The organism is Paenibacillus anaericanus (genome assembly GCF_003994475.1).
GTDB classification, from domain to species: domain Bacteria; phylum Bacillota; class Bacilli; order Paenibacillales; family Paenibacillaceae; genus Fontibacillus; species Fontibacillus anaericanus.
Genome location: NZ_RZNY01000005.1, coordinates 1 through 57,671, shown reverse-complemented (window position 1 = coordinate 57,671; position 57,671 = coordinate 1). Strand labels below are relative to the sequence as shown.

The window sequence follows — 57,671 nt, the reverse complement described above, 5'->3', positions numbered from 1 at the left end:
GTCCTGCACAGTAAGGTCAACTTTTGTTGCCTCATACACGACCCCGCCCTCATTGCTGAAGAAGAATACCCGCACTTGATCCTCATTCTCCGTGTTATAAATCAGGATCTTACTTATACTTTCCGCTTCAAACAAAGAATCTGGAGAGATTTGCATTACCTTCTGAAGTAGTGCTACAGGAACTCCACCATCAAACTGTAACTCAATCCCCTCATGGGAACTGCGAATATCAGCCCAATTAATATTTTCCAAAGCATAGCGTTGAAACCCGTCGAACTGACGTCCTTTTAGACGTGAATTGATTAAATTATAGAACGTAGATTCAGGGTAGAAAACACTATGACGATCATCTCCCATATGAATGACCATCTGCGCTGGAAAGATCATGCTTTCTACTTCCATTGGAATCCCCATGGTTTCGGCCTCAACATACTCACTCTCTGATTTAACGATAGGGTCGTTGCCTGGCAATCGATAGATCAGATAATAACTTTGCACCATACTGACCACTACTAATAGCGTGAGAAACAGCGATTTGATTGTCTCTTTCACAGTCCCTCGCCCCCTTGTTTCTGCTGCGGCAGCGTAAAGGTTACCTTCGTGCCTTTTCCATGATCTGATTGCAATGCGATCGTTCCGCCGTGGGCTTTTACAATTTCCCGGGCAATGGAAAGACCTAGGCCCGTCCCACCCATATCTCTAGATCGAGCCTTGTCCACTCGATAGAAACGTTCAAAAATACGATCTAAATCCCGCTTCGGAATTCCGATCCCATCATCCTGCACCGAGATAGCAATCCCACCATCATCCGCGGCCCGAGCTTCAATGGCGATATTACCGCCCTCAGATGTATATTTCATGGCATTAGAGATTAAATTATCTAGCACTTGATCGATTTGATCACGGTCGACCCATGCCGTCTCCACACGATTACCGATAAATATCGTAGGCTTAATTCCCCGCTCTTGCATTTGAAAAGAAAACCGATCCGCCACTTCCTCCAGCATCTCCATCACGCTAGTCGGCTGCTTACGTAGCAATGCCTCTTTGGAATCCAGTCTTGAAAGATGCAGCAAGTCCGTAACCAACCGAATCATCCGCTCCGTTTGGTTCTGAATAACCGATGCAAAGCGTGGGCCCAAATCGGGATCATTCATCGCACCATCTTCTAGCGCTTCCGTATAGCTCTTGATCGTCGTCAGCGGTGTCCGTAGTTCATGCGATACATTCGCCACGAACTCCCGCCGTGATGCTTCTAGCTTCTCTTGCTCCGTCACATCTTGCAAAACAGCAATCGTACCGATAATCCCGATCTGCCGCCTGTGGATCGGCGTGAACGTTACCCGAATCATAAACGTATCGCCATCCGGGGCTTCATTCTCCAGAATGGTGGAGTGCATGATTCCTTGCTTCAGCACCTCGCGCTCCTCTGAAGACAAGTTTAATAGCGTGATCATATCCGTATTGCCCGCTGACTCTTCCTCAACTTGCAACATCTCGCTCGCGCGACGATTCATCAGAATGATCCGCCCCGTCTCATCTGTCGCAATGACACCATCACTCATATTGGTCAGAATCGACGCCAGTTTCTCTTTCTCTTCCTCATTCTGCGCCAATGCATTACGTAGCCGACTTGTCATATAGTTAAAAGCTTTGCTGAGTTGTCCAATTTCGTCATTACCTAGCACTGGCATGGTCTGATGGAATTCCCCTTCTGCCACCGCAGTTGCCCGCTTGGTCAACTCCTTAATCGGTGAGGTAATCGTATGTGCCAGAATAACACCGAGCACAGCCGTCAGAGCCAGGGCCAGCAACATCCCCGATATAAAAATATTATTAATCCGCTGCATCGTGTCATATAGTTCATTCATCGAAGCGGCGATATAGATCGCACCAACGATTTTTCCGCCACTATATACGGGCTTGGCCAATACCTTCTTGCGAACATCGTCCACATCAATGATATATTCTTCATTATCGCGGTTGCCCTGCAAGGCACGACTAACCACGGTCTGTGTATTCTTGGTACCTACATAATCGGCATGTGACGGTTTCGAGGTCGTTAGAACCTTTCCACTTGCATCCAGTACCTGAATTTCCGCACCATTAATATTGAATAGATTGTTGACGAGCACTCGCAAGTTATCTAGCGATTCTTCTGCCCCTTCGCCCGTAATCCCCAGGTTTTGTGCTGCTAGTACAGAGAGCAACTCTGCGCGCTCCTGCAATTCCTTCGTGAAATTGCTAGTCAATGAAGTCTTCATTGCGCTCACGAAATAGACCCCGATCAATTGCATCGCGATCAGGATCAGCAGTACATAAATGATAATCAATTTGGCCTGGATCGTACGAAAAAAAGAAGACAGCTTCATTCTATAATACACCTGCCTTGGAGCTACGCATCATATACCCCAATCCTCGCCGTGTCAAAATATATTCTGGCTTGCCTGGGTCCTTCTCAATCTTCTCCCGTAAACGGCGAATTGTCACATCAACGGTACGCACATCCCCGAAGTATTCATAACCCCATACGGCTTGTAACAAGTGTTCTCTAGTCATTACTCTTCCCGAATTCTTAACCAGATAGTGAACAAGCTCATATTCCCGGTGTGTCAGATCGAGCGGCTCATTATTCTTATACACGGTATACATATCCGTATCGATGAACAGCTCAAACAAGCTAATTCCTTGCGCATTTTCGGTTCCCTCTTGAGCCACTGGCTTCTGCTGACGTCGCATCTGCGCCTTGACTCTAGCGAGCAACTCGCGCGTACTAAATGGCTTCGTGACATAGTCATCCGCACCAAATTCCAACCCTAGCACCTTATCGATTTCTCCGTCTTTAGCTGTCAGCATAATAATAGGGGTTTGCAGTCTTGCCCGAACTTCTCTGCATACGTCCATACCATCCTTGCCGGGCAACATTAAATCAAGCAGAATCAAATCTGGATGTTCTGAGAAGGCAAGCTCTACCGCTTCAATCCCGTCAAACGCCAGGATGACTTCGTATCCCTCTTTTTCCAAATTAAACTTTAAGATATCAGCAATTGGCCGTTCATCATCTACTACTAGAATTTTCCCTTGCACTCTTGACTTCACCCCATACCTTCAGGCCTTGGCCGTTCTTTTCCTATCTTACCATACCTAAGGCTACGCTTCCCACTCGTCCAAGAAAAAAGGCCAACCCATATCGGGCTGGCCTCTCACTGTTATCATTTTACAAATACTTCATTGGATTCTGTACGGTACCGTTCTTTATAATTTCAAAATGAAGATGAGTTCCTGTGGAGCGTCCGGTGTTGCCCATGATACCAATCACAGTTCCCTTTTCCACAACCTGACCCTTTTTCACATTAATTTTGCTCAGGTGACCATACAACGTTTCATACCCATTCTTATGATCAATAATGATGCAATTACCGTAACCGGATTTCGTACCGGCAAACGTTACAACCCCTTCATCCGAAGCAAGGATATTCCGTTTAGAGGAGACTAGATCTATACCTTCATGCATTCTGCCCCACCGTTTGCCATAACTACTACTCATTCTGGCATCCACTACCGGCCAAGCGAATTCACCGCTTCCTACACCCATAATCTTTGTCCCTTGAAGGACGATCTTAGGCTTGGACTGTGTTATAACCTCCTGGCCCAACCATTCCTCGGCAACAACTACACCATTCTCTTTGGTCAAACGATATTCCATCGTCTTTAGTCCGCTTGCGCCTTCAGAAATCACCTTCGATTTACCCGCCTGCATGTCACTACTCTTGCGAATAATCACCTGTGGTTCCGTAACAATCTCTTCAGAGACACGTTCGACCGTCTTCACTGTCAAAGCTGGTCTTACTGCCTTTACCTTCAGTTCCATACCAATTTGCAAACTTTTCTCCTTGGCACCCGGATTGTTACTGAATAACTCCTTCTGAGTTACACCAAAGCGCTGGGCGATGGAAGAGATCGTATCGCCTTCTTGCACCTCATAAGTAACAGCCTTCTCACTTCCTTGAAGAATAAGATCCAGCGCATCCTCTGTATCCATAACTTGGCTCGGATCCGTAGTCAGCGGGACTTGAGAGATTTCCTCGTTGAATTTAACCGACTCTAAGGTGACGCTTGGAGCATTGGCCTGGGTAGAGGTTGCCTTGACCCCGCCTGTCTTCTGCACCTTACTGGCTATTCTATTCTGAGGAGTCGATTCCGTATACTTCCCTTTCAACTCACTTAATACCGCGGCCACGGCGGACTCATCTTTGAGAACTCCAATTACCTTGTCATCGATCCGAAGCTCTACACCCTGGGCATGAACCTGTACGAGAGTGTCCAACTTCTGGAGGGTTTGATCCGACTGGACCTCTGCTTTATAAGCTTTTTCTGAGACCGTAGTAATTCCTTCGCGTTCCACCACAAGATCTACATCTGGATATTGCTCTTTATATTGTTGTTCTTTACTTTTGTAGAGAACTTCTAACTGCTTTTCATCATTTAGCGTTCCTATTTCCTGTCCATCGACGTACACTCTAACAAATGAGACGGTGTTCGCTAGAACATAATGTTGCCTAGTAAAGAATAGAGTCCCTGAGATCATGACAACGGCGATCGCACTAATAACAAACAATTGAGGCCTGGATCTACCGAGCCAGGAGAAATGAACTACACCTTTGGTGTCTTGCTCACTCTTCTCTAGTTTCTCTTCTTGATGACCATCTTTCTCTCTCGCCGAAGTAAACCATTTCCGCTGCAAGAGTCGTTCGCATTTTTCTCTGAAACCTTTCATAGAAATCTCCTTTACACATCTACTATATAGATTAAACTCTGAAATAGTGTCAAAATTTTAATCTTTAGTCACTATGATACTGTACCACAGGCAGGCAAGAGATTACAAGCTTAGGTAAAACAGCAATAAACCCGCTCTGGGAGCGGGTTTCAGCGTTTCTTGCAGGTTTTTGACGATTGGTATATTGTTTACATTTATGTGAATGTTACCGCTTTCTTGGTTATATCCTCTCAGCTCTTCCAATCATTTTTGGATGATCTTCATCATTTTAGCATACTCTTCTTTGTCCAAATATTTCGATAACACTTGCTCTATAGTAAATATTTCAGATTCAGTTAATCCGCCTTCCATCGCTTCTGTTAATTTACGCATTTCTTCCTCAGGGAGTTTGGACATTAGCATAGCAAATACTTCTTCCTTCTCCGTACTCGCAAGCTCATCTTTCTTCGCCACCAGGTCATCCGGTGAAACGATAACCTCTTGATCCTGCTGCGATTCCCCTGAGGAAATCCCCCCCATGACCGGGAGGGCATCCTCCGGAACATTCTGCTCTGGATCACTACCGGTAGGCTCACCATTATCATTCCCTAGATCCGAAGTTGAAGTTCCATTGCTCGGCTGATCGCCTGGAGTCGTATCCGTATCACTTGATGATTCCTTGGCTGTATCATCAGCTGTGCTACCCTCTGTCTTCCCGCCAAGATCTGCGACATTCGAATCATTCTGATCTTTGACTTTACTATTTCCGCCAAAGCCCAGCATTTCCTTCATAATTTGCCCAACACTAGGTACTGAGCTTGTCATTGAAATATTATAACTACTTAACAACGACCCGATATAGTGATTTACCACGTAGCCCGTTGTCAGGACCGTCAATAAACTGACCACAACTATCGTAATGGACAGCTTTAGTAGCCACCCGATATATTTCATTCTTCTTCCTCCTTGGCACTCACCTTATAGAACGGCACAGTGGTGTGTTGCACTCTCTATTGTTCCTAGTACCAGTATGGACGACGAGAGAAGGATTCAACCTAGTAGAGCTAAATTTAGAATGATAATCCACCGGAAAAATAAAAAAGCCATTCAGAACGTAACAGCTAACGTTACTCTGAATGGCTTAAGTTATTTTATTTAGAAATTCTACTCGTAGATAGGTAGTACTTGATTTGTTTGGCTGCGGTTACGACCCACTGAGAAAATGGCAATTGGAATTCCAGTTAACTCGGATACACGCTCTACGTATTTCCGTGTCGTTTCAGGCAATTCCTCCAGCGTCTTCACGCCTGTAATATCCTCAGACCAACCTGGCATTTCCTCATAGACAGCTTCGCATTCCGCAAGCATTTTAAGACTAGCTGGATAATGCGAAATGACTTCACCGCGATATTTATAGCCGGTACAAATTTTAACTGTCGCAAGACCTGTTAGCACGTCCAACGAGTTTAATGATAGACCCGTAAGACCACTTACCCGGCGAGCGTGACGAACAACTACAGTATCAAACCAGCCTACTCGGCGTGCACGGCCTGTTACTGTACCGTATTCATGCCCTGTTTCACGGATGTAATCACCGATTTCATCTTTCAATTCTGTTGGGAATGGGCCATCGCCTACGCGAGTCGTATACGATTTAGCTACCCCGATGACTTGATCAATCTTCGATGGGCCCACACCAGATCCAATACATACTCCACCAGCTGAAGGGTTGGAGGACGTTACGAAAGGATATGTCCCTTGATCGATATCAAGCATTACACCTTGTGCGCCTTCAAACAATACCTTTTTATCCGCATCAATTGCATCATTCAATACAACCGAAGTATCCGTTACATAAGGACGAATGAACTCTGCATATTCTAAGTATTGTGCCAGCGTTTCTTCAATTTCAAGCGGCTCTGAACCATATACCTGTTCGATAATGTGGTTCTTCTCCTTCATCAAATGACGCAGCTTCAATTCAAACTCTTCAGCATCAAGCAAATCGGCGATCCGAATGCCGTTACGAGCCGCCTTGTCCATATAAGCCGGGCCAATCCCTTTACGAGTTGTACCGATCTTATTCGGTCCCTTACGATCTTCCTCTAATGCATCAAGCACCATATGATATGGCATGATAACATGTGCACGGTCACTGATGACCAGGTTCTTCGTACTAAATCCATTGTCATGGATATAAGTGATCTCTTCAATAAGCGCTGCCGGATTGATAACCATACCATTACCGATTACGCATTTCTTATCATCATAAAAAACCCCTGATGGAATCAAGCTGAGTTTGTACTTCTTACCATCAATTAGTATCGTGTGACCGGCATTGTTACCGCCTTGATAACGGGCCACCACATCTGCGCTCTCTGCCAGAAAATCCGTGATTTTACCTTTACCTTCGTCTCCCCACTGTGTTCCCACAACGACTACTGTTGACATGTACATTCCCCCGTTGGTGCCTTTGCACCTATATTTGCAATTGCTATAGATCGGTCTGCCATCCTATTAAATATCAACATTGCATTTCATACAACACGTTATTTACATTTAATGTATTAACGCAGCAATATCAGTTTAACAGTCTCCATTTTCAAAGTCAAATTAAAAGACGAACAATCCAGACACTAATGACCGGATTGTTCGGGAAACAACGAGATTACTATATAGAGCAGGTCATATAGTATCTAAAGTGACAAGAGACATCCGAAATCAAGACTCCGTTTTTAAATTCATACGTCCTTTATCCATTTTCCGCGTGCGGCGGTGATCACTAAACAGTGCAAAAGGAATACCGAGCAACATCAGATAACTTGAGAACATAAAGGCACCATTAAAAGCTTGGTTACTCCCTCATTCATCAGCCCTATTTTGAGTTTCTCCTTAACCTCCACACTTAATACAGTATTAGTTTCAGATGTGGATGCTGCTTCCGTCGTTGTGTTTGAAGCGCTGAATCGACTCGTGGATATTATCGTCTTTAATGATATGGGTGTACCCGCTGACAGGCTAAAGTCTGAAACAGCCGATATGATCTGTGCTTATTTGTTCCATCAATGAGTGAGTCTATATCCTTAACAGGTTTTTTGGGCAAAAAAAATACGGCCTGACGGTATCCCGTCAGCCCGCAAATGAATCGGTATGCGCTCGTTCATAATTCGCGAATTTATTAAAATTCTTGAGGAAGACGAGCTCAACCGTACCCACCGGACCATTCCGCTGCTTAGCAATAATGATCTCGATAATGTTCTTCTTCTCTGTCTCCTGATTATAATAATCGTCCCGATATAGAAACGCTACGATATCGGCATCTTGCTCGATGGAACCTGACTCCCGAAGGTCAGACATCATCGGACGCTTGTCCTGCCGTTGCTCTACACCCCGGCTAAGCTGAGACAAAGCAATAACTGGAATTTCCAGTTCCCGCGCAATCTGCTTCAATGTCCGGGATATCTCGGATACTTCCTGCTGCCGATTCTCCCCCGCTTTTCCACGTCCATGAATCAATTGAAGGTAGTCGATGACGATCATCCCAAGTCCCTTCTCCTTCTTCAACCGACGACATTTAGCCCGAATATCGGCAACGGTAATCCCTGGTGTATCATCGATATAAATCTCAGCCTCTGATAAGGCAGCAATGCCCATCGTTAGCTTAGACCAATCTGCATCGTTCTTAAACTCCCCCGTACGCATGATACTCGCATCGAGATTAGCCTCGGCACAAATCATCCGTTGTACAAGCTGCGGAGCTGACATTTCTAGACTGAAGATCGCAACGGTCTCTTTAGCACGGACCGCCACGTTCTGGGCAATATTAAGGGCGAACGCCGTCTTCCCGACAGAAGGCCGTGCGGCAACGATGATAAGATCATTCCGCTGGAAACCAGCCGTCATCTTATCGAGGTCAACGAAGCCCGAAGGAATACCCGTTGTTGGTCCACTATTCATATGGAGATGCTCAATCTTCTCGAACACTTCCATCAACACATCACGAATAGCGATAAATCCACTTCCCGATCGGCGATTTGAAATCTCAAGGATCTGCCGCTCGGCGTCGCTTAGCAACCCCGAGACATCTTCGCCCCCGGTATACCCATCGCTAACAATCTGCGTAGCCGCCCTGATCAAACGACGAAGCATTGATTTCTCTTCAATGATCCGTGCATAATATTCAACATTAGCTGCCGTTGGTACAGCATGAGCCAGCTTGGACAAATAACTTACTCCGCCAATATCCTCCAGTTCGCCCCGATCTTGCAGCAATGAAGTAAGTGTCACCAGATCAATCGGATGACTATCCTCACCTAACTGCACCATAGCGTCATAGATTAATTGATGCGGCTTGTCATAGAAATCCTCTGTCCGCACCCTTTCCATCGCTGTAATCAAAGCTTCGGACTGGAGTAGAATCGCTCCTAGTACCGCCTGTTCCGCCTCTAAATTCTGCGGAGGGATTCGGTCGAAATAATTATCCGTAGCCATCTTATTCCTCCGTTACTTGAACCTTAATCGTTGCCTTCACTTCAGGATGAAGCTTAACAGGAATCTGAGTCACACCAAGTCCACGAATAGGTTCTGGCATTTCAATCTTACGTTTATCGATCTTGTAGCCCGCCTTTACTACGGCTTCTGCTACTTGCTTACTCGTAATTGCTCCGAAAAGACGTCCACCTGCACCGGCTTTAGCCTTCAAGACTATCGTCATCTCTTCCAATTTCTTGCCCAATTCAATCGCTTCTTGTTTCTCCTGTTCCTTGCGCTTCTGTTCTGCCGCTGTTTGATTCTCAAGCGTCTTCACATTACCACCTGTTGCTATAGAAACAAGTCCACGTGGAAGCAAAAAGTTCTGTGCGTACCCCTCAGAAACCTCCTTGACTTCCCCCTTTTTACCTTGACCCTTCACATCTTTCAAGAATATAACCTTCATTCGAATAACCCCTCTTCCTTGTCTATTTCATCCAGTACTTTCAGCAATCTCTTCTCTGCTTCTGCCTGGCTTCCTTCTAATTGTACTGCGGCATTTGTTAAATGTCCGCCACCACCTAGTCGCTCCATCACAACCTGCACATTCATGCTACCAAGTGAACGAGCACTGATACCAATGAGACCGTCAGGCCGTTCACTAATAACGAACGAAGCAAGCACATTCGTCATATTCAATAGTGTATCGGCCACTTGGGCGATCAACAACTGCGGAATAGGATGACCAGGCTCGGACACAGCGATCGCAATATTGCCATAAATTAATCTGGCATGCTTGATAATATCCGCCTTAGCCATGTATTCCTGTAGATCTTCCTTCAGCAGGCGCTGTACCATCATCGTATCTGCACCGACCCTTCGGAGGAAGGCCGCAGCCTCGAACGTTCGTGAGCCTGTATGCAGTGCGAATTGCTTCGTATCCACCGTGATACCCGCAAGTAAAGTTGTTGCTTCGAGAGGGCTGATTACAACCTTCTCATGAATATACTGCAACAGTTCTGTAACTAGCTCACAAGTAGAAGAGGCATACGGTTCAAGATATACGAGCATCGCGTCATTGATGAATTCTTCACCACGCCGATGATGATCCACCACTACAATCCGCGTGGCTTCAGCAACAAGCTTGGGCTCCATCGTCATCGACGGCTTATGCGTATCCACTAGCACAAGCAAGGTATGCTCCGTCATAATTGCCATCGCCTGTTCCGGGGTTATGAACCGCCGTGCCAACACCTCTTCCTTCTCGATTCGATCCATCAAGCGATCAATACTTGGATTCGAACCATCCAGAACAATATAAGATTCCACCTTATACATGTCAGCTGCCTTCAGCACCCCGATGGATGCGCCAATCGCATCCAGATCAGGCATGCGGTGACCCATAATAATCACACGGTCGCTTTCTTGCATCAAATCGCGTAGCGCATGCGCGATAACACGAGCACGGACACGTGTCCGCTTCTCTGTGGCGCCCGTCTTGCCGCCATAGAATGACAAGCGTTGACCGGCCTTCACAGCGGCCTGGTCCCCGCCCCGCCCGAGAGCCATATCCAAACTGGACTGCGCAAGCTCGCCCAGTTCACTGAAGCTCTCGGCTCCAAAAGCAAGGCCGATACTAAGCGTCATCGGCACCTTGAGGTCCGCTGTCATCTCGCGGACCTCATCCAGAATAACAAAGCGGCTCTGCTCTAGCTCACTGAGCGACTTTTGATTTAATATCATAAGCGTCCGCTCAGAAGACAGCCGCCGCAGATAAACTCTATACTGCTTGCCCCACTCTGTAATTGCGGTTGTTACCCGGGCGATTAACGCCGTACGTTGCTGGTCATCCATCCCTTGGGTTGCCTCATCCAAGTTATCCAGCATCACGATACCAAACGCAGCCTTCTCATCTTCATATCGTTCACGTAACACAGCGAGTTCAGTGATGTCATGCATATATATCAAACGTTCATCTGTATCAATGGTTAACTCATAATACCTGAGGTCCAACATAATCTCTACCGTAGACCTACCACTGTTGCTCTCTTTCTTATCCTTGATCAATTGCGGTAATGGAGGCAACAACTCGGACAACGGTTTCCTAACCACCGACTCCTGACCAAAAACCCCGCCAACATAACGATTATGCCACTCCACTGTCCGATCTTCATTGTAGAGCAGAATCCCAAACGGTAAACGTCCGACCGCTTCTCCCTCTACCCGCTTAATTCGATACGTCAAATCCGTGACATACATAACTAGTTCCTTGCGGAAGCGTCGTTCCGCCATGAGCATCATATACGTCAAACCAATAACTAGACACAGACCAATCAGACCCAGTATCCAATTATAAGAAGAGATGAGAATGACGAGCAAGAGTTGAAGCATGAACACCCACACGGTCTGATACCCGTGCCAACGTTTTTGTAATAAATTAGGCATGCCTTCTCACCCTATCGTCTTGATCTAGTAATCATCTCACGTAGCGGAAATGCAATATCCAATAGCCCGGCAATCCATAATCCCGGTACAAATGGCAGCGCCAATACGAGTAATACAGGAATCACAGGGTACCACTTCTTATGATAAGCCACGAAGAAGACAAAACTGGCCGTCTGAATAATGAAGAGAACCTGAAGCAATGGAATCAAGTTATCCAATATCATACCCAGAGACCCTTCACTCGCGGAAGGTCCAGCAAACATAATAAGTAAAGTGCTGATTAGATAATACCAGATTAGTGATCGTGGCAGCCTCCAATCACGTAGCGGAGGCATCTTAGATACAACGTGTCCCATGCTATTTAATGTTGGTCTAACAATTACATGTGTAATTGAGGAAATTAACAACGAACAAAGGATCAACGTAAACGGAATAAACCGCACTGCATACGTCGAAAATTTCTCTGTCATCTCTGGAGACCATACCATGCCCCCCGTCAGAGTCGTATCCGTTACATTTTGCAGCGGAGCCACTGCCGTACTCATGATATCCTCAATGGACGACGCCAAGTTGAAATCAAAGAATAACGAACCTACGCTTAGAAGCAATAGGAACTCGAGCAGTATAACTCCCATTCCCGTGATCACAATCTTGACAGCAGAAGCGTGCTTCTTGTATAAATGCCCCATCGCGATCGACGGTATCATGAAATAAATAGCTTGAAGCAATAATAACAATCCAAATATATAGTTCCCCATCAGCGTGCCAATGGCAACCAACGCAATCCAGACTCCCGCAATATGTACGAGAAACTTCTTGCGTGGCAGCATCGTATAGAGCAATGTGCCTGGAACTACGAGGAGAAAAGCCGTAATGACAGTAAGTGGAGTAACGAGTGATAATAGGAGCAACAAATAAGCGAAGCTCCAGGCGATTGATGTCCAGTGCGATTTCAAAATTGTTTCACCTCTTACGCAAATGATCTTCAAGTGTGGAGATATCCTGGTACCAATCTTCCAGTTGATGTCCTTCTTGTTTGTGTTTCTTCAATTTTTCCAGAATGGTATCGTCCAAATTACGATACGATACTCCAAGCCTGCGTCCCAGAATATAACTGCTGACGATCAGACTAGCGAGACTGTCACTTACCCGTGTCGTGCTGCCTTCCCACAATGCTTTGAATAAACGGGCTACGTGATCGACTACTTCCGTTTTGAGCCATTCAATCACTTTGGCGCGTTTGGCCACATCCATTTCTTTATGCATAGCGGACAGCTTCAAACCTCCCCAAAAATAGCTTTATTCTTCATTATAGCATAAAGCAATTCCTCCAAGAGATGCAAACCAAATCGATACTATAAAAACCCTTTATAGATAAAAATTTTTTATCTATTCTCATTATTCGCTTGGAGCTCTGGCGTAACCAGTTTCTCACAATATTCAATAATTTGGCTACGGCGTACAATTCCGATAAATCGCCCTATATCATCTACAACGGGAACGAAGTTTTGGACCTTAGCCAAACTAATTAAACCTTCCATATTCTCATCGATCAGTACCGGCTTGATGTCCATTTTCAGTGGAACATCCTTTAACAGAAACTTTGAAGCGGTCTCAAAAGTAACCTTTCCGCCTGAATTTTTCATATACCAGAGCAGATCACCTTCCGTCACCGTTCCTACATACACCCCATCCTTACCAATAATCGGAACGGCAGTGTACCGGTGGTACTCCATTCGCTCCAGCGTTTGCCGCAAAGTGTAATCCATTGTAACCGCGACGACATCATTCTTCGGCAATAAAAAGAACGCAATATTCATGAGAACAAAATCCTCCCTTACTCTTTTCAGAATCCCCTATTTGTAACGTTTCAAAACAACAATCGTTCCATCAATGGCGACAAATCGGCAGCCGGAAACCGGACTGCCGAAGGATAAGCCTGAGCCAAATGGCCCTTATAATTTAAAATATGATACCTTAGTGCCTCTCATTCTTACTCTTGCTCCCGTGATTCAGGTTTAATGAGTTCTTCTGTCTTCGTATCCGGATTGGACCAGTTTTCAATCATCTGCTTAGCAAATGCTAGGTCCTCTTCATTTGCAATATCGTAGTAAACACCATTCATGCGTTTGCCTTCACCAACAATCGTAAACCCGCTAATTTCAGGACGCCCACCAAGCAATATGGTCTTCGCTAGCTCGATAATTGAATTAGGTTGCATATCGGTCTTGAAATTATCTCCAAGCATATCAATCAAATCAGGTATCTTAGATACTTGATTCAATTTCAGCATCCGATCTACTAGTGCATTTAGAAACACCTGATGCCGCTTCGTCCGATTCACACCACTATCCTCACGGTAGCGGACATAGTTCAAAGCCTCTTGCCCATCATATAGTGGCTTTCCCGCTTTGATCGTAAACTTCTCATGATCTTTTTCTTTATTCACGATATCTTCGGTAATCGGAAGCTCAATACCGCCTAGTGCATCCACTACTTCACGAAGTCCCTCGAAATTAATTGCTGCATAATAATCCAGATCATACCCAATAAAGTTCTTCACTGTATCCTTAGCCATCTTCTCACCGCCATAAGCGTAGGCGTGATTGATCTTATCTTCCTTATCCTTGCCGACAATCTCGGTATAGGTGTCGCGCGGAATCGATATGAGCAATACCTTGGAATCCTGCGGACGTACAACCGAATAAATTAAGGTGTCAGAACGTGAAGGTTCATTCTCACGCTGATCAATACCTAGTAAAAGCATACTAAACGGATCGATCTCCTTTGCTACCACGACAGGCTTAGCAACCTCTCCCTCTATGGGAGCATAGGATTTCTCCAACTGTTTCTCCACTTGTCCAGAAAAGAACAAATCAAACGTCATGAGAGCTAACGGCTCCCGGAATATATAACCCCCTGTTCCCGCAATAATCAAGACCAATAGCGTGATCAGGGCAACTTTTCCTCTATTTTTACGCTTCTTATTTTTATTTTGTTTGTTACTTTGCTTGCTACGTACTCGTGTCGTTCTTTCCAATATCGTCTGCCTCCATTTGTGGTTTTAGAATAATAGAATAATAGAATATAGATTAATAGAATCAAGTCCGCATAGTAAGCTCTCTTCTATAATTGTAATATCAAGTTTTCAAATAGAAGCTACAAAATAGTAATATTAATTTAACAAAGCTTACCAGTCGGGAACAGTGACATTTATTGATGCTGCATCAAGATTACCAGTCCGGCGAAGAAACCAAATGAACCCTATCGGATACTTTCCGTACTATACCACAATAACACATGGAGGAATTTCGATACAAATAGTGCCCTATATACCACAAGAAATATCAAATAAAAGAAATGATTACCTCTTATAATTTTATTTAGGAGTGAGATAGATGAACGAACAGCTACAGCTTATGATTGATTGGATTGAAGACAATTTAAATAATCAATTTTCATTAAATGAACTATCTATTTATATGGGATATTCCCCTTATTATTGTTCGTTTAAATTTCACCAAGTAACAGGTATAAGTATTAGGCGCTATATTCTTTTTAGAAAATTGTATTTATCCACGAAAGATTTGGCAAATAACAGGAAGATAATTGACGTTGCCTTTGATTACGATTATTCTTCGCAAGAAGCATATAGCCGAGCCTTTAAAACTGTATTTGGTATCAGTCCTAGAGAATATCAACTTAACCAATTGCCTGTTCAGTCATTTGTTAAACTCACTCTGAATAAAGACGAGGAATGGTGTAAAATGGACGTTTCTAGAAAAATTGAGGTTGAACGGTTACAACATAAGCATAGCGAGTTGTTTGACAAAGACGTACTCAACATATTGAATGGGCAAATTATGTATGAGAATTTTAAAGATAACAGACTCATGGGAGATTCTGATTACGCTCCATTTAATGAAGCCATGTGTGTAAATGCGACCACAAAACAAGTTTTTGATAAAGAGTTTATATACACACGAGCTTTCGGACATCATGATTCAGTAGAGAATTATATCAATAAGGTCATTGATCCATTAGACAATCTTTTTAATAACGAATATAAATGTATCGTATTGTGGTTTGGTGAAGACATGTTTTGTCAAATGAACCTGCTTACCCTACTTTCCTATCTTGAACAGTCAGGTTATGAGGGGAAAGTATTCTTAAACAGTTTCAGAGAGGATGAATTTAAAGTTAATCAAACTGAACTTAAATTAGGCCATTATTATTCTGTATACAAAGAAGTATTGGTCCATCATACTAAACCATCAAATGAACTACTTCCCGTCATGTATCAGGCCATAGACATCTATTTAAATATGCTCAAAGAAGATAATGAAGTAGTAAAATATATTTCTAAAAATAAAGATTTAACGACATCAGAATTAATTAAGAGGTTATTTGCTCTGTTCCCAACAGTAGGCTATGGAGATTCACAATATATAGAGATTATTAATAAAATTAAATGAAAATCGGAAGTGGTCGTCGATCGAGGACCGCAATGCTGACGGATTCTCCTTACGATCGCTAGTTAGCTTTCCTAGAAAAGCTTTGAACCAGAATTAAAAACGTCAGGGAAAAATGCCCTGACGTTTCTGTAAAATCTTCTATATTAGTAATATTAAATAAAGATGATATGGCGGAGGGAGTGAAATGATTCTGAAGAAGCGGAGCGTTCGCCTTTGTCCCCGAATTTCAACCTATTAAACAAATTAATCAAGAAATTCGGGGACAACAGCGATCGTAAGAACATTTCACTTTCGCAGCTTGTAATCAAATTAGTAATTCTACTTATATAGTTACCCTTTTACACAAGGTGGCAAGCAACAAGATGATCGTTGCCCATATTGCGATATTCTGGTACCTGTTGCTTACAGAGATCTGTTGCTACAGGGCAACGCGTATGGAACTTACATCCAGATGGTGGATTTGCCGGACTCGGTATATCACCTTGTAGAACAATCCGGTCTCTCTTATACGTTGGATCGGGTACTGGAATAGCAGACATTAGCGCCTTCGTATATGGATGAAGTGGATTGCGGAACATTTCTTCCTTACTAGCCATCTCTACCATAGACCCAAGATACATAACACCTACGCGGTCACACAGATGTTCTACCACACTTAAATCATGCGAAATAAACAAATAAGTCAATTGTTTGTCGCGCTGCAAATCACTAAGCAAATTAATAATTTGCGCTTGGATCGATACGTCCAGAGCGGATACTGGCTCATCTGCTACAATAAATTCCGGGTTCATAATCAATGCACGGGCAATTCCGATACGTTGTCTTTGCCCACCAGAGAATTCATGTGGAAAGCGATCATATTGATATGGAGCAAGTCCGCAAATATTCATCGTTTCTAATACTCGCTCACGCACTACCTTCGGGTCGGTTACTCCATGATCAAACAACGCCTCACCAATCGCTCGCCCCACTTTAATCCGCGGATTCAGTGAACTAAACGGATCCTGGAACACGATTTGCATCTTCGGACGCATACGTCTTAATTCTTCTTTAGGCAGCTTATAAATGTCCTTGCCTTGGAACAGTACATTTCCAGACGTCTTTTCATGTAACCGTAGAATAGTCCGACCTATCGTACTCTTTCCACAGCCGGATTCGCCTACTAGACCAAAGGATTCCCCTCTATGTATACGAAAGGAAACATCATCAACTGCCTTAACATGTCCTACTGTACGTTGAAAAACCCCACCGCTTATGGGGAAGTATTTCTTTAAATTGTCTACTTGCATTAAGACTTCACTCAAAGTACTTCCCCCTCTTTCTCATATAACCAGCAAGCTGATTTATGGGTGTATTTCCCATGTGATCTAAACGGTGGTTGCTTCTCCTTACATATATCCATGCAGAATTCGCAACGCTCGTGGAAGTGACAGTTATTACCTAGATCAATTGGGTTAGGTACTTGGCCAGGAATCGAATATAACCGCTCTTGTTTTTGGTTGATAACCGGCTTAGCTTTCAACAACCCTTTGGTGTAAGGGTGCTGTGGATCTTGGAACAATTCCAAGACAGGAGCTTCTTCGATCACCTTACCTGCATACATAACAACCACATAGTCAGCCATTTCAGCAACTACACCCAAATCATGAGTAATTAACATAATAGACGTATTGAGCTTCTGCTTAATGTCACGCATCAAGTCTAGAATCTGTGCTTGAATCGTCACGTCGAGTGCGGTTGTTGGTTCATCAGCGATGAGCAACTTAGGATCGCAGCTTAGTGCAATGGCGATCATAATCCGCTGACGCATCCCCCCACTTAATTCATGCGGATAAGAATCAAAGATCTTCTCTGCACGTGGTATGCCGACGAGATTAATCAGCTCAATTGCCCGCTTCTTAGCTGCTTTACGATCTAACAGCATATGCAGAATCAAGGGCTCAGTAATTTGCTCTCCAATGGATAACACTGGATTAAGGGATGACATAGGTTCTTGGAAAATCATTGAAATCTGATTGCCGCGAATCCGTGACATTTCCCTTTTACTTAATTTGAGCAGATCTTTTCCTTCGAAAAAGATTTCTCCTCCGACAATTTGCCCTGGCGGTGTTTCTATCAATTGCATAAGCGACATTGCTGTCACACTCTTACCGCAACCCGACTCACCAACAACACATAACGTTTCACCCTCACGAATGGTAAAACTTACACTGTCCACAGCTTTTACTGTGCCTGCTGTTGTCTTAAAGTGTGTCTCCAAATTACGGAACTCTACTAAATCTTTTGCCATATTGCATCTCCCATCTTGAAGATATCGGCCTCACCCATGAGACCGACGTTGTTCAAGGCAGCAGCCCTCGCTGCTTGCATCAATCACTTGTACTTTTTATCAAATGAATGTTTATTTCTTAGTTTTAGGATCTAATGCGTCGCGAAGTCCATCACCAATCAGGTTAATCGCTACGGTTGTGATAAGAATACAAGTGCCTGGTGGAATCCATAACCAAGGTCTCTTGCGGAAATCAATCAAATTATTTGCTGCCGAAATCATGTTACCCCAAGATGGGGTTGGTGGTACGACACCAATACCTAGGAAACTCAGTGCTGATTCCGATAGAATTGCACCAGCTACACTAAGCGTTGCGGTAACGATAATAACAGGAACCGTGTTCGGCAATAAATGCTTAAATATTTTCCGAGTATCCTTAAGACCGAGTGCTTCAGTCGCTTGCATAAATTCTTGTTCACGAAGCGTAAGAATCTGTCCCCGTACAAGTCGTGCTAGAGTAGTCCAGTTTAGAATTCCAATAATCACCATTAGATAATATATTCTAATATTCGGATGAACCTTAAGATCAGATAGAACAGCTCCCAAAATAATCAAGATGGGCAGTGACGGAAGTGCCATAAAAATATCGGCAACTCGCATAATAATTGTATCTACAAATTTCCCATAAAATCCAGCTAATGCGCCCAATGTAGCACCGATTATTACGGTTATTAATGTAGCAACAAGTCCAACTAAAAGGGAAATCCGACCAGCCAACATCACGCGAAGCAGCATATCTCTTCCAAGCTTATCTGTACCCAACCAATAAGTTGAGCTAGGTGCTAGATTCTTAAGCTTAGAATTATAATCAAAAAGATTATATGGCGAGAAAAGCGGACCTAAGAAACAGAACATAAACATAAACACTATCAATATAAATCCGATTACCGCAAGCCGATTTTTGGTAAAACGGCGCCATGCCGTCTTCCACGGCGAATCAACAGCCTTGGCTGGGGAATTTGTATTCTTTGTTATAGGCATAACATCAGCAGACAACGCAATCTCCTCCTACTTTAAACGAATTCTGGGGTCTGCAATTCCATAGAGCACGTCGGCGAGCAAATTACCCACTAAGGTCAGCATAGCTAGAAAGATTGTAAACCCTAGCATAAAGGGATAATCTCTCATATTAATCGAACTAAGATACACATGACCGATACCAGGCCAAACAAATATTTGCTCCATAATCATAGCTCCACCGAACAAAGCAGGCAGTTCAAACCCAAGTAGAGTGATTGCAGGAATCATCGCATTCCGAAATGCATGCTTAAAAATGACTGTTCGTTCTTTAAGACCTTTCGCCCGGGCAGTCCGAATATAATCCTGCCTAATAACTTCGAGCATACTGGTACGGAAGTAACGCGTTAAGCTACCCGTAGACAACATGGTCAGTACCATAATAGGTAAGAATGCATGTTTAATTACATCTTTAATATAAATCCATCCGCTACCATTTAACCCCGCTGTTGTCATCCCACCGACTGGGAATAACTTCAAGTCTAGTGCGAGGAATTTGATCAACAATAGACCTATAAAAAAGGAAGGTAATGACATACATATAAAAACTAACAGTGTAATTATTTTATCAAATAGCGAATATTGAAACTTGGCAGAAAATATACCCGTAATAATCGCAATACTCCAACTAAGGATCAACGAACAGAATCCGATAATAAATGAATTCCATACAAAAGTATTAATAACGGCAGTTACGGGTTTTTTGTGCTGCATAGAATCCCCGAAATTACCCTTAATCATGTTACCTGCCCATATGAAATAACGTTGATAGTCTGGCTTATCCAGCCCGTATATGGCTCTTAGTTGTTCCTGCTTTTCGATAGACATATTCGGATTCGCCCGCGCTGTAATGTAATCCCCTGGTACCATCGCTGAAATGGCAAAAATAATGATTGAAATGCCGATTAGCGTAGGAATCATCTGCAACAGCCGTCGAATGATATACTGCTTCATTCTTATTCCCCCTGGCTATAAGTGGATATGCCCAGCTCTTATGAGCTGAGCATATCTAATGTACTTTATTGTTGTAATTCAACTTGGTACAAGCTGAAAGGGAAATCCTTATACGGCGAGATGTCGAATCCTTGCGCTCTAGCATTAATAGCATTCATATTATTTCTTTGATACAAGAAGATGTTAGGAATATCTTTATTCATCTCTTGGTACATCTCTTTATAGTACACTTTACGTTTTTCGGTATCCATTTCCTTCTTAGCCTTAGCCATCAACTCATCGACTTTAGCATTGGAATATCCTGTATCGTTCTGTGCACCATTAGTAATATATACTGTGTTGTCTGGATCTGGTGTCAAGCCCCAAGCAGCGAAGTACATATCGAAATCGCCTTTTGTTTTCTTGTCTATGATCGCATTAAAGTCAAGCGTTTCTGCAATAATATCAATGCCTAAATCTTTGTAGTTTGTAGTCATAATTGGCAATAATGCCTCTACAACCGGGTTGTCTGCAGTAGCGGAGAAGTTAATTTTGAATTTTTCTCCATCTTTCTCACGAATGCCGTCTGCTCCAACAACCCAACCTGCTTCATCCAGTAATGCTTTTGCTTTTTCTAAATCGAAATCGTAAGTTTCGATATTCTCATCAGTAAATGCCCATGATACTTTCGATTCTGGAATATTGATTACATCAGCATAAGGTCCGTAGATACCTTTTACAATGTCTTCACGATTCAAACCATAAGTAAGTGCTTGGCGTACTTTTTGATCTTGGAATTTCTTAAGCTTATGGTTAAATCCAATGTAGCCATAACCATTGTTAGGCAAAAGGTTAATGTCCATGAATCCCAAAGCTTTCAATGCTTCTACATTATCTTCCGAAACGTTAATTTCGTTCATATCCGTTTCACCGGATTCTAACATCGCTAGGTTAGTTGAATCCGTTGTTGTTTTGTAAATGAGATTCTTAATTTTTGGAGCTCCATTGAAATAGTTCTCATTAGCTTCTAGAACGATTTCTTGTCCAGCTGTGTAGCTCTTCAATTTGTATTGACCGCTACCCATAGGTTTGCTGTTCAATGCTTTAACGGATTCCAAGTTGCCTTGTTTGTAGTCCTTACCATAATAAGCTTCAGACAAAATATATACATAGCCCAGATCTACTGGAGTCAGAGCCGAATATTCGGATACAGTTATTTCAACTGTGTTGTCATCAATAACTTTAATCCCTGAGATATCACTTGCAGTGCCATCATGATATTCTTGACCACCAACAATGTGAGCAGATAGTACATCTGATTCTCCATCATAGGTTGCATCATGGAACAATTTCATTGTGAACAAATAGTCTTTCGCTGTAAGTGGAGTGCCATCACTAAATGTAACTCCTGGTTTCAAGTGGTACGTATATTTCAAACCATCTTCCGATATATCCACTTTCTCAGCCAAGCTGTTTTCATAACTTCCGTCAGCTTTAAATGCTACGAGTGTATTAAAGATGGAATAATTCACATAGTAATCATATGCTGTTTCCATAAATAGTGGGCTAAATACCCCTTTAGGATCGGTCATACCAATAATCATTGTATCTTTGCGGTTATTAGCCAATGCTGGGCTAAGCGAAGGATCTTCTGCTTTAATCAACCCACTAGCTTCTTCCCCTGCTGGCTCCGCAGGTGTGTTTGTTTCCCCCGTGTTTTCCGTGTTTGCGCTGTTTGTTGGTGCTGGCTCATTATTAGCAGCTTTGTTATTGCCGCCACATGCGGACAATGCCATTGTTAATGCAAGTACAAGCACTAACGTTAAACTCCATTTCTTTGTCATGCAAATTCTCCTCCTTTTAATATTTGTTATTTATATATTATAAAAATAATATATCTAGTAGGATCAGCACCCATCGGGTAAACTGAGGGTAACACTTACTAAAATTATGTCTTCTACTATATACTGAAACGGGAGTGAAATAATGACCAAAGGTCAATTGAAGAGTAGAATAATCCAAGTGGCAATTGTATGTAAGGTTGCATGTAAGGTATCTTGACACGAGTAAAACGATTTATTTAATAATATAACCCAAATTGAATAATATTCCAAGCATTTTAATTTATATTTTATTCATAAAACTTTGCACTAATTAAAAAAAATTTTATAACAAAAAAGCAGCCGAAGTTTTCGGCTGCTTAATTTATGCTTATCTATTCCTACTCCGTAGTGTACGGAAGCAAAGCGATTTGACGTGAGCGTTTGATGGCAATCGTCAAAAGGCGTTGATATTTAGCACTAGTACCTGTTACACGACGTGGCAAAATCTTACCACGTTCGCTGATGAATTTCTTCAACAACTCGATGTCTTTATAATCAATGTGGTTGATTTTATTTACAGTGAAGAAACACACTTTACGACGTTTGTTACGTCCGCCGCGGCGAGCTGGTCTCTTGTCGTCTCCGCCTTCTCTTGGTTTGAAGCTCATGCTATTCAGTCCTTTCCGTTTTTAAAATGGCAAATCGTCATCCGAAATATCGATCGGTTTCCCGTCATCGGAGAAAGGATCCTTATTGTTTCTCGAGGAATTATCGCTACGATTATTATAGTTACTGCTGCTGCTATTGCTATTGCTAGCACTGCCGCCGCCACTATACGGAGCTTCCTCTCGTGGTCCACTACCACCGGTACCACCTTCGCGGTTCGATTCTAAGAAACGGACATTATCGGCAATCACTTCAGTCACGTATACACGTTTTCCTTCGTTATTCTCGTAATTCCGTACTTGAATACGTCCCTCTACAGCAGTCAAACGGCCTTTACGCAAGTAGTTTGCGCATGTCTCCGCCAACTGTCTCCACGTTACAACCGGAATAAAATCTGCTTCGCGTTCCCCACCTTGTGATGTAAACGGTCGATCCACAGCAATTGTGAATTGGGTAACTGCTACACCCGCTGGTGTATAACGTAGCTCCGGGTCCTTGGTTAGACGTCCGATTAGAATGACACGGTTCAACAATGTAATCCCCTCCTTCGGGCAAGTGTTTACAAACCTGAATGTTAGGCTACTGCTTTAGTAATGAGATAACGGATAACCTCGTCGGATATCTTCATAACCCGCTCAAGCTCAGTAATAACATCTGGCGTTGATGTGAAGTTCACAAGAACATAAACTCCATCACGGATTTTGTTAATCTCATACGCAAGGCGACGTTTGCCCATCACGTCATGTTTCGTAATTTCACCGCCGTTTTGGATGATGCCTTGGAATTTTTCGACTGCTGCTTGAATTGCTTCTTGCTCAAGTTCAGGACGAAGAATGTACATCACTTCATATTTGCGCATATATTTCACCTCCTCTTGGACTATGGCCCCCAACTGTTACTCTGGGAGCAAGGAACGAGCTTATACTCGAACCATATTAATATATCAAATTTACGGACTCAGTGCAAGTTTCTGACGATATGTAGGAAAGGTTACCTGTCCTGGGGTTTTCTCCATCTATAGAATAAGTCCTCATTTAGCACATGTTTAAAAGATCCTCTGCGCACAATATATCTGAATCCCTTTACACCAGAAAGGAGGCACACCATGGGCGAGAAGACTGAATTTGAACCAGGCGATAAAGCACCCAACCCGGGTATTTACACTGAGGTCGGAGAAGCGCGAAGTTTTCACACTGAAATTCAAAATCCAAAGCGGATTGAGATGGAGAAAGGCGACACGTTTCCTGGCACATCCAATAAAAATCGCAAGTGGAAAAAGGCTGAAAAAGCCCGCGTACATTAATTGAATAATTAATTGTAAGGTCGCACATAATAACTTCAGACGGCGTACAAAAGAGAGGTGTGGTTCCGTTGGACTATTCTGCGAAACAAACCAACCGTTCGGAGTCTTATTCACCACAGTTGTAGAAGCTAAGATTACGGTTAAGGAGGACCCCTCTTCCTGATCCGTACTGCATAAAAAAGCATATATCTAACGTTTCTGAGTCGTGAGAGAAGAATTCCATTACGTACGCCGTCGAACTTAAAGAAGGACCCATCTGGGTCCTACTTTTCTGCGCTCATATTTCCTTCATACATACAAATATGACCCCTCTTACATTAGTAAGAAGGGTCATCATAATTTACATACTATAAGTTAATTTAAGGGGTAAGTTGAAAATGGCGGAGAGGGTGGGATTCGAACCCACGCACGCTGTGACACGCCTAACTGATTTCGAGTCAGCCCCCTTGGGCCTCTTGGGTACCTCTCCGCAGCAAGAATGATTGTACCACGAAACCGTATTCTTTGCAATAAAAAAGGCCTTCAAAGAATGGCCTCTTATCTGCTATCGCTTCACTATTCGTTTGTTTTGGGGTCTTCCACCATTATAGCCGTGGACCGAAGTACCTTACGCATGTTCTTCTCAAACTTTGCACGGGGAACAAGCACACTGTGTTTACATCCTACACATTTGATTCGTATATCCATCCCCATCCGGATAATCTCCATCTCGGAACTACCACAAGGGTGATTCTTCTTCATCTGTACGACATCACCTAATTGAAACTGTTTCCGTTCCATGACTATTCCCCCTTTAAGCCTCTAACTGATCACAAGCCATACGATGACAACATCTCTTCCTTAACATCCCTTTTATCCTGCTTTTTACGAATGATCCGTCGCCGGCTTTAACAGTTCAGCTTGCTCAAGTGCTTCCTTAGCATAAGCCTGGATTAATCGCTCCATTTCACCTTTTGAACCCGGAGGGCACTCCACTGCAATCCGTAGAACAAATTCGCTTGCCGTTAGTGACTGAATGCCAAGAACATTAGGTACTTGTTCTACATTATTATTATTCTCTTTCAGATCCAGCATAGCTTTTCTCAACATTGAGATGCTCTCTTCTAGCTTCATTTTATTACTGAATGGTAAATCAACAACCGCCAAAGCGTTACCTAAAGAATAGTTTGTCACATTCGTGATAAGACCGTTTGGAACGATGTGAACTTCACCTGTATAGCTCACAAGCCTCGTTGAACGCAGACCAATCATTTCAACAGTTCCTTTCAGCGTCCCTGTCTGGATGACATCCCCTACAGCAAATTGATCTTCTAATATAACAAAAAATCCTGTGATCACATCTTTGACTAAGCTTTGAGCACCAAACCCTACTGCTAATCCTAGCACTCCAGCTCCCGCCAATAATGGAGCCAGTTTAAAGCCAAACTCCCCCAAGACCAGCATCAACATAATTAAATTACTGGTAAAAGATGTAATATTCTTTAGTAACTCACCAACTGTAATGAACCTTCGAGGATTCATTTGTAGACGGCTTTTCTCCCGCCGTTCCAAAGACTGATCTATTAATCGGTGAATGATCTTAATAAAAATTCTCGTCAATATAAAAATAAGCAAGACTCGTAGCCCAGCAAACAGGACACTCTGCCACATTTCCATATTTGTTAGCCAATCCCAGATCTTATCACTCCATTTGTTTGTAGCTGCAACAAGTTCCGTCGTTCCCATAGTATCAATAAACTGTCCGATCATAGTTCCCCTCCTAAAGCCTAATATAATCATATCCCACTGCGCTCTTAGAGTAAATCCCGCGGATCTCTACGCTTTCACGGATAATAATCTCTTTGACAATATCTAGGGAGTCTCTAGGAAATTCGATCGACAACGCACATCCTGCAGTGATCTCTTTGGGTGTCGGAAATAAATCAATTTCAACTTCGGCAAACTCTAGAAGCATCTCGGCGCGCAGCGCCTGTTGAGTAGAATCAAATGCTATTACTAGTCCCGTCTCCACGAGCGCCCACCTCCTTATGTAATCGCGACTTTAGTCGGAGTATATTATTGTTTTTTATTCCATATACTATCTACTAATATTCAATAAAACCATTTCTCCCAGAGATGGATACCGCCTATTAGGCTGGCAAAGTTACTTGAGAGGAAGGGAAGATTCTATGGCACCTTTGGAACATTCTAATTCGGGACAAGAAATTTCGTGTTTAAAAGTCCCTCATACCGAACCGGGCATTCATTCAGCCATTATCCATCGATTGTTGCTTCATTTCGCCAAAGTTTCTCCAGGCCAAGATATTGTTGTCATATGCATCGGTACGGACCGTTCCACTGGGGATTGCCTGGGGCCACTCGTTGGTACTTCACTAGCTAAATTAGCTAGTCCTCACTTCCATCTATATGGAACCCTGGAGGAACCTGTTCATGCCATGAATTTAAATGATACACTAGATAAAATTAATCAGAGATTTATTGATCCGTTCATCATCGGAATCGATGCCTGTCTTGGACAGACAAGCAGTGTAGGTTCCATTCAGGTGGTTCAGGGTCCTTTGCGTCCTGGAGCGGGTGTAAATAAACAATTACCGCCGGTCGGCGATATCCATCTTACGGGTATCGTCAATGTCGGCGGCTTCATGGAATATTTCGTCCTGCAAAATACCCGGCTAAGTCTTGTTATGCGGTTATCGGAGATCATTTCTAGTTCTCTCTATACTGCAATTAAGGAATGGAACCGAGGATTTATCCCTCTTGTCCGGCGAGAACAATAGCCTCTTTCTCTTCGGCTGAGAGGGCATGATTAGATTCGCCTTTGGTCAATCCTTTTGCATAGACGTAGGAACCATCTCGGCTATATAATCCAGTAATAACAACTCCATCTTTATCATCGTTGACAAACGCTACGGAAAAGCTCAAATCGCTTCCACGTTCAGAAAATGCGTTGTAACGTTTAATCCCAATCTTAGCTTTTTGCTTCGGCAGTAGAGTATTCAGTACACCAAGCTGCCTTAGCTGTTCCTCTTGTGCATCCTCAATTTTGCCCTGCTGCACTTTTAAATCGATGAGTAGATCTTCCAGGTTTTCAATTCCGGTGCTCTCCATCATCATCGAATATTTTTTACGCATATTCCGCAGCTTGGCACCCTGAACCAAATTCCATACGAACAACCACACCATCACGACAACTAGCCCGCCTACAATCCATACCAATTGATCTAAAATCAGATTATTCCATTCTGTCATGCTCTTTCCTTCTCCTCTATAGTTAAATATCAATTAGCTAATAATCGTATGGCTGAAACAAGACTTCTTACTTCTTCAATGGTCGTATCATATCCTACACTCGCTCGTACTGCTCCACCCTCTGATGTTCCAGCTGATTGATGACCTAACGGAGTACAATGGTACCCTGCCCGTACTGCGATACTAAATTCCCTATCTAGTAGGAAAGCAATTTCCGCGGCGTCTCGTCCAATTAAATTAAAAGAAACAATTCCTGTTCGCGGCTTTCCCAGGTTTGGCCCAAGTAAGGTGACTCCTTGTATATCCTTCAAGCCCTCTATCAATACCTGCGTAAGTTGCCATTCTCGCGCGTATATGTTGGACACTCCTTGCTTCAGAATGACATCAACACCCGCTGCTAAACCTGCAATCCCTACTGTATTAGCAGTACCTGCCTCATAGCGATCTGGACGCACACTAGGCTGTTCAAGTTCTTCCGATTGGCTTCCAGTCCCTCCATGTAATAATGGCTCTAGATCGAGCTTAGAAGCAATGTACAGCCCTCCGGTTCCTTGTGGACCAAGTAATCCTTTATGTCCTGGAAAGGCCAGTAGGTCTATGCCCATCTGCTGTACATCTATCGGAAATACTCCTGCTGTTTGTGCTGCATCTACTAGAAACACAGCGTCATGTTGATGGGCTATCTGTCCCAAATCTTCTATCGGCAATATGCTCCCTAGCAAGTTAGAACTATGTGAGCAAACCAGCATTCGGGTCTGAGGCCTAAAGGCATCTCTCACCTCGTCCAGATCTACTTCCCCCTGGGCGTTAACAGCTACATAATCAACCATTACCCCTTGCGTTCTCTTTAAAAACTCTAGCGGTCTTCTAACTGAATTATGTTCGATCATTGTCGCTATCACATGATCCCCAGGCTTCAGGTAACCTTTTATCGCTAAATTCAATGCCGTGGTTGTATTAGATGTAAATACAATGTCATTAGGGTTGGAAACATTAAACAATTTTGCGAGTTTTGTTCGGGCCTTGAATAATACTCTTCCTGCTTGCAATGCCATTCCGTAATTTCCACGGCCAGGGTTAGCCGCTGGCCCATCTAGGGTGTTTAACATTGCTTTCCCTACCTCAGGAGGTTTTGGCCAAGACGTTGCAGCATGATCTAAATATATAATAGATTTCTCGTCCAAGATACTCCTCCTAAAAGTTAAATAATGACATTTGTATGCTCATTCAGATTAAGAATGACATACCCCTATTTCTTCAAGAGTTTCCCTCCTGTAAGAAGTAATGGATATGTCATTATTGGTTAATTAAGTATGTCTAGCAATCTTTGCAGATCCTCTTGACTATAGTAATTAATTTCAATTTTTCCTTTTTCCTTGTTTGCCTTTATCTTGACCGTTGTCTTATAACGTTCTCGCAAACTCTCTTCTACTTCATCTATATATGGATCTCTTTTTTTGTTGGAAACTTTTGGTTTTTCGCTCTTCTTGCGATCCATTTGCTGTAGTGCATCTTCTAACTCACGAACACTCCATTCATGGTCGATACACTGTTGAGCAAGTTGTTTTATTGTTGCCGCATCCTTTAAACCAACTAATGCTCGTGCATGTCCCATTGACAGTGTTCCACGTGAAACATCTTCTTTCACTTCTTCAGGTAATGATAGTAACCGCAGGAAGTTAGCAATATGCGAACGTGACTTACCAACCTTCAATGAAAGTTCTTCTTGCGTCAATTGGAATTGATCCATTAACCCTTGATAAGCAACTGCCACTTCCATTGCATTTAAGTTTTCGCGTTGTAGATTCTCGATTAATGCAATCTCCATAACCTGTTGGTCGGAGAATGAGCGAACCACAGCAGGCACTGTCGAATTCCCACAGAATTGGGAAGCCCGAAACCTACGTTCCCCTGCAATGATTTCATACCCCTTCATCACACTACGAACAATAATCGGCTGAATAACACCATGCTGTCGAATTGATTCAGCTAATTCACGAATAGCATCTTCATCAAAAACTTTACGTGGTTGATACGGATTTGCTCGAAGTTGATTTAATGGAATATCAATTACTTTATCATCGGCATCAACAGAAAGAGAGGGAATAAGTGCATCAAGTCCCTTTCCCAATCGTTTATTCATATGAGACCACTTCCTTTGCCAACTCTAAATATACCTCAGCACCCTTTGAACGCGGATCATATGTAATGATAGATTGACCGTGTGATGGTGCTTCGCTTAAACGGACGTTACGAGGAATAACCGTCTTGTATACCTTCTGTTGAAAGTACTTCTTAACTTCCTCTATTACCTGAATACCTAAATTGGTACGAGCATCAAACATCGTCAACAATACCCCTTCGATTTGCAATGAGGTGTTCAGATGTTTCTGAACCAACCGAACAGTGTTCAGTAATTGGCTCAATCCCTCCAACGCATAATACTCACATTGAATTGGAATAAGTACCGAATCTGCAGCAGTTAATGAGTTAATTGTAAGAATTCCAAGAGACGGAGGACAATCAATAAGAATGTAATCATATAAATGTTTCACTTGCTGTATGGACTTTTTTAGTCGAACTTCACGAGATATCGTTGGTACGAGTTCAATTTCAGCTCCCGCCAGTTGAATTGTAGCTGGGATAATATCCAGTCCATCAACCTCTGTACTAACAATGGCTTCTTTGGGATTGACCTCATTAATAAGCACATCATAAATACAATTGGCGACATCCGCTTTATTTATTCCAACTCCGCTAGTTGTGTTACCCTGTGGATCAATATCGATAAGCAGTACTTTTTTACCTATGGCAGCAAGTCCTGCTCCCAAATTAACGGAAGTTGTCGTTTTACCGACGCCTCCCTTTTGGTTAGCAATGGCAATGATTTTGGACAATTCATTCACCTCAAATATAATTAGAAAATCCTTCTGTAGTTCATGATCATCAAGTATCCACTAAGTTGTAGCTACAAAAAGATCAAAGCGCACTATCTGAATTACCCAATACAACTATCCGACAACTCCGCTAACCAATACTGCCAACTAGGAAACTATAATTCTATGTAACACTTAATTGCTTTACTAGAAATAAAACTACCTTTTAGGAATCTGAATAACAATTTCATAGTGATCCTCATGATCACTTTCATTCGTCTTAATTTGTAAACCTGACCCAGATACCATATCAATAGATTGACGTATCGTGTTGAGCGCAAGTCTGACATCCTTTGTGAAGGAGATCCGTCTCGACGATTTCTTGTTCTTATTTACTTCTTTGTAAAAGGCAATTCGTGCTTCGCTCTGCTTAACATTTAACTCTTTGCTAATAATTTCGTTCAGCACTTTTGTTTGTAATTCCTCGGTATCCAGCGATAATAATGCTCTCGCATGTCGTTCTGTAATCTTACGCTCCATTAAAGCTGTCTTAACAACTTCTGGAAGATGTAGAAGTCTGATCTTGTTAGCAATGGTCGATTGGCTCTTGCCGAGTCTTTGAGCCAGACTCTCCTGTGTTAATTGATGCAGGTCAATTAAATTCTGATAAGCCAATGCTTCTTCAATCGAAGTTAGGCCTTCACGTTGAAGATTTTCGATTAGGGCGATGGACGCCGCCTGTGAATCATTGAAATCCTTCACAATAGCAGGAATCGTATCCATTCCTAATTTTTTCACCGCACGCCAACGTCTTTCACCCGCAATAATTTCATACTTATCATTACGATAACGAACAACGATAGGTTGAATAATCCCCAATGTACGAATAGTTTGACACAACTCGTCAATCTTATCCTCATCAAAAATCGTCCGAGGTTGATATGGGCTACCCACAATCTCCCCGACCGGAACCTGCTTCACTTCTTCACTACTGGTTCGTTCGGTTAAACCGAACAATTTAGAAAATTGATCTTTCATTTCGTAGATTACCACCTAATTTCATAGTGACATAAGACGAAATGCCTTATGGGATTCATTTTTGTTAAATTAAAAAATGAAAATGCTGTCAACGGGCGCATAATTCCCCTTTGAAGAAGACCTATCTCCTATGTATCCACTATTTAACAACCGCCATAAGCCGATTTGGTATCAAGTAGATGTGTTCGTGAACGAAATTCATTCAACAATTAGTAGTAATTCTATTCTACCACTTTTTGCCCAATAATCCTATTCTCTTTCAAATGTATTTTTGAGAGATTAATCCCCTTAGCATCATGTTTCACGTGGAACAATCTACTAAGGGGAAATAGGATTATAATTTATATAATTGGAGATTTCATAGGTGTTCCAGCCTTGCGCGGATACTTCTTAGGAGTTGCAAATGTCTTCTTGACGATAACAATATGTCTCTCTGAATTTTCCAGCGGCAGATTGAAATGGTGTTTGCCTACTAGCTTGCCTTTTAATTCTGACATGCTACGTGCAGACTCCATAATCTCTTCATTGGGATCACTGCCCTTCATCGCAGCAAAAATACCGCCTGTTTTAACAAATGGTAGGCAAAACTCATTTAATACAGCCATACGAGCTACAGCTCGAGCAGTAACCAAATCATAGGCATCTCTCTCTTGTTCCTTACGTGCTACATCCTCAGCCCGACCATGTATAAGTTTCACATCTTTTAACCCAAGTTTATCCACTACATTTTGTAAAAAGAGGATCCGCTTATTGATTGAATCGACAATGGTCAATTTTAAATGAGGGAAACAAATCTTTAATGGAATACCGGGGAATCCAGCACCGGATCCAATATCGGCAAGAGTTGCTATCTCAGACATATCTAAATAGAAAGAAAGCGTCGCAGAATCATAGAAATGTTTGATATAGACCTGTTCCCGTTCTGTAATACCTGTTAAATTCATTTTTTCGTTCCATTCAACCAATTCTTGGAAATAAATTTCAAATTGATTAAGTTGTTCTGCTGAGAGCTCGATTTGATGCTCTAGTAACAAATTTCGGAAATTTGATTGTATAGGATCCATATCTTACCCTCCCGCAGCGGTAACCCGGTTATAATGCTCCAAGTATACCAACAAAATAGAAATATCAGCAGGAGTCACACCAGAAATACGCGAAGCCTGACCTATAGAAATAGGACGAATCTTAGTCAGCTTTTGACAAGCCTCTATGGATAGACTATGGATAGCTTCGTACTTAATATTATCTGGAATTTTCTTCTTTTCCATTTTTTGTAATCTATTGACTTGGATTTCTTGCTTCTCAATATAACCGGCATATTTTATTTGAATCTCAACTTGTTCCATTACGTCCTCATCCAGTTCAACTTCTGATGGGAAGTACGAACTGATGTGAGGATAGTTAACTTCAGGACGACGAAGTATCGTCAGTAAATTACTTCCATCCGTTAACGGCGTGGAACCAATGGATTCCAACAGTGAGTTAATGGCATTAGGAGAAACAGAAGTCTTTTGCAAACGTAAGATTTCCTGTTCAATCTTTTCTTTTTTATCCAAAAAACGTTGATAACGATCTTCAGGAATCAAACCAATTTCATGACCGATCGGCGTCAAACGAAGATCCGCATTATCATGACGTAGTAGAAGTCTATATTCCGCACGCGAGGTGAGTAATCGGTAAGGCTCATTCGTTCCTTTGGTTACCAAGTCATCAATCATTACACCAATATAACCTTGTGAACGATCAAGAATGATAGGTTCTTTGTCTTGTGCTTTACGAGCTGCATTTATTCCCGCCATAACACCTTGACCTGCTGCTTCTTCATAACCTGAAGTTCCATTAATTTGTCCCGCTGTGAAGAGTCCAGGAATCTTTTTAGTTTCCAAAGAAGGCCACAACTGTGTTGGAACAACCGCATCATATTCAATAGCGTAACCATTACGCATCATCTCTACGTTTTGAAGACCCGGAATCGAGCGTAACATCTGAAGCTGTAAGTCCTCAGGCATACTAGTAGACAAGCCTTGGACATAATACTCGGACGTATTCTTACCTTCTGGCTCAAGGAAGATTTGATGCTTTTGCTTATCACTGAAACGCACTACTTTATCCTCAATCGATGGGCAATAACGAGGACCTGTTCCTTCAATAACTCCTGTATACATCGGTGCCCGGTGAAGATTGGCATTAATAATGTCGTGAGTAGTAACCGAGGTGTAAGTCAACCAGCAAGGCAATTGCTCGTTGTTAGATTCTTTAGTCTCATAGGAGAAAAACTTAACTTTTTCATCACCTGGTTGAATTTCCGTTTGAGAAAAATCAATCGTATCCTTATGCACACGAGGAGGTGTCCCTGTTTTAAAACGAACCAATTCAAGACCATGCTCTTTCAAGTTATGTGACAAATTCACCGAAGGTTGCTGGTTATTAGGTCCACTCTCATAGGTCAGCTCACCCATAATTACTCTACCGCGCAAATAAGTTCCCGTCGTTACTACAACCGACTTGGCACGATATTCCGCTCCTGTCTTGGTGATAACGCCAACACATTTCCCATCTTCAACGATCAACTCTTCAACCATACCTTGCCGGAGCGTTAGGTTCGGCTCTTTCTCCATCGTTTCTTTCATCGCGTGCTGATACAGGAATTTATCGGCCTGCGCACGAAGCGCATGTACAGCTGGACCCTTTCCCGTATTAAGCATGCGCATTTGAATGAAAGTCTTATCAATATTGCGCCCCATCTCGCCGCCGAGCGCGTCAACCTCACGAACGACATGGCCCTTTGCAGGACCACCAATAGACGGATTACATGGCATAAATGCAACCATGTCCAAATTGATCGTGATCATCAACGTATTACAACCCATGCGCGCGGCAGCAAGTGCTGCTTCACTACCCGCATGTCCGGCGCCAACGACAATCACATCGTAACTACCCGCATGATAGCTCATCATATATCTCCCCCTTTAACTTACAGAATATTTTTTCAGTACGTACTTTTTATGGATTCAAGCACTTTTTTTATATTAAAAATCTAATATTTAAAAACCTTCACTATCATCATACCATGAACAGACAATGACGATACACCCGGCCATTATTTACCCAGACAAAATTGCGAGAAAATTTGGTCAATTAATGCATCTGGCGCTGAGTCGCCAATAACTTCACCTAGTTGCTCCCAAGCTAGTCGCACATCAATTTGTAGAATATCAATAGGAACACCAATCTCCGTAGCCTGATAGGCATCTGCAAGTGACTGCTTCGCCTGCTTAAGCAATGCGATATGACGGACATTACTTACATAGGTAAGATCGCCCGACTCCAGCTTGCCGCCAAAGAACAACTGTGAAATAGCTTCTTCAAGATGATCTAGTCCTACCTGTGCTGTCACAGACAATTCAACGATAGCCTCAGCAGGAAAATAACGAGCTACTAATTCTCGATCCAAACGTTGTGGTAAATCAATCTTATTCAATAAAACGATAGTTGGACGGCCCTTAAATTGCTCCATGAGCCTAATCTCATCCTCATGTAACTCATCAGCACTATTCAGAACAAGCAATATTAAATCTGCATCATTTACCGCTGCCTTCGAACGCTCCACACCAATTTGCTCTACAATGTCCATAGTTTCACGTATTCCAGCCGTATCCAACAGTTTTAGTGGAATATTATTAATTGTTACATACTCCTCAATAACATCCCGTGTCGTTCCAGGAATATCGGTCACAATCGCTTTGTTTTCACGAGCAAGTGCATTTAACAACGAAGATTTACCTACATTAGGTCGCCCTATGATAGCCGTCGTAATCCCTTCACGGAGGATTTTCCCCTGATTAGCATTCTTTAAAAGCAGCTCAATACCTTCCGTCACTTCCGTGCACTTGTTCCTAATGAACTCCATCGTCATCGATTCCACATCATGCTCTGGATAATCGATATTGACCTCAATATGCGCCAACGTCTCCACCAGTGTATATCTTAGCGCAGTGATCTTGCGTGATAGATCGCCCTCCACTTGCTTCAATGCTACCGAAAATGCCCGATCCGACTTGGAACGGATCAAGTCAATAACCGCCTCCGCTTGCGTCAAATCGATCCGTCCATTCAAAAAGGCCCGCTTCGTGAACTCCCCCGGCTCAGCTAGACGAATCTCACGCTGTTCCAGCAGTAAGTCCATCACACGCTTAATCGAAATGATCCCGCCGTGCGTGCTGATCTCTACCACATCTTCCGTTGTGAACGATCGTGGGGCCCGGAATACCGTCACAAGCACTTCTTCCAACTTCTCATCTGTACGAGGATCTATGATAAAACCATAATGCACCGTATGACTCTCGGCATCCTCTAACTTCGTCTTCGAGCGAAATAAACGCCCAACCTCACGGATCGATTCAGGTCCACTGACCCGGATGACCGCAATTCCACTCTCCCCCACCGCCGTCGAAATAGCGGCAATCGTATCGCTCAACATGGTTAGTTCACCTCTATAAGTTTATGGTGGAATAATCACACCACTAGATTTCAAATCCCAAGATACTTAATGGCAAAATAGAGCGCTACGCAGTCCGTTTGATCCTTCGATCGCTGTTGTCGCCAGATTATATGAACTATTATACCTAACAAGGTTATAATCCGGCGACAAAGGCGAACGCTTGCGCTTCTTCGGACTCAAACGGCCTGCTTCGCTAATCTTTTCACCACTAATTTTCAACTCCAAAAGTCAGCGTATCCCCAAAGGGGACAGCGCCTCCTTACACAATCTAACACCAAAACTCAAACGCTGCTCATTCCACCCTACTTCGTAGCGTTACCCAATCAAACACTATAATCCTTGCTCATACTCAGCGCATCCCGCAGGGACAGCGATTCCTCGTACTACGTAGCACCCAAACTCAAGCGTCGCTCACTCCACCACACTTCGTAGCGTTGCCTCATTCAAACACTATAATCCCTGCTCACACCCAAGCGCATCCCCAAAAGGGGACAGCCTGTCCAAGTTCATTAGCAGGAGCACCCTCAAGTATAGCGTGCCCATAGGGCGAAAGCGGCATATTCCGTAAACATCACTCGGGTGCCTCAAACAGCAGTAGTGTCTGCAACATGTTTCCTGGTAACTCGGGAGCTCCAAAAAGTGAGACGTACCCGAAGGGAGAAAAGCGTGCCTCGTGCCAAATGTACAGCGCATCCCCGAAGGGGACAGCGAGCAGGAGCGCCTCTCTCCCTCCTACGTTTCTTAAAGCGGGAGTCCAGAGGGCAGCAGGCCCTTGGGGCCCTACCTTACGATAAGGGAGGGTTTGGGTGGGATGGGAAAACTATAAAAAGACGCAACAACATTTTTGCCGAGGCAAAACGTCATTGCGTCTCATTCATTTGCTTTGCTTCAGTGTGATAACCACCCGACGGCTTGGCTCCTCGCCTTTGCTAAAAGTTTTAACCTCGGGATGGTCCTGAAGTTTGGAATGAATCACTTTGCGCTCCTGCGGCGACATCGGTTCAAGAGCAACCTCTTTACGCGTACGCACTACACGACCCGCCAACCTCACAGCCAGTTCTTCCAGCGTTTTTCTGCGCCGCTCGCGGAAATTCTCTGCATCGAGAGTTATCCGGATAAAGCTTTCGGAATAACGGTTCGCAATGATGTTCGCCAGATACTGCAAAGCGTCGAGAGTTTGACCTCTACGACCAATTAACAGTCCCAAATCACTACCTGAAATATTCAATACAATATTGTCCTTCTTATGGAGTATATCTACAGCCACCTGAAGGCCCATATTCTCGCCAACGTCGCGAACAAATGACGCCGCCTCCTCGTATGGATCCCGTCCATCGGATACCCCATTCTCATTTAAAGATGGAGAAATGGAAGATTCTACAGAGGTCTTTTGCGGTCGACCAGTAGGTGTATCCACAAGCAAAGTAAGCTCCACCTTTGCTTCCTTAACGCCTATCAGGCCTAGGAATCCTTTTGATGGCTGCTCTAACACATTCACGGCGACTTTATCCTCGGTAGTGCCGAGCACGGCCAATCCTTGTTTTACAGCTTCTTCAATGGTTTTTCCCGACGTCACAATTTTATTCATTTCGACTTTTTGGCCTCCTTGGCGCGTTTACCAGGATGTCCGGCTTTTAAGTTCGAGCCACCCTTTTTAGAACCGCCATTATTAGAACCGCTTGTAACAGCAGCGGCGTTGTTGATTGCCAAGACAGGATCTTTCTTACGATAAATTAAGAAGTTCTGTACAATCGTGTACAAGTTACTGTATATCCAGTACAACGGAAGCGCTGCTGGAAATTGATAGGCCATAAAGAAGATTAAGACCGGATAGATAAACATCATAAATTTCATTGGCCCCTGCATACCATTAGGGTTCACATTGGACATCATCTTCGTTTGAATAAACGTTGTTAATGCCGCAATTACAGGAAGGATAAACCACTTATCGGGTTCTCCAAGTTGCAACCATAAGAATGAGTGATCACGGATTGCCGAGTTGTTATAAATCGAGTTATACAACGCGATAAACACCGGCATTTGAATCAACATAGGGAAACAACCCGCCATCGGATTCACCTTATGTTCTTGGAACAATTTCATCGTTTCTGCTTGTTGTTGCTGAGGGTTGTCCTTATATTGTTCCTTGAGCTTCGCTAATTGCGGCTGTATAGCCTGCATTGCCTTTGAACTTTTAACTTGCTTAAGTGTAAGTGGCAAGATCAAAGTCCGCACAATAAGCACCATAACAAGAATGGCTAGCCCATAGGCTCCATTAAACCATTTTGCAAACGTATCCAGTGCTAATGAAAAGTAATACACCACATTAGCTGTCCACCAACCTTGGTTTCTCATTTCCTCGGTGGTAGTGGCAACTTTAGTTGCTTGCGTTCCACAACCTGCCAGTATAGCTATTAGACCAATCGCAAGGATGAGGAGAATCCATTGCTTTCTGTTATTCTTAATCCGTGACACTTCAAAACCCCTCTCTTAGCCGTTCCATCATCATAAATCATAACATATATAAAGGGACAAAGAAACAAGCCTGATCACGGTTTGGAGGACCTAAGTAACGAGGACTTCCGCAGCACGTGAAGCACACTTTTTTCCAGTTCCTGATATTCCATTTCAACTGCGCCATTACGTACAATTAGAATGATATCCACATGATCTCGGATCTCCGCCTCATGTAGACGCACGATTTCTTTCAACTTCCGACGTATCCGATTACGGACAACGGCATTTCCAATTTTCTTGCTGGCCGACACACCAAGCCGAAACCGCTCGATATCATGCTTGTTTGACCAATAGACGACGAGTTGACGATTAGCGAAGGATTTTCCTGCCCGATAAACCCGGCCGAAATCCGCTCGGTTCCTTAGACGAAGCTTCTTATGCACAATCAATCTCCTCGACTCAAATCCCTTTATTTGTTCATAAAAAGATTCAGACTTCTATAGTAGTATAAATCAGCAACAATGTTGGTATACACTCATCCACTAAGTGATCCCTCAAGGGTCAAGCATACCAACAAACAGTAATCGTCTTCTTCTTTTTCAAAAAAACAAAGTGAAATTAATTACTTTAGTATATATTGCGTAATCTGCCGGAATAAAGCCCCCCAGCTAATAAGGATTACGACTTGATAAAGAGTGTACTCATCGTTTTCAACAAAAATATAAGCAAGTATGAGTTAAAACTTATACTTGCTTATATCGAAAAAAAGACCACCGTAGTGGTCTCACGTAGTCATTACGCACTAAGTACTTTTCTACCTTTTAGACGACGAGCAGCAAGAACCTTGCGGCCACTAGCCGTGCTCATTCTCTTACGGAAACCGTGAACCTTTTTACGTTTGCTCACATTCGGTTTGAAAGTCGGTCTCATTTATTGCACCCCCTTAACAGGAACTACTATCATATTCACCATTTTCATTACGCACAGAAAATGCCTTTTTACATTTAACCATAGAACCCCCTCAAAAGTCAAACGGGTCCCTCTTATCTCTTCGCACCATTTCAATTATACACAATCCACAGCAAAAAATCATGTTTTCCCCTGTTGATAGCTCTTTTTTTACAGAATATAAGTTATGCACATGTGGAAAAGTATTTTACAACTACATGGATCTACACTATATTGAAGTTATGCAGTTGTGTACAAGTATACAAATTGCGGATATTGTTATAAAATCGGTGATATCAAGGTTAGTTTGTATCATTAAACAATAACTTCACTTGATATTTATTTATTTGAATAGGAGTCACAAATTATGCAATATCCAGCTGCGTGGTTAAAAGGAAGTACGCTCGGTGAGTCGATTGCCAGTAAACTTCGTTTACAAATCATAAATCGAGAGATCAAACCAGGGGAGATTTTATCTGAAAATCGCATCGCTGCGGACTTTGGAGCAAGTAGATCGCCAGTGCGAGAAGCACTAAAGATTCTTGCAGCAGAGGGACTTATCTCTTTGCAGAGAATGGGAGTTCATGTGAACGGTTTAAGTTTTAATAATATTGAAGAATTATATGATGTTCGTTTTTTAATTGAGAATTTTGCCTGGCAACGTATGGCCGCAAGCGATTCGGCAGCACGAATAACCATGTTGAATCAGATCATTGATAAAATGGATTTAGCCGCAAAACATAATGATTTCGTGGAATTTGCTTATCAGGACTTTTGTTTTCATGAATACATCATTAAAGAAACCAAACATACAAGAATTTTGCACTTATGGACCAGCATCAGCCAAATCGTCATAACCCTCATGCTCATTACGACAAAAAAAATATTCTCACAACAAAAAAAACATATTCAATCTGTGATCCAGCAGCATCAAAAGTTGTTAGAATGTTTGCAATTTAGAGATACTGCCATCATACAAGCGCGGGTCGAAGAATATTTTGCTGATTCCCGCCGAACACTGCAGACCAGCCTACTGTAAATTAATTATTATGGAACATATATAGTAGAAAGAGGGTTTTTTCGGATGGATCAACTGACATATATGATTGGAATTGATCTCGGAACCACCAGCACCAAAGCTGTCTTATATGAAAAAAACGGCACGGTAATTGCTAGCTCAAATGAAGGATATCCCTTATACATACCTAGTTTCTCAGCTGCAGAACAGAATCCGGAGGAGATTTTTAATGCGGTTATAAAATGTGTTGATCAACTGATGCGCCAGACCAAAATTCAGCCAGAATCGGTTATGTTCGTTGCTTTCAGCTCAGCAATGCATAGCGTTATCCCCATAGATTCAAATGGAAAACCACTTATGAATTGCTTAACTTGGGCAGATAATCGAAGTGTGGAATGGTCGGAAAAGTTACAGAAAGACTTGGGTGGTTTTGATATTTATTTACGTACAGGAACCCCCATCCACCCTATGTCTCCCCTAGCCAAATTATTATGGCTTCGCCATGATCATCCCGATATTTTTAATAAAGCCTATAAATTTATCTCTATTAAGGAATATGTATTTGCCAAACTGTTTGATGGTCATTATGTTGTTGATTACTCCATCGCTTCCGGTACAGGTCTGATGAATTTAGAGCAATTAAACTGGGATGAAGAAGCGCTGAAAATTGCCGGAATAACACCGGATCACCTCTCGGTGATCGTACCGACTACTCATGTGATGCAGGGAGTTTCACAGAAATATGCTGATGAGATGGGACTTATCCCCTCTACCCCATTTATCATTGGCGCAGCTGACGGAGTCCTTTCAAATTTAGGCGTTGGTGCCATTGATCAAGGTGTTGTTGCCGTAACCATTGGAACGAGCGGAGCTATACGCACCGTAGTAGATAAACCCAAAACTGATCCTAAAGGTCGCATTTTTTGTTATGCTTTGACGGACAAACACTGGGTTATTGGTGGGGCTGTTAACAATGGCGGCGTCATTTTCCAATGGATGCGTGATGAGTTTGCTTCATCCGAAGTAGAAACAGCCAAACGCTTGGGGATTAGCCCCTATGAAATGTTAACTAACATCGCCGAGAAGGTCTCCCCCGGTTCTGAAGGTCTCCTTTTCCATCCATATCTTGCTGGAGAACGTGCTCCACTTTGGAATCCTAATGCACGTGGGTCATTCTTCGGACTATCGCTGAATCATCGAAAAGAACACATGATTCGGGCTGTTTTGGAGGGTGTTATCTTCAATTTGTATACCGTATTACTCGCAATGGAGGAACAAATTGGCCTTCCACAGCAAATTCAGGCTACCGGTGGTTTTGCCCGTTCGCCACTATGGCGGCAGATGATGGCGGATATTTTTGATCAAAAGATCGTTATTCCTGAGAGCCATGAAAGTTCTTGTCTTGGAGCTGTCGTACTCGGTTTATATGCAATGGGAGAAATTGATTCGTTTCAAATCGTCAAGGATATGATTGGGGATACCTACGAGCACATCCCGAATAAACAAAATTCCGCGATATATAAAAAATTACTGCCAATCTATATCAATATTTCACGTAAATTTGAAGATGAATATGCGGCAATCGCAAAATTTCAACGCCATTTTTCAGAGATAAGGTAAGAAGTATCATTTCCTGCATATTGAGCATAATGATAGAGCTACTTTCCAAATTGGAAAGTAGCTCTATTTTCTTATTTTTATGTTATACACAATTTACGAAGTATTTTTTCACCATCATAATCTAACAACTTGTGCATAGTATAATTTCTCTTTTAACTCATTTTGTCGAACTTTAAACAATTTATAAACAATATGTAGTGGTGTTGATGATAATTATGCACAAGTTATTGAATTTGTGGATAAAATACGCCAGTGCATTGAAATATAAGGACTATTTTGCTATGATAATATTGCTTTTGATGTGCATATCTAAGTTTACCATCATGATTTATTAACAGCCTGTGGATAACATTGTGAACAATTAATTATTTATGCTGTTAATAATGATTACATTTTACTTACTATTGGGGATAATTTCTCCCTTTATTTTTGTTTTTACGACTCTTTCTGCATGGCCTAGCCACAATTGGAAGATCTTAAAGGAGTGACAGTCTGTGGACAGCCATACCTCCGAACTATGGCAGCATATATTAGCGATCATCAACACCAAACTCAGTAAACCCAGCTTCGATACTTGGTTCAAAGCCACGAAGGTTGTGTCCCTCACCGATCGTTCCATCGTGATCTCCGCTCCCACCACATTTGCCGTGGAATGGCTGGAGAGTCGTTATACCAAACTCGTAGCGACAACTGTATTTGAATATCTCAATAAGCAGGTTGACGTTTCCTTTGTCATTGAGGAATCTGCTCCAACTGAACTAACTCCAGCACATAAAGAGCCTCCAGCACCTGTTCATATGGAAGAAGGCTTTTCCCATATGCTGAATCCGAAATACACCTTTGATACTTTTGTCATTGGTTCGGGTAATCGATTCGCACATGCTGCATCTCTAGCCGTTGCCGAAGCACCAGCTAGGGCTTATAATCCGTTGTTCTTATATGGTGGAGTAGGTTTAGGTAAAACGCACTTAATGCATGCAATTGGGCATTACATCTTGGAGCATAGTCCTAGTAGCAAAGTTGTATATATCTCATCAGAGAAATTTACAAATGAATTCATCAACTCCATCCGAGATAACCGGGCTGAAAGCTTCCGCAACAAGTACCGGAACATAGATATTCTGCTGATTGATGATATTCAATTTTTAGCTGGTAAGGAATCAACTCAAGAGGAATTTTTCCATACGTTTAATGCGTTACATGAAGAACGCAAACAAATTATTATTTCCAGTGATAGGCCGCCGAAAGAGATACCCACTTTGGAGGAACGGCTGCGATCTAGGTTTGAATGGGGTCTCATCACCGATATTCAGCCTCCAGATCTTGAAACGCGGATTGCGATTTTGCGCAAGAAAGCGAAAGCAGAAAATTTAGATATTCCGAACGAAGCGATGATGTATATTGCTAATCAGATTGATACCAACATCCGCGAGCTTGAAGGAGCACTTATTCGTGTGGTTGCCTACTCTTCCTTGATTAATCAGGACGTAACAACCCATTTAGCCGCAGAAGCACTGAAGGATATCATCCCTTCCAGTCGTCCGAAGATGATTACTATCCAGGACATTCAGCAAAAGGTTGGCGAATATTACAATATGAAACTGGAAGATTTCAAAGCGCGCAAACGAACGAAAGCGATAGCCTTTCCTCGTCAAATCGCCATGTATATTTCCAGGGAGATGACAGACTTCTCGCTTCCGAAGATTGGGGATGCATTTGGAGGACGAGATCATACTACTGTCATTCATGCTCACGAGAAAATATCTCAGCTGATAAAAGTCGATCCTGATCTGTATAAAGTTATTAACACCATCTGCGAAAAAATAAAAAATTCATCCTGAATAAGGTGTAAGCCTATGCACATTCTATTAACATGTGGATAGGCTTCATTTCATATGTTTTATATTGTTATCCACATATTCAGTGCCCCTACTACTACTTCTATCTTTTAAAAGATAAATATCATCATATAAGCGGCGCTTTCGCGCACTAGTATCAAGGTCAAATTCAACCCAACACAGACCTGCAAAAGATACTCACTAATTCCCACGATAGAGTAGACAGCATAGGCTTTATAAAATCTAAGTTATGCTCGAGGAGTAAGTTTTATTACAGAGAAAATTAAAGAGGCTTCTGCTTCATAAAAATCTAGATACAAAAGAAGTAGGATATAGTGTGAAGTTTTATTGTGTAGAAGATCAAGAAGCGTAAGCTTCACAAAACTAAGTTAATGCTTACGAAGAAAGTTTTATTGCGAAGGAAATCAAGAAGTGTAAGCTTCACAAAACTAAGCTCATGCTTACGAAGTAAAGTTTTATTGCGTAGTTAAATCCAAGAAGCGTAAGCTTCATAAAACTTTTAGGAGTTGAATTTATGAAAATCCGAATTTTAAAACATGATTTGAATGAGTCCATTCAGCACGTATCCAAGGCGATCTCGAGCCGGACTACAATCCCAATCCTGACAGGTATTAAGCTGGATGTTAATTTCCAAGGTATGACACTTACTGCTAGTGATACAGATATATCTATTCAAGCTTTTATTCCAGCTGAAGATAACAATAAACAAATCGTTCAAGTTGAGCGTTCTGGTAGCGTAGTATTGCCAGCAAAATTTTTCGTTGAAATCATCAAAAAACTTCCTTCTCAAGAAATTGAAATGGAAGTCTTAGATGGCTTTCAAACCTTAATTCGTTCCGGTTCAACTGATATTCAAATGGTCGGAATGGATCCAGAAGAATTTCCAGTATTGCCAAGTATAGAAGAAGATCAGATCGTTACGATTCCAGGTGATCTACTTAGAAATATGATTAAAGGGACTGCATTCTCCATTTCGGCGAATGAAACCTCCCCTATTTTAACCGGGGTTTTATGGAATTTAAATGATAGCAAATTCAAATTTGTAGCAACAGACCGTCATCGGTTGGCTAGCCGTACTGTAGGACTTACAACGGCTGAAGATATTCGTTTTAGTAATATTGTTATTTCCGGTAAAACGCTAAATGAACTCAGCAAAATTATCCCTGACCAGAATACACATGTGGATATCGTAGTTGCAGATAATCAGGTGTTATTTAAAATTGATCGGGTACTTTTCTATTCCCGTATTTTGGACGGAACTTATCCAGATACCTCTAAGATCATTCCGACAACTTATAAGACAGAACTCGTTCTGGACACCAAGAAATTAAGTGATTCGATTGACCGTGCTTATTTGCTGTCACGCGAAGAAAAGACAAATATTGTTCGTCTGCAAACGATGGAAGATGGTACGATTGAAATTTCATCTAGTTCATCCGAACTTGGGAAAGTAACGGAGCAAATAGAAGTAGTTCAATTTACGGGAGATCCGCTTCGCATTTCGTTCAACTCGAAATATATGCTGGATGTATTGAAAGTAGTGGAGAGCGAGCAGCTACATATCGGGTTTACAGGTGCAATGAGCCCGATCATTCTCAAACCGGTGGATGACAGCCAAAGTTTGTATCTTATTCTGCCGTATCGGACTACGAATTAATTACAAGGATATAGTTAGGGCAATAGCCTAAGAAAGGACAGACGCGACCTATGAAGACGATTGCGATTTCAACGCCATATATTAAATTGGATCAATTTTTAAAGCTGGCAGATTGTGTTTCGACCGGCGGTATGGCTAAAGCTCTATTGCAGGAAGAAGCTGTGAAAGTAAACCAAGAGCCTGAGGATCGTCGGGGACGGAAGCTTTATCCCGGTGATATTGTAGATGTAGATAACTGTGGTTCTTTTCAAGTAGCTGCGAAGTAAGGCTCCCTGAACCTAGTTGTGAGTGGCAAATGAGGGGGCTAGAGTGTCGTGTTTGTTAAGAATTTATCACTTCAGCATTATCGAAACTATGATAAACTCTCACTGAATTCCTTCGGGAATATTAATTTGATCATTGGTCGTAATGCACAGGGTAAGACCAATATGATAGAGGCTCTATTCGTTCTAGCACTGACTAAATCTCATCGGACCGGCAAAGACAAGGAACTGATTTCTTTTGGAAGCGATCATGCAATTGTGGCTGCCGAAGTTGAGAAAAAGTATGGAACGGTAGGTCTGGAGCTGAAGCTCTCTAGCCAGGGGAAGAAAGCAAAGATAAATGGGCTTGAGCAACGTAAACTGAGCAATTTTATCGGTTCATTGAACGTTGTCATGTTCGCTCCAGAGGACCTCGAAATCGTCAAAGGTACTCCTGGAATTAGGCGTCGTTTTCTTGATATGGAGATTGGACAAGTGCAACCTAGTTATCTGTTCCACCTACAGCAGTACCAAAAGGTATTACTTCAGCGTAACAATTTGTTGAAGCAGTCATGGGGTGCTGGTCCTGAAATGGGAACCATGCTGGAGATATGGAATGAGCAGCTTGCAGAGCATGGTGTTAAAATTATCAAGAAAAGGAAACAATTTATAAGAAAACTACAAAAGTGGGCTGAACACATTCACGAGGGCATCACCAGAGGGGAAGAAAAGCTTAAATTATCGTATCTTCCTTCGTTTGGTGAGGCTGAAGAGGAAGATGAAGCTGTTTTATTAGAGCAATTTATGATAAAGTTATCACAAATGAAAGATCAGGAAATCCGCCGCGGCATGACTCTCTCCGGACCGCATCGTGACGATTTGGCTTTTCATATCAATGGCAACGAAGCGCAGGTATATGGGTCACAGGGTCAGCAACGGACAACGGCGTTATCACTTAAGCTAGCTGAGATCGAACTCATACACGAGGAGATTGGCGAATATCCTATTCTTTTACTCGATGATGTGTTGTCTGAACTTGATCCTTATCGCCAGACACAACTGATTGAGACGTTTCAGAGTAAAGTACAGACGTTCATTACGGCTACGGGAATTGAGAGTATTAATGCGAGCCGCTTAAAGGACGCTATTATTTTTCATGTTCAGGAAGGACAGATTAATTTATAAGGGCGGAGGATAGAGATGTATATTCATTTGGGTGGAGAAAAAGTTATTTTCTCTTCGGAACTGGTGGCGATCTTTGATATTTCGGTCGAGAAATCATCCAAGGTTTCCAAACAGTTTGTCAGTAATGCTCTCGAGGGGAAGAATCTGATGCGAATCGGAGAGGAAGTAGCTAAATCCATAGTAGTGACCAAGAATATGGTGTATTACTCACCCATCTCCTCTGCTACGCTTAAGAAAAAGGCTAACATAATTTTTACTGTCTAACCGCCCCGTAGATAGGGGAATGGAATCTATAGAAGTAGGTGAAGGCATGTCTATGAACGAACAATCGTATGATGAGAGTCAGATACAGGTACTAGAAGGTTTGGAAGCTGTTCGCAAACGGCCTGGGATGTATATTGGTTCTACCAGCAGTCGTGGGTTACACCATTTGGTCTGGGAAGTCGTGGACAATAGTATTGACGAGGCATTGGCCGGTTTTGCGAATAAAATTGATGTGATTGTGCATGAGGATAATAGTGTGACCGTTATCGATAATGGTCGTGGTATTCCAGTAGGTGTACAAGCTAAGCTGAAACGCCCAGCCCTTGAGGTTGTAATGACAGTCCTGCACGCTGGTGGTAAATTTGGCGGTGGTGGATATAAGGTATCTGGTGGTCTTCACGGAGTAGGTGTGTCGGTAGTTAACGCCCTGTCCGAGAAACTCGTAGTAGAAGTAAAACGTGAGGGACATATTCATCAACAGGAATACCGCCGCGGTGCACCACAATATGATTTGAGAATTATCGGCGATACGGAAGAAACAGGAACCAAAACAAGATTCCATCCAGATCCTGAAATTTTTACAGAAACTACGGTATTTGACTATAATATATTGGTGACTCGTATTCGTGAGCTTGCCTTCTTGAATAAAGGCATTAATATTAGTCTGACTGATGAACGCACAGGAGTTTCTGAGGTGTTCCATTATGAGGGCGGTATTAAAGAATATGTGAAATATTTGAATCAACATAGAGAAGTTATCCATGAGGAGCCTATCTATGTTGAAGGACAACGCGACCAGATTCAAATCGAGGTTTCCTTGCAATATAACGACAGCTATTCGGAGAATATTTTCTCATTTGCTAATAATATTAATACCCATGAGGGTGGAACACATGAGTCCGGCTTTAAGAGTGCTTTAACCCGGATCATCAATGACTATGCACGCAAGAATAATTTGATCAAAGATAATGACTCCAATTTGACCGGTGATGATGTTCGTGAAGGATTAACGGCGATTATCTCAGTTAAAATTCCGGAACCTCAATTTGAAGGTCAAACGAAGACGAAGCTAGGGAATAGTGAAGTACGTGGTATCGTAGAATCACTATTTGCGGAGAGACTCCAAGAATTCATGGAGGAGAACCCATCCGTATCTCGTCGGATTCTGGATAAAGGACTACAAGCATCACGGGCTCGTGAAGCAGCTCGTAAAGCGCGTGAATTGACACGTCGTAAGAGTGCATTAGAAGTTAGTGCCTTGCCAGGTAAACTGGCTGACTGTTCATCTAAGGATGCTTCGATAAGCGAATTATATATCGTCGAAGGAGATTCCGCGGGTGGATCTGCTAAGCAGGGACGTGATCGTCATTTCCAAGCGATTCTACCGCTTCGTGGTAAGATCCTGAACGTAGAGAAGGCTCGACTTGATCGTATCCTCGGGAATGCTGAGATTCGGGCAATTATTACGGCGCTAGGTACCGGGATTGGTGAAGAGTTCGATATTTCCAAAGCACGGTATCATAAAGTCATTCTTATGACGGATGCCGACGTCGATGGAGCGCATATTCGTACTCTATTGCTAACCTTCTTGTTCCGTTACATGAGAAAGATCATCGAAGCTGGTTATATTTATATTGCACAACCACCTCTCTTCAAGGTTGAGCGTAACAAAGTGATTCGTTATGCAGGTTCTGAGAAGGAGCGCGATGAAATTATCGCTGAATTCGGTGAGAATGCGAAATTTAACGTTCAACGTTACAAAGGTTTGGGTGAGATGAACGCTTCTCAATTATGGGAAACGACGATGGATCCGGAGAGTCGTATGATGCAACAGGTATCTATCTCTGATGCGATGAAGGCGGACACCATTTTCGATATACTCATGGGAGACAACGTGGAACCACGGCGTGACTTTATCCATGAACATGCACAATATGTGAAGAATCTTGATATTTAATATATGTTCAGAGTATCGTCATCACGATGACGGTACTTTTTTTTGTGTATGGGAACCAAAATTCTCTAGATAGGGCTAAATAGATAATTTACTAAAAAGAAGGTATACTTTTTTGGTAAGCTTATTTTTGCTGTAAGAACAAAGAGTGGAGAAGACGATATGAGAAAATTAACGATTGATGATGTTGCACAAAGAGCGGGAGTATCAAAAAGTACGGTCTCGCAATTTCTAAATAAAAGATATAAGTATATGAGTGAAGCGACTAAACAGCGGATTGGCCAGGTTATTGAGGAACTGAATTATCAGCCAAATGGGCTAGCCAAAGGGTTGAAGCAGAATCGATCCTATATGGTGGGCGTTATTGTAGCTAATATTGATTACTCTCTGTCCATTCAATGTATTCGGGCAATTGAGAAAGAGCTACAGGACTCAGGGATCCAGGTCATTATTTGTAATGCAGATGAGAATCCAGAGAAGGAAAGCAAATATATTGAGATGTTAGTGGCTCGCCAGGTGGATGGTTTAATTGTGTTTCCAACGGGTACAAATACATCCGCTTATAGCAGGTTAATTGATAATAACTATCCACTCGTTTTTCTAGATAGGCTGGTTGAGGGAATTGTGACCCAAAGTCTACTACTGGATAATGAAATGGCAGTAAAGATAGCTATTCAAGAGTTGGTACAACATCATCATGAACGAATTGCCTTACTCTCACTGCCAATTGGAGTGAATGGTATTACGCCACGTAAGGAGAGACTGGGTGGATATAAGAGGGCAATGGAGGAGTATCAACTTCCGATCAAGGAACAATATATATGCAGTGCTCCAAGAGATGGAATTGCGACGGTGTTGAGAGGCTTGCTAGATTTGCCGGATCCACCAACAGCCTTGTTAGCTAGCAATGATATTGTCCTTGCCGAAATATTGAAGTTTGCGAATATGAATTCTCTTCGTATTCCGGAGGATATGTCCGTAATTGGAATCGATGATGCAGAATTTGCCCAAATCTACAATCCTGTCATTACCACCATTACCCAACCTGCTTATGAAATGGGGATGCAAGCAGCAAAAACTTTATTATCCAGCATCGAAGAGAGTGCAAACGCGGTCCCGATAACCTATCGTTTTCCTCCTACATTACGTCAAGGGAAATCCGTTAAAGATATTCTAGAATGATTGAAAAAGAACATGCCCCTTTACAAATAGGGGACATGTTCTTTTTTTGTTATCGCTATGTAGCGGTTGATACTTACCCAGCTTTGTTTATAAAATTTTCAAGCATCTCACGATTAGGTAAACCGTCCATATCACCAGGGGACATAACTGCTAAAGCACCAATCGCATTGGCCCGTCTAACTGCTTGCTCTAGTGGAAGATTCTCCAGCAATGCGCTGATGACCCCTACGGCAAAACCATCTCCTGCACCTACGGTATCTATAACTTTATCTACCTTGAACCCGGAAACATAACCTTCTTGATGTTGCGATTTATAATAAGCCCCTTCAGGTCCAAGCTTAATTACGACAATGGAAGGTCCACGTTCTAAATAAAAAGAAGCAATATCCTCAGGAGTTGTATACCCCGTTAAAATTTTTCCTTCACCGATCCCAGGTAGGAACCAGTCGCAACGTGTAGCTAACTGATTGATTGTATCGACCATAGTTTGGGTATCAGGCCATAAAGCGGGCCGAAGATTAGGATCAAATGAAACTGTTTTCCCATTACGGTGCATGTAATCCATAGCATGTAGAGAAAATTCATGACAACTTGGCGATAGTGCTGATGAAATGCTCGTGACGTGCATATGTTTTGCAGCATCGAAATAAGATTTATTGAAGTCAGCTAGGCATAAAGTGGAGGCTGCTGAATTTTTACGGAAGTATTCCACTTGTGGATCACCAGTAGTGACTTTAGATTTGATTAGCATTCCTGTGGAATGATCATGAGAAAATGAAATACTCTCCGTATCAATACCTTCTCGTTTTAGCGAAGCTTCTATAAATTTTCCAAAATTATCTTTTCCAAGTTTTGTAACGAGTCCAGTGATATGACCCAAACGCGATAATCCAGTTGCTACATTGGTCTCCGCCCCTGCCATAGCTTTAGAGAAGGACTGCACTTCTTGTAAGGGCCCCGTGTCATTAGCATAAAACATAGCCATCGGTTCCCCGAATGTAACCACATCTAGTTTCTTAGTCTCCATTATTTGTTCCTCCTTATAGGATTGTTCTACGCATTAGTTAAGTTATAAAATGAAATTATCACATAAATCGGTTTAGTACAATTAATAAAAGGATTTTGTTGACTTAATGGCGATATATTATTAGTATTTAGTATAATAGTTTATAAACATTTAGTAAATTAATTTATATTGATATTTCATTATGAAAGGGTGCTAACGTGAAAAAGATAAAAGTACTACATAACATTTCCTCTGTCGGAGTTGTCGCTGTAATCAGGGCGGATACCCCAGAAGCAGCTGTCAAAATGTCAGAAGCCTGCATTGCAGGTGGATTGAACAATATTGAAGTGACATTTACGACACCACATGCTGATCAGGCGATCGCAGAATTAGTCTCGAAGTTTGGAGGCCAAGCCGTGATCGGTGCAGGTACGGTTCTGGATCCACTCACAGCTAGAATTGCTATACTTGCAGGCGCAGAATTTATAGTAAGTCCATCTTTTGAAGAAGAAACAGCTAAAATGTGCAATCTATATAGTATTCCTTACATGCCTGGGTGTATGACGCTGAGTGAAATGAAAGAGGCTTTGAAATTAGGTGTAGATGTACTGAAACTATTCCCTGGTAGTGCCTTTGGACCTGACTTTGTGAAGGCTGTCAAAGGGCCCATGCCACATGTGAACATTATGCCTACGGGTGGAGTGGATTTGGATAATATGGAGCAGTGGATTGCTAACGGGTGTATAGCTGTGGGAATCGGAGGCAATTTGACCGCACCAGCAAAAGACGGTAGGTATGATCTTGTTACGAAGCTAGCAGACCAATATGTAACCAAATTTAGAGAAATTCAGAGAAGTTCAGAAAAAATAAAAATTTAGAATACATGAACGAAGCCCCAGCAATTTTGCTGAGGCTTTTATTAATACTCATTCTGGCACTATTGTTTTGCTGATGATTTTAGTCGTCCATATGCGATAGCATAACGGTGGATTCTTTTGTAGATACTCTTATCCTCCAATGTTTTAAATGGGAATAGGGCAGGGAGGGTGTTTACTTCTAAAATCCATATGTTGAACTGTTCATCTATAGCAATGTCGAGACCTATTTCTTTAAGACGGGGAAGTTTACTATTTAACTGGTTAGCAACCTGGACACCAACTGTTTTCATTTCTTTATACAAACTGGCAAATTGTTTTGGTAACAAATAGGGACCTAGCACCTCTTCTATAGGTGTGATCGCGCCACCGCTGTGATGATTTGTAATAATCTTGTTCAGGGCTGCGATACGAGCAATGAAGCCTGTTGCTTCCCAGTTTCCCTGGGGGCTTTTTTGTACTAAGGCTCGAAGATCAAATTTACGACGCCGATAGGTAAGCATCGTAATTCCTTTTTGAATGAGGTATTCTCGGTTACCTATTCTCTCCGTAAGTACTTCATGAAGCTCTTCAATCGTGGGAAACACTTCACTTTGGATACCATGTCGGAGCTTATATTGCTGCGGACTATCCTCTATTAATTCGTCATTCCAATTTTCGATACTCATTACGCCGTTGCCGTAAGTCCCCCGATCTGGCTTTAGATATACTACCCCATGCAGGTGTAACATTACTCTTAAATGTTCCAGTGAATATTTACGCGTTTCAGGAATGTACTGGCGTATATGTTCACGTTGTTTCAAAATTCTCGTCTTTTCCCATTTGCTAGCGATTCGCTGAATCGTCAAGTGGAGTCCCATCCTTTCTAAAAACTTCAAAGTACATTTTCTTCAGAGTATGAAAAACATAGGACAGAAGAGGTTTTCAATGATATAATTATAAGATCTGAGGATTTTATAAGTCTTTTGACGTGTAAAGAAAATGCCTATATTCGTAGTGTATGACCGTACATTGCAATGGGAGTGGACACATTCCTATTTTTTGTAGATCTATGGGAAGAAGGGTTGGAAGAGAACCACGTTTAATTGTGCTTGTTTTGTGCAAGTATTATAATAGATGTTGGTGGTTTTTCCTGTATATGTGACCGTTTCCAAGGTTTTTTCCCATACATAGGCGCATAGGCGTTTGGATAGATATTTAAGGAGGTCCAGCATGGCGGAAGAAAAATACTCGCAAATCACAGATCGGGACATTGGTGTAGAAATGCGCGAATCCTTTATGGATTATGCGATGAGCATTATTGTCAGTCGTGCTTTGCCGGATGTTAGGGATGGTCTTAAGCCGGTGCATCGGCGTATTTTGTTCGCGATGTCAGAACTGGGTATGTATCCGGATAAGCCATACAAGAAGTCGGCCAGAATCGTCGGTGAAGTTATTGGTAAGTATCACCCGCACGGAGATTCTGCAGTTTATGAAACAATGGTTCGTATGGCTCAAGATTTCTCAATGAGAAATATGCTCGTAGACGGACATGGTAACTTTGGTTCGGTCGACGGCGATATGGCTGCGGCAATGCGTTATACAGAAGCACGGCTTTCCAAGATAGCAATGGAAATGCTTCGCGATATTAATAAAGAAACCGTTGATTTTATGCCGAACTATGACGGTGAGGAACATGAACCTATCGTGTTACCGGCGCGTTATCCGAACTTGCTAGTTAATGGTGTCTCGGGGATCGCAGTTGGGATGGCAACTAATATTCCTCCTCATAATCTAGGAGAAGTTATTGACGGTGTACAAGCGTTGATCCAGAATCCTGATATTAGTTCGCTAGAACTAATGGATTATATCCAAGGCCCTGATTTCCCGACAGCGGGATTCATTCTAGGTCGTTCGGGTATTCGCCAAGCTTATACAACCGGTCGTGGCTCCGTTACAATGCGGGCTAAGGCAATTATTGAAGAGAATAATAACAAAGCTCGAATTATTGTTTATGAGCTGCCATATCAAGTGAATAAAGCTCGACTAGTTGAGAAGATTGCAGAACTAGTTCGTGAGAAAAGAATCGAAGGTATTACTGATTTGCGCGATGAATCGGATCGTACGGGTATGCGTGTGGTTATTGAACTTCGCCGTGATGTGAACCCAAGTGTGGTATTGAACAATTTGTACAAGCACACTGCTCTACAAAGCACATTCGGTATTAACATGCTAGCCATCGTTGACAATCAACCTAAGATTTTGACGTTGAAAGAAGTACTTTACCACTATTTGAAGCACCAAATCGTAGTTATCCGTCGTCGTACAGAATTTGATCTCAAAAAGGCGGAGGCTCGCGCCCACATTCTAGAAGGTTTACGTATCGCTTTAGATCATCTAGATGAGGTTATTGCATTGATCCGCGGATCACAAACGGCAGAAATTGCTCGTACCGGATTGATGGAGCGCTTTGGACTTAGTCAGGAACAAGCTCAGGCGATTCTTGATATGCGTCTGCAACGTTTGACAGGACTAGAACGTGAAAAGATTGAAAGTGAATATAATGAACTTTTGAAGAAAATCGCAGAGTATCGTGAAATTTTGGCAAATGAATCACTAGTGCTTCAAATTATTAGTGAAGAACTCCAGGAAATTCGCGACCGATTTGCTGATGCTCGTCGCACGGAGATTACAATTGGCGAAGAAAGCATTCTGGATGAAGACTTGATTCCGCAGGAAGAGGTCGTTATCACGATCACTCACACCGGCTATATCAAGCGGTTGCCTGTTACGACTTATCGTAGCCAGAAACGTGGTGGCCGTGGTGTCATAGGAATGGATACCAAGGATAATGACTTCGTTGAGCATTTGTTTGTAACGAACTCTCACCATTACTTGATGTTCTTTACAGATCGAGGCAAAGCGTACCGACTCAAAGCATATGAAATTCCTGAGTTAGGTCGTACTGCACGTGGTACACCAATTATTAACCTCATTCAAATCGAACAAGGTGAAACCGTCAATGCGGTTGTTCCGATAGAGAAGTTCGATGAAGATAAGTATCTATTCTTCGCTACACGTAATGGTATTGTGAAGAAGACACCAATCGAAGACTACATCAATATCCGTAAAGGTGGTCTAATTGCCGTGAATCTACGGGAAGATGATACGCTGATTGATGTAAGGTTGACGGATGGACAACAGGAATTAATCATGGGTACTGCTCAAGGAATGTCGATTCGATTCCCTGAAAGTGATGTGCGTTCGATGGGAAGAGCAGCTACTGGAGTTAAGGGTATTACACTATCTGAAAATGATGCGTTGATCGGAATGGAAATTGTGGTTCCAGATCAGGATATTCTAATCGTGACAACTAAGGGTTATGGCAAACGGACTCCTGTTTCGGATTATCGTATCCAAGGTCGGGGCGGTAAAGGTATTAAGACAATTAACGTTACCGATAAGAACGGTCCGGTAGTAGGCCTGAAAGTTGTTAAGGATGACGAAGATCTAATGATCATTACAAGTAGCGGAACATTGATTCGTACGAGCATGGAGGGTATCTCCACCATGGGCCGTTACACTCAGGGCGTCAAGTTGATCAATATCCGTGAGGATGACTCTGTAGCAACGGTATGCCGTTCAGATAAGACTGAGAATTCTGACGAATTAGGCGACGATGGCGAAGGTTTCATTGAATCTACTCCGGAAGTAGTCACACCTGAAGAAGGCAGTTCAGTTCAGGAATCGGACGACACGGAAGAATAAATAAATAATTACGAAGGCACTGTCGTCATATATGGTATGCTCAACTTATAAGTATGACCAATAGACGAAACAAACAGTGTATGAGCTAATGTATTTACAAGATCGAGTGGAGCGGACTTTCCTTTCTGGAAGTCCGCTTTTTTTACACAGGGCACGAACAGCTTTTAAAAAGAAGGATTGTTGCCATTAATTTGTCGTAATATAATGGAAATAGTCGTTTGCTAGATACGTTCAGTATAATAGGGGGCCTACCCTAGGATATGTAAATTGAGGAGTGAGTGTTTAATGGCTATTTTCCCTATAACGGAATTGAAACCTGGAATGAAAGTTGTGAGTGACGTACATACTTCACTTGGAGCTCTTCTGCTACAGAAAGGGAAGGTGCTTTTACCGAGGGATTTGGATATTTTACGTGCTTTCATGATTCAACAGGTTGAAGTAGAAGGCAAACAAGGTAAAGTTGAAAAAAATTACTCTTCTACAAAAGATACAGGCAATTCAAGTCGTCTTAATCCTCAAACTACAGGTTCTTCTTCAGAGCTAGCCTCAGCAAGTCTGCTTCATCAGGAATATGATCGTATGCTACTTCTAATTAAGAGCGCTTTTCAATCTGTTTTGGCCACAGAACTTCCGATTTATGAGTTACGCCATCAGTTGGAAGCGTTGATAAAGCAATTAAGTCATTATAAGGTTTTGACGTTTACGCCTCGTAATATTAATGAATATGATTATTTGTACCATAATGCGATTCTATCTTCTTTAACATCGTATCTTTTGGCTAAATGGCATGGACTACCTCAGAAGGATTGGATGCAGGTAGCATTTGCCGGGTTATTACATGACATAGGAAACACCAAAATAGATACAGCTATTCTATATAATCCAAATCCTCTTTCGGCTGCGGAAGTAGAAGAGATGCGTATGCATACTACATATGGTTACCAGTTACTTAGAAAGGTAACTGCAGTCAATGAAGGCGTTCGGCTAACAGCACTGCAGCATCATGAGAAGATGGATGGTACGGGGTATCCATTTAACCTTACAGAGGATAAGATTCATATCTATGCGAGAATAGTAGCGATTGCTGATATATTCCATGCGATGACGCTAAACCGTCGATATCGCAAAGCAAAGTCTCCTTATTTAGTATTGGAACAGATTAAGTCGGAAGCATTCGGGAAGTTAGATCCAGGAGTGGTCCAAACATTTATTGAGAAGGTAACCCAGTTCCATAATGGTATGAGAGTTCGCCTTAGTAATGATAATGTAGGGGAAATCGTCTTCACAGATCGAAACCATCCTACTCGTCCTATGATATCGGTCAAAGGTCAAATTATTAACCTGACTCAGGATCCAAAACTATATATAGAAGAAGTTTTAACTTAAGGGTTGCAATTTTTGTCGAAAGTTGATATAATACTCTTTGCTGCTGTAAGAAATAATTGAATTTTAGGAAAAATTAGAAATAAATAATTTCAAATTAATCCTTGCATTATTCGACAGTAGATGATATATTATAAGAGTTGCTGCTGAGACATTGAGCGACAACGGCAACGAAGTTGATCTTTGAAAACTGAACAACGAGTGAGTGAATTTCACGAAAGTGAAAATCAAAAAAAATGATGTAATCCAAACGGATGAAAATCCGGTTGAGATAATATCGTCAGTTTCAAAATGAGCAATATCAGCTTTTCCAACTTAATGGAGAGTTTGATCCTGGCTCAGGACGAACGCTGGCGGCGTGCCTAATACATGCAAGTCGAGCGGAGTTGATGA

Annotated in this window: 54 protein-coding genes, 1 tRNA gene and 1 rRNA gene (1 of these 56 running past the window's edge); 17 read left to right on the top strand and 39 right to left on the bottom strand. The window is 42.2% G+C overall.

What is annotated here, in order from left to right:
• From EJP82_RS07960 to EJP82_RS07935, 6 genes are all read right to left on the bottom strand, one after another.
• Positions 1-552, bottom strand: partial view of a YycH family regulatory protein gene (locus EJP82_RS07960; protein ID WP_127191511.1) — the 5' end (the start) only. It extends 741 nt beyond the left edge of the window; only the first 552 of its 1,293 coding nucleotides appear in the window; it begins with the start codon at positions 550-552; the stop codon falls past the left edge of the window.
• Entirely contained in the window at positions 549-2,372 is a 1,824-nt protein-coding gene (walK, locus tag EJP82_RS07955; RefSeq protein ID WP_127191510.1) for a cell wall metabolism sensor histidine kinase WalK, read from the bottom strand. Before walK ends, EJP82_RS07960 begins: the two co-directional genes overlap by 4 nt.
• Before the next feature lies 1 nt (position 2,373).
• The gene (yycF, locus tag EJP82_RS07950; protein WP_127191688.1) at positions 2,374-3,087 is read right to left on the bottom strand and encodes a response regulator YycF; all 714 of its coding nucleotides are present in this window, start codon (positions 3,085-3,087) and stop codon (positions 2,374-2,376) included.
• Positions 3,088-3,217: 130 nt separating this feature from the next.
• The gene (locus tag EJP82_RS07945; RefSeq protein WP_127191509.1) at positions 3,218-4,777 is read right to left on the bottom strand and encodes a M23 family metallopeptidase; all 1,560 of its coding nucleotides are present in this window, start codon (positions 4,775-4,777) and stop codon (positions 3,218-3,220) included.
• A 243-nt stretch (positions 4,778-5,020) separates the two neighbouring features.
• Positions 5,021-5,710, bottom strand: a complete 690-nt coding sequence (locus EJP82_RS07940; RefSeq protein WP_127191508.1) for a hypothetical protein — start codon at positions 5,708-5,710, stop codon at positions 5,021-5,023.
• A 210-nt stretch (positions 5,711-5,920) separates the two neighbouring features.
• On the bottom strand, positions 5,921-7,207 hold the full coding sequence (locus EJP82_RS07935) for an adenylosuccinate synthase (RefSeq protein ID WP_127191507.1): 1,287 nt from the start codon (positions 7,205-7,207) through the stop codon (positions 5,921-5,923).
• A 429-nt stretch (positions 7,208-7,636) separates the two neighbouring features.
• Between EJP82_RS07935 and EJP82_RS07930 the strand changes: the two genes are divergently transcribed.
• Positions 7,637-7,825 carry a hypothetical protein gene (locus tag EJP82_RS07930; RefSeq protein ID WP_127191506.1) on the top strand — a complete coding sequence of 63 codons (189 nt, stop codon included), beginning with the start codon at positions 7,637-7,639 and terminating at the stop codon, positions 7,823-7,825.
• Positions 7,826-7,885: 60 nt separating this feature from the next.
• Here the strand turns inward: EJP82_RS07930 and dnaB are convergent, their stop codons facing one another.
• From dnaB to EJP82_RS07895, 7 genes are all read right to left on the bottom strand, one after another.
• Positions 7,886-9,247, bottom strand: a complete 1,362-nt coding sequence (dnaB, locus tag EJP82_RS07925) for a replicative DNA helicase (RefSeq protein ID WP_127191505.1) — start codon at positions 9,245-9,247, stop codon at positions 7,886-7,888.
• 1 nt (position 9,248) lies between these two features.
• Positions 9,249-9,692 (bottom strand): 50S ribosomal protein L9, encoded by a 444-nt coding sequence (rplI, locus tag EJP82_RS07920; protein WP_127191504.1) that lies wholly within the window; start codon positions 9,690-9,692, stop codon positions 9,249-9,251.
• Entirely contained in the window at positions 9,689-11,671 is a 1,983-nt protein-coding gene (locus tag EJP82_RS07915; protein WP_127191503.1) for a DHH family phosphoesterase, read from the bottom strand. The genes rplI and EJP82_RS07915 overlap by 4 nt, the downstream gene beginning before the upstream one ends.
• Positions 11,672-11,682: 11 nt before the next feature.
• Positions 11,683-12,627 (bottom strand): DUF2232 domain-containing protein, encoded by a 945-nt coding sequence (locus EJP82_RS07910; RefSeq protein WP_127191502.1) that lies wholly within the window; start codon positions 12,625-12,627, stop codon positions 11,683-11,685.
• 7 nt (positions 12,628-12,634) lie between these two features.
• Positions 12,635-12,937: a MazG-like family protein gene (locus EJP82_RS07905; protein ID WP_211350067.1), complete on the bottom strand. Its 303-nt coding sequence runs from the start codon at positions 12,935-12,937 to the stop codon at positions 12,635-12,637.
• Positions 12,938-13,056: 119 nt separating this feature from the next.
• Positions 13,057-13,491 carry a CBS domain-containing protein gene (locus EJP82_RS07900; RefSeq protein WP_127191501.1) on the bottom strand — a complete coding sequence of 145 codons (435 nt, stop codon included), beginning with the start codon at positions 13,489-13,491 and terminating at the stop codon, positions 13,057-13,059.
• A gap of 173 nt (positions 13,492-13,664) precedes the next feature.
• Positions 13,665-14,714, bottom strand: coding sequence for an LCP family protein (locus EJP82_RS07895; protein ID WP_211350066.1), 1,050 nt, complete (start codon positions 14,712-14,714; stop codon positions 13,665-13,667).
• Between the two features lie 355 nt (positions 14,715-15,069).
• Between EJP82_RS07895 and EJP82_RS07890 the strand changes: the two genes are divergently transcribed.
• On the top strand, positions 15,070-16,146 hold the full coding sequence (locus EJP82_RS07890; RefSeq protein WP_127191500.1) for a helix-turn-helix domain-containing protein: 1,077 nt from the start codon (positions 15,070-15,072) through the stop codon (positions 16,144-16,146).
• Positions 16,147-16,484: 338 nt separating this feature from the next.
• On the opposite strand, the gene EJP82_RS07885 is transcribed toward EJP82_RS07890, so the two are convergent.
• From EJP82_RS07885 to rpsF, 8 genes are all read right to left on the bottom strand, one after another.
• On the bottom strand, positions 16,485-17,450 hold the full coding sequence (locus EJP82_RS07885) for an ABC transporter ATP-binding protein (RefSeq protein WP_127191499.1): 966 nt from the start codon (positions 17,448-17,450) through the stop codon (positions 16,485-16,487).
• Positions 17,447-18,436 (bottom strand): ABC transporter ATP-binding protein, encoded by a 990-nt coding sequence (locus tag EJP82_RS07880; RefSeq protein ID WP_127191498.1) that lies wholly within the window; start codon positions 18,434-18,436, stop codon positions 17,447-17,449. Before EJP82_RS07880 ends, EJP82_RS07885 begins: the two co-directional genes overlap by 4 nt.
• Positions 18,437-18,547: 111 nt before the next feature.
• Entirely contained in the window at positions 18,548-19,456 is a 909-nt protein-coding gene (opp4C, locus tag EJP82_RS07875) for an oligopeptide ABC transporter permease (RefSeq protein ID WP_127191685.1), read from the bottom strand.
• A gap of 27 nt (positions 19,457-19,483) precedes the next feature.
• On the bottom strand, positions 19,484-20,446 hold the full coding sequence (locus tag EJP82_RS07870) for an ABC transporter permease (RefSeq protein ID WP_127191497.1): 963 nt from the start codon (positions 20,444-20,446) through the stop codon (positions 19,484-19,486).
• A gap of 65 nt (positions 20,447-20,511) precedes the next feature.
• Positions 20,512-22,269: an ABC transporter substrate-binding protein gene (locus EJP82_RS07865; RefSeq protein WP_127191496.1), complete on the bottom strand. Its 1,758-nt coding sequence runs from the start codon at positions 22,267-22,269 to the stop codon at positions 20,512-20,514.
• 377 nt (positions 22,270-22,646) lie between these two features.
• A complete protein-coding gene (gene rpsR / locus EJP82_RS07860; protein WP_127191495.1) occupies positions 22,647-22,916 on the bottom strand; it encodes a 30S ribosomal protein S18 in 270 nt (89 codons plus the stop codon).
• Between the two features lie 21 nt (positions 22,917-22,937).
• Positions 22,938-23,447 carry a single-stranded DNA-binding protein gene (gene ssb, locus EJP82_RS07855; RefSeq protein WP_127191494.1) on the bottom strand — a complete coding sequence of 170 codons (510 nt, stop codon included), beginning with the start codon at positions 23,445-23,447 and terminating at the stop codon, positions 22,938-22,940.
• A gap of 41 nt (positions 23,448-23,488) precedes the next feature.
• Positions 23,489-23,773 carry a 30S ribosomal protein S6 gene (gene rpsF / locus EJP82_RS07850; protein ID WP_127191493.1) on the bottom strand — a complete coding sequence of 95 codons (285 nt, stop codon included), beginning with the start codon at positions 23,771-23,773 and terminating at the stop codon, positions 23,489-23,491.
• Positions 23,774-24,019: 246 nt separating this feature from the next.
• Here rpsF and EJP82_RS07845 point away from each other — a divergent pair, with 246 nt between their 5' ends.
• Entirely contained in the window at positions 24,020-24,217 is a 198-nt protein-coding gene (locus tag EJP82_RS07845) for a YjzC family protein (RefSeq protein WP_127191492.1), read from the top strand.
• A gap of 378 nt (positions 24,218-24,595) precedes the next feature.
• Here EJP82_RS07845 and EJP82_RS07840 read toward each other — a convergent pair.
• From EJP82_RS07840 to EJP82_RS07825, 4 genes are all read right to left on the bottom strand, one after another.
• Positions 24,596-24,686: transfer RNA gene (locus tag EJP82_RS07840), tRNA-Ser, on the bottom strand.
• A gap of 86 nt (positions 24,687-24,772) precedes the next feature.
• Positions 24,773-24,997, bottom strand: coding sequence for a DUF951 domain-containing protein (locus EJP82_RS07835; protein ID WP_127191491.1), 225 nt, complete (start codon positions 24,995-24,997; stop codon positions 24,773-24,775).
• An 84-nt stretch (positions 24,998-25,081) separates the two neighbouring features.
• Positions 25,082-25,966, bottom strand: coding sequence for a mechanosensitive ion channel family protein (locus tag EJP82_RS07830; RefSeq protein ID WP_246054011.1), 885 nt, complete (start codon positions 25,964-25,966; stop codon positions 25,082-25,084).
• A 10-nt stretch (positions 25,967-25,976) separates the two neighbouring features.
• Positions 25,977-26,228, bottom strand: coding sequence for a putative Se/S carrier protein (locus tag EJP82_RS07825; protein ID WP_127191490.1), 252 nt, complete (start codon positions 26,226-26,228; stop codon positions 25,977-25,979).
• A 157-nt stretch (positions 26,229-26,385) separates the two neighbouring features.
• Between EJP82_RS07825 and yyaC the strand changes: the two genes are divergently transcribed.
• Complete coding sequence (gene yyaC, locus EJP82_RS07820) at positions 26,386-26,994, top strand: spore protease YyaC (RefSeq protein ID WP_127191489.1); 609 nt, start codon at positions 26,386-26,388, stop codon at positions 26,992-26,994.
• Here yyaC and EJP82_RS07815 read toward each other — a convergent pair.
• From EJP82_RS07815 to rpmH, 12 genes are all read right to left on the bottom strand, one after another.
• A complete protein-coding gene (locus EJP82_RS07815) occupies positions 26,966-27,466 on the bottom strand; it encodes a DUF4446 family protein (RefSeq protein WP_127191488.1) in 501 nt (166 codons plus the stop codon). The two genes, yyaC and EJP82_RS07815, sit on opposite strands and share 29 nt — an antisense overlap.
• A 29-nt stretch (positions 27,467-27,495) precedes the next feature.
• Positions 27,496-28,653, bottom strand: a complete 1,158-nt coding sequence (locus EJP82_RS07810) for an aminotransferase class V-fold PLP-dependent enzyme (RefSeq protein WP_127191487.1) — start codon at positions 28,651-28,653, stop codon at positions 27,496-27,498.
• Positions 28,654-28,769: 116 nt separating this feature from the next.
• On the bottom strand, positions 28,770-29,609 hold the full coding sequence (locus tag EJP82_RS07805; protein ID WP_127191486.1) for a ParB/RepB/Spo0J family partition protein: 840 nt from the start codon (positions 29,607-29,609) through the stop codon (positions 28,770-28,772).
• Entirely contained in the window at positions 29,602-30,363 is a 762-nt protein-coding gene (locus tag EJP82_RS07800; protein WP_127191485.1) for a ParA family protein, read from the bottom strand. Before EJP82_RS07800 ends, EJP82_RS07805 begins: the two co-directional genes overlap by 8 nt.
• A gap of 198 nt (positions 30,364-30,561) precedes the next feature.
• Positions 30,562-31,380 carry a nucleoid occlusion protein gene (noc, locus tag EJP82_RS07795; protein ID WP_127191484.1) on the bottom strand — a complete coding sequence of 273 codons (819 nt, stop codon included), beginning with the start codon at positions 31,378-31,380 and terminating at the stop codon, positions 30,562-30,564.
• A gap of 341 nt (positions 31,381-31,721) precedes the next feature.
• Complete coding sequence (rsmG, locus tag EJP82_RS07790) at positions 31,722-32,444, bottom strand: 16S rRNA (guanine(527)-N(7))-methyltransferase RsmG (protein WP_127191483.1); 723 nt, start codon at positions 32,442-32,444, stop codon at positions 31,722-31,724.
• A 3-nt stretch (positions 32,445-32,447) separates the two neighbouring features.
• The gene (gene mnmG, locus EJP82_RS07785) at positions 32,448-34,334 is read right to left on the bottom strand and encodes a tRNA uridine-5-carboxymethylaminomethyl(34) synthesis enzyme MnmG (RefSeq protein ID WP_127191683.1); all 1,887 of its coding nucleotides are present in this window, start codon (positions 34,332-34,334) and stop codon (positions 32,448-32,450) included.
• A gap of 146 nt (positions 34,335-34,480) precedes the next feature.
• The gene (gene mnmE, locus EJP82_RS07780) at positions 34,481-35,860 is read right to left on the bottom strand and encodes a tRNA uridine-5-carboxymethylaminomethyl(34) synthesis GTPase MnmE (RefSeq protein ID WP_127191482.1); all 1,380 of its coding nucleotides are present in this window, start codon (positions 35,858-35,860) and stop codon (positions 34,481-34,483) included.
• 895 nt (positions 35,861-36,755) lie between these two features.
• Positions 36,756-37,469, bottom strand: a complete 714-nt coding sequence (gene jag, locus EJP82_RS07770) for an RNA-binding cell elongation regulator Jag/EloR (RefSeq protein WP_127191480.1) — start codon at positions 37,467-37,469, stop codon at positions 36,756-36,758.
• On the bottom strand, positions 37,466-38,356 hold the full coding sequence (locus tag EJP82_RS07765) for a YidC/Oxa1 family membrane protein insertase (protein ID WP_127191479.1): 891 nt from the start codon (positions 38,354-38,356) through the stop codon (positions 37,466-37,468). Before EJP82_RS07765 ends, jag begins: the two co-directional genes overlap by 4 nt.
• Before the next feature lie 74 nt (positions 38,357-38,430).
• Entirely contained in the window at positions 38,431-38,781 is a 351-nt protein-coding gene (gene rnpA / locus EJP82_RS07760) for a ribonuclease P protein component (protein WP_127191478.1), read from the bottom strand.
• A gap of 352 nt (positions 38,782-39,133) precedes the next feature.
• Positions 39,134-39,268 carry a 50S ribosomal protein L34 gene (gene rpmH, locus EJP82_RS07755; protein ID WP_127191477.1) on the bottom strand — a complete coding sequence of 45 codons (135 nt, stop codon included), beginning with the start codon at positions 39,266-39,268 and terminating at the stop codon, positions 39,134-39,136.
• Between the two features lie 385 nt (positions 39,269-39,653).
• On the opposite strand from rpmH, the gene EJP82_RS07750 reads away from it, so the two are divergent.
• From EJP82_RS07750 to EJP82_RS07710, 9 genes are all read left to right on the top strand, one after another.
• Positions 39,654-40,325, top strand: coding sequence for a GntR family transcriptional regulator (locus EJP82_RS07750; protein WP_127191476.1), 672 nt, complete (start codon positions 39,654-39,656; stop codon positions 40,323-40,325).
• A 45-nt stretch (positions 40,326-40,370) separates the two neighbouring features.
• Positions 40,371-41,924, top strand: coding sequence for a gluconokinase (gntK, locus tag EJP82_RS07745; RefSeq protein WP_127191475.1), 1,554 nt, complete (start codon positions 40,371-40,373; stop codon positions 41,922-41,924).
• A gap of 494 nt (positions 41,925-42,418) precedes the next feature.
• Complete coding sequence (gene dnaA, locus EJP82_RS07740; protein ID WP_127191474.1) at positions 42,419-43,765, top strand: chromosomal replication initiator protein DnaA; 1,347 nt, start codon at positions 42,419-42,421, stop codon at positions 43,763-43,765.
• A gap of 532 nt (positions 43,766-44,297) precedes the next feature.
• Positions 44,298-45,440 (top strand): DNA polymerase III subunit beta, encoded by a 1,143-nt coding sequence (gene dnaN, locus EJP82_RS07735; protein WP_127191473.1) that lies wholly within the window; start codon positions 44,298-44,300, stop codon positions 45,438-45,440.
• Positions 45,441-45,490: 50 nt separating this feature from the next.
• Positions 45,491-45,706, top strand: coding sequence for a S4 domain-containing protein YaaA (gene yaaA, locus EJP82_RS07730; protein ID WP_127191472.1), 216 nt, complete (start codon positions 45,491-45,493; stop codon positions 45,704-45,706).
• 48 nt (positions 45,707-45,754) lie between these two features.
• Positions 45,755-46,867: a DNA replication/repair protein RecF gene (gene recF / locus EJP82_RS07725; protein WP_127191471.1), complete on the top strand. Its 1,113-nt coding sequence runs from the start codon at positions 45,755-45,757 to the stop codon at positions 46,865-46,867.
• Positions 46,868-46,882: 15 nt separating this feature from the next.
• Positions 46,883-47,131 (top strand): extracellular matrix regulator RemB, encoded by a 249-nt coding sequence (gene remB / locus EJP82_RS07720; RefSeq protein WP_127191470.1) that lies wholly within the window; start codon positions 46,883-46,885, stop codon positions 47,129-47,131.
• A gap of 46 nt (positions 47,132-47,177) precedes the next feature.
• Positions 47,178-49,088, top strand: a complete 1,911-nt coding sequence (gene gyrB / locus EJP82_RS07715) for a DNA topoisomerase (ATP-hydrolyzing) subunit B (protein ID WP_127191682.1) — start codon at positions 47,178-47,180, stop codon at positions 49,086-49,088.
• A 159-nt stretch (positions 49,089-49,247) separates the two neighbouring features.
• Complete coding sequence (locus tag EJP82_RS07710) at positions 49,248-50,267, top strand: LacI family DNA-binding transcriptional regulator (protein ID WP_127191469.1); 1,020 nt, start codon at positions 49,248-49,250, stop codon at positions 50,265-50,267.
• A 73-nt stretch (positions 50,268-50,340) separates the two neighbouring features.
• Here the strand turns inward: EJP82_RS07710 and EJP82_RS07705 are convergent, their stop codons facing one another.
• Positions 50,341-51,294 (bottom strand): sugar kinase, encoded by a 954-nt coding sequence (locus EJP82_RS07705; RefSeq protein WP_127191468.1) that lies wholly within the window; start codon positions 51,292-51,294, stop codon positions 50,341-50,343.
• 197 nt (positions 51,295-51,491) lie between these two features.
• On the opposite strand from EJP82_RS07705, the gene EJP82_RS07700 reads away from it, so the two are divergent.
• Positions 51,492-52,151, top strand: a complete 660-nt coding sequence (locus EJP82_RS07700) for a bifunctional 4-hydroxy-2-oxoglutarate aldolase/2-dehydro-3-deoxy-phosphogluconate aldolase (protein WP_127191467.1) — start codon at positions 51,492-51,494, stop codon at positions 52,149-52,151.
• Between the two features lie 59 nt (positions 52,152-52,210).
• On the opposite strand, the gene EJP82_RS07695 is transcribed toward EJP82_RS07700, so the two are convergent.
• Positions 52,211-52,996 (bottom strand): YheC/YheD family protein, encoded by a 786-nt coding sequence (locus EJP82_RS07695; RefSeq protein WP_127191466.1) that lies wholly within the window; start codon positions 52,994-52,996, stop codon positions 52,211-52,213.
• A 364-nt stretch (positions 52,997-53,360) separates the two neighbouring features.
• On the opposite strand from EJP82_RS07695, the gene gyrA reads away from it, so the two are divergent.
• From gyrA to EJP82_RS07680, 3 genes are all read left to right on the top strand, one after another.
• A complete protein-coding gene (gene gyrA, locus EJP82_RS07690; RefSeq protein WP_127191465.1) occupies positions 53,361-55,895 on the top strand; it encodes a DNA gyrase subunit A in 2,535 nt (844 codons plus the stop codon).
• A gap of 285 nt (positions 55,896-56,180) precedes the next feature.
• Positions 56,181-57,281, top strand: a complete 1,101-nt coding sequence (locus tag EJP82_RS07685) for an HD-GYP domain-containing protein (RefSeq protein ID WP_127191464.1) — start codon at positions 56,181-56,183, stop codon at positions 57,279-57,281.
• A 312-nt stretch (positions 57,282-57,593) separates the two neighbouring features.
• Positions 57,594-57,671 (top strand): 16S ribosomal RNA (locus EJP82_RS07680); the annotation flags it as partial.

Excerpts from the sequence above, each read along its gene's own strand:
- EJP82_RS07710 (WP_127191469.1), top strand. The coding sequence starts at position 49,248 with ATGAGAAAATTAACGATTGATGATGTTGCACAAAGAGCGGGAGTATCA.
- EJP82_RS07705 (WP_127191468.1), bottom strand. The coding sequence starts at position 51,294 with ATGGAGACTAAGAAACTAGATGTGGTTACATTCGGGGAACCGATGGCT.
- rsmG (WP_127191483.1), bottom strand. The coding sequence starts at position 32,444 with ATGGATCCTATACAATCAAATTTCCGAAATTTGTTACTAGAGCATCAA.
- EJP82_RS07805 (WP_127191486.1), bottom strand. The coding sequence starts at position 29,609 with ATGAATAAACGATTGGGAAAGGGACTTGATGCACTTATTCCCTCTCTT.
- rplI (WP_127191504.1), bottom strand. The coding sequence starts at position 9,692 with ATGAAGGTTATATTCTTGAAAGATGTGAAGGGTCAAGGTAAAAAGGGG.
- rpsF (WP_127191493.1), bottom strand. The coding sequence starts at position 23,773 with ATGCGCAAATATGAAGTGATGTACATTCTTCGTCCTGAACTTGAGCAA.
- EJP82_RS07815 (WP_127191488.1), bottom strand. The coding sequence starts at position 27,466 with ATGACAGAATGGAATAATCTGATTTTAGATCAATTGGTATGGATTGTA.
- EJP82_RS07915 (WP_127191503.1), bottom strand. The coding sequence starts at position 11,671 with ATGCCTAATTTATTACAAAAACGTTGGCACGGGTATCAGACCGTGTGG.
- dnaB (WP_127191505.1), bottom strand. The coding sequence starts at position 9,247 with ATGGCTACGGATAATTATTTCGACCGAATCCCTCCGCAGAATTTAGAG.
- EJP82_RS07830 (WP_246054011.1), bottom strand. The coding sequence starts at position 25,966 with ATGATCGGACAGTTTATTGATACTATGGGAACGACGGAACTTGTTGCA.
- EJP82_RS07750 (WP_127191476.1), top strand. The coding sequence starts at position 39,654 with ATGCAATATCCAGCTGCGTGGTTAAAAGGAAGTACGCTCGGTGAGTCG.
- remB (WP_127191470.1), top strand. The coding sequence starts at position 46,883 with ATGTATATTCATTTGGGTGGAGAAAAAGTTATTTTCTCTTCGGAACTG.
- rpmH (WP_127191477.1), bottom strand. The coding sequence starts at position 39,268 with ATGAGACCGACTTTCAAACCGAATGTGAGCAAACGTAAAAAGGTTCAC.
- rpsR (WP_127191495.1), bottom strand. The coding sequence starts at position 22,916 with ATGAGCTTCAAACCAAGAGAAGGCGGAGACGACAAGAGACCAGCTCGC.
- EJP82_RS07890 (WP_127191500.1), top strand. The coding sequence starts at position 15,070 with ATGAACGAACAGCTACAGCTTATGATTGATTGGATTGAAGACAATTTA.
- jag (WP_127191480.1), bottom strand. The coding sequence starts at position 37,469 with ATGAATAAAATTGTGACGTCGGGAAAAACCATTGAAGAAGCTGTAAAA.
- EJP82_RS07845 (WP_127191492.1), top strand. The coding sequence starts at position 24,020 with ATGGGCGAGAAGACTGAATTTGAACCAGGCGATAAAGCACCCAACCCG.
- mnmG (WP_127191683.1), bottom strand. The coding sequence starts at position 34,334 with ATGAGCTATCATGCGGGTAGTTACGATGTGATTGTCGTTGGCGCCGGA.
- EJP82_RS07880 (WP_127191498.1), bottom strand. The coding sequence starts at position 18,436 with ATGGCAAAAGATTTAGTAGAGTTCCGTAATTTGGAGACACACTTTAAG.
- walK (WP_127191510.1), bottom strand. The coding sequence starts at position 2,372 with ATGAAGCTGTCTTCTTTTTTTCGTACGATCCAGGCCAAATTGATTATC.
- noc (WP_127191484.1), bottom strand. The coding sequence starts at position 31,380 with ATGAAAGATCAATTTTCTAAATTGTTCGGTTTAACCGAACGAACCAGT.
- EJP82_RS07935 (WP_127191507.1), bottom strand. The coding sequence starts at position 7,207 with ATGTCAACAGTAGTCGTTGTGGGAACACAGTGGGGAGACGAAGGTAAA.
- opp4C (WP_127191685.1), bottom strand. The coding sequence starts at position 19,456 with ATGCCTATAACAAAGAATACAAATTCCCCAGCCAAGGCTGTTGATTCG.
- EJP82_RS07865 (WP_127191496.1), bottom strand. The coding sequence starts at position 22,269 with ATGACAAAGAAATGGAGTTTAACGTTAGTGCTTGTACTTGCATTAACA.
- EJP82_RS07945 (WP_127191509.1), bottom strand. The coding sequence starts at position 4,777 with ATGAAAGGTTTCAGAGAAAAATGCGAACGACTCTTGCAGCGGAAATGG.
- EJP82_RS07940 (WP_127191508.1), bottom strand. The coding sequence starts at position 5,710 with ATGAAATATATCGGGTGGCTACTAAAGCTGTCCATTACGATAGTTGTG.
- EJP82_RS07905 (WP_211350067.1), bottom strand. The coding sequence starts at position 12,937 with ATGCATAAAGAAATGGATGTGGCCAAACGCGCCAAAGTGATTGAATGG.
- EJP82_RS07870 (WP_127191497.1), bottom strand. The coding sequence starts at position 20,446 with ATGAAGCAGTATATCATTCGACGGCTGTTGCAGATGATTCCTACGCTA.
- yaaA (WP_127191472.1), top strand. The coding sequence starts at position 45,491 with ATGAAGACGATTGCGATTTCAACGCCATATATTAAATTGGATCAATTT.
- gyrA (WP_127191465.1), top strand. The coding sequence starts at position 53,361 with ATGGCGGAAGAAAAATACTCGCAAATCACAGATCGGGACATTGGTGTA.
- EJP82_RS07685 (WP_127191464.1), top strand. The coding sequence starts at position 56,181 with ATGGCTATTTTCCCTATAACGGAATTGAAACCTGGAATGAAAGTTGTG.
- dnaN (WP_127191473.1), top strand. The coding sequence starts at position 44,298 with ATGAAAATCCGAATTTTAAAACATGATTTGAATGAGTCCATTCAGCAC.
- gyrB (WP_127191682.1), top strand. The coding sequence starts at position 47,178 with ATGTCTATGAACGAACAATCGTATGATGAGAGTCAGATACAGGTACTA.
- mnmE (WP_127191482.1), bottom strand. The coding sequence starts at position 35,860 with ATGTTGAGCGATACGATTGCCGCTATTTCGACGGCGGTGGGGGAGAGT.
- EJP82_RS07900 (WP_127191501.1), bottom strand. The coding sequence starts at position 13,491 with ATGAATATTGCGTTCTTTTTATTGCCGAAGAATGATGTCGTCGCGGTT.
- EJP82_RS07835 (WP_127191491.1), bottom strand. The coding sequence starts at position 24,997 with ATGGAACGGAAACAGTTTCAATTAGGTGATGTCGTACAGATGAAGAAG.
- gntK (WP_127191475.1), top strand. The coding sequence starts at position 40,371 with ATGGATCAACTGACATATATGATTGGAATTGATCTCGGAACCACCAGC.
- yyaC (WP_127191489.1), top strand. The coding sequence starts at position 26,386 with ATGGCACCTTTGGAACATTCTAATTCGGGACAAGAAATTTCGTGTTTA.